The organism is Niabella aquatica (genome assembly GCF_054779315.1).
Genome location: NZ_BAAGYM010000020.1, coordinates 189,732 through 238,050, shown reverse-complemented (window position 1 = coordinate 238,050; position 48,319 = coordinate 189,732). Strand labels below are relative to the sequence as shown.

The following is a 48,319-nucleotide window of genomic DNA, read 5'->3' as shown; positions in this document are numbered from 1 at the left end:
TAAAAATACTCACCCAACAAACAAATGATGAATTTGACACCCTCTCTTAATGTACGAAAATAATCGTACAATGACTATCTTTTAATTTTCGGGAACACCCTATGAGCTCCGAACTAATGTTTATGTGATAAGCCTATCCATTTGTTTATACCCAGGCCGAACATCCAGGTATCATACGATTTATGTTTAGCATCGTACATGGCAGAAAGCGCCAGTTCCCAATGACTAGGCAACTCAAAGCCATACTCTGCGCCACCGCGGTACAGTGTAAGGTTTTTCCCCCTGCTGAATTCCCTGCCCACTCCTCCAACAAGAGTAATATGATTCAAGGGACTGAACATGATTACAGGTACTACGGCGACCGGATATTCGCGTTCAATAAAATCAGCTTCTTCTCCTCCTTTTTTCTCCTCTACCAGGAAACTCTCAAAAACCAGGTCAGAATGCAGGCCCGCAGCGAACTTTTTCAAAAACCAGTAGTCTACATCTAAAGCCAGCGCGGCTGCCGAAATGGTTGCTGTTTCTAGATCCTTATGCAGGGCTTTTTTAATAAAAGCATGCCCCATTGCTGTACCAATGCGGAGGTTTCCCTGAGCTGAATGTTCATTTTTATATGTTCCGGTATGTTGTGCATTCGTTTTTAGCGTTATGCATAACAGCACGTATAAAATCCATTTTTTATATAATTTCATATATGGTAGATTTATGAGTTAGGATCGGGATGAATAAAAGGTGCTGCTAAATTAGCGTTGTTGTTTGCCAACAAAATATGATTTATATCATGCCTGAGTTTGTTGTTTGACAGGTAAAAAAAACATTTGTTGTTTATGCCTGTTGCCTATTCAGGAACAGAGCTGAAAAAACAATTACATTTGCCACCATCATGTATAAACTACGGGCTACTATAAAGAAAGACTGGCGTATCCTGGTTCGCGATAAAGTGGGGCTTACACTGATGTTTGTTATGCCCATTATTTTAGCCATAGTTATTACCACTGTTCAGAACAGCACTTTTGAATTGGTGAACGACAAAAAAGTGCCTTTGCTGTTTTTAAATAATGACACAGGTGCCGCCGGGAAGGAGCTGGAAGCTGCCTTGCAGAATGGAAGTATGTTTACTTTAAAAAAAGTACTGCCGGAGCAGGGGGAAGAGATGCTGAAACAGCGGCTGCAGGATAAAGAGGCCTTGCTGGCACTGGTAATACCGGAGCAATATACAGCCGATGTGCTGGCAAAATCTGAAAACGTGGCAGGGCAGGCATTACAAAGGATTTCGGTTGTTACCGATAGTATCGCCGGGCCGCAAAAAAAGCATGTCGCACCGGTAACATTATTGTATCACCCGGTATTGCAAGCCTCTTTCAGGCAGGGAATAGATGGGGCGCTTAACAGTGTATTGCAGATCGTGCAAAGCAAATATATTGTACGGCAATTGTACAGCGCTATCAACGATTCAGCGGAATTGCCGGCTGACCTGGAGCAGCAGATACTTTCTAATCAAACGCCTGTACAACAATTTCCGGCTTCTAAAGACGGCGCCCATGTTATAGTGAACGCCACGCAGCATAATATACCGGCATGGACGGTTTTTGCCATGTTTTTTATAGTGATATCGCTTGGATCAAGCATCGTAAGAGAAAAGAACAGCGGCAGCTTTATGCGCCTGAAAACCATGCCTACTTCCCTTACCGTGGCTATGATATCTAAACAGATAGCCTATATAACCATAACGGTAATACAGGCACTGGTTATCTTTTCTATTGGTAAATGGGTGTTCCCGCATATTGGTTTGCCGGGTCTTGATTTTCCTAAAGATATGGGTAGCCTGATGCTGGTGATCATTTTATGCGGGTGGTGCGCTGCGAGTTTTGCTATTATGATCGGGGTATTTGCCAAAACCCAGGAGCAGAGCAATGGTATAGGCGCTGTTGCCATCGTGCTGTTTGCGGCTATAGGCGGCCTGCTGGTTCCAGCTTTTGCCATGCCTCAATCCATGCAGGGTATTATGCGCATATCGCCCCTGCACTGGTGCCTGGAAGCGTTTTATGGACTGTTCCTTGAAGGAGGAAAGCTCAAAGATATTTTTATCTTACTTGTTCCTACTATTGTAATGATCGTGGTTTTTCAGATAACGGCATATGCTGGTATGAAAAAGCAGGGGCTGGTGTAAGTAAGCGTGCATACCATACGCAATGGTATTGTACCGGTGAACCTAACAGGTATGATCAGCCCGTTACCGGCTGTTTTAAAACCGGCATCTTAACAACTATAAGAAAAATGCTTGAACAGTTCAGAAATAAATTTCAGCTTGATGACGACAAATGGAATGACTATGCAGGTTGTTTTAAACGCATGGAAGTTCCTGCCAGAACCACGCTACTGAACGAAGGTGAAGTTTCAAAAAAGATGTTCCTGATTGAAAAAGGCTGTATCCGTGTGTGGTTGAACAACAATGGAAAAGATATTACTTCCCAGTTTTTCTTCGAAAATGAAACAGTAGGTTCTATTGAAAGTTTCAGGAAAAATATTCCAAGCCTTGCTGCCATAGAAACTATTGAGTCCAGTGTTTTATGGTGGATACATAAAAATGACTTAAACAGGATACTTGAAGAAATCAAAGAAATCCCCCACCTGAGAGATATGCTTATCAATAAAATCTTTGATCGGACATTTGACTATATGAAATATTTCTTTTCAATGATTAAAGACACACCGCAAGAACGCTATTTGAACTTGCTGAAAGAAAGACCCGAAATTGTAAAACGTGTTCCACAGCATTATATCGCTTCTTACCTTGGAATTTCTACCGTCCATCTTAGCCGCATAAAAAGTAAATACTCCAAAGGGAAATAATCTGCCTTATTTAATAACATATGTTATTGCCTGCGAAACTACTACATGTTAATTTTGCCGTATAAAGATAAACAGGTGAAAGCAGCAGTAGTATTTCAAAAAGGCGAAATGCCAAAATATGTAGAAGATTTTGCAGAACCGAAAGGGCAAAGCGAAAACGAGTTATTGATTTCTGTAAAAGCGTCGGCCGTGAAAAACCTCGATAAAATGCGGGCAAGCGGAAAACATTATTCTACACAAAACGAAGCTTTTGCAGCAAAAGTTGTAGGCGGGGATGGCGTTGGTTTGCTTGCAGACGGAACACGGGTTTACGGCATTGGCGTAAGTGGTATGATTGCTGAAAAAGCCCTTGTAGACAAGAACGGAATAGTAAAAATACCTGAAAATATTGATGATGCAACCGCGGCTGCCCTTCCTAATGCCGTGATGGGATCCGCTTTGGCATTGTGTTTCAGAGCAGGTTTGCAAAAAGGAGAAACAGTTCTGATTAACGGTGCAACAGGCGTTACCGGAAAAATTTCGGTGCAGATTGCCAAATATTACGGTGCAAAAAAAGTGATTGCAACAGGCAGGAACGAGCAATCTTTGAAAGAATTATTATCATTAGGTGCAGATGAAATTATTTCGCTTAAACAAGATGATGAAACTTTCATTGCGCAAATAAAAAATGCACACCAACAAGAACCGGTTAATGTGGTGATTGACTATTTGTGGGGGCATAGCGCAGAGCTGATTTTTTCTGCATTAAAAGGCAATGGCAGTTTTTCGCATCGTACACGTTTTGTTACCGTTGGCGGAATGATGGGCGATACCATTACTTTATCTTCTTCCATTTTACGCAGCACAGACATCCAGATTTCGGGTTCGGGCCTGGGAACCTGGACACGCGAAGAAGTAAAATTGCTGATCACCGAAATCCTTCCCGAAATGTTTCAGCTCGCGGCAACCGGTAAGCTGAAAATCGAAACCATCAACATTCCGCTCAAAGACATTGAAGGGGCCTGGGATATGAATATTGACGGGGGAAAACGTTTGGTGGTTTTAATCTGAAAAAGCAACAGCGAATAGCTTGTATTGCCAATAGACGGATAAAGAAAAACGATGTACGAACGCTCGTACATCGTGTCTGTCAACTATTATACAAAAAGCCGTCAGCTTATTATATCGTCCACTGGTCGTGCACCACACCTACCAGGTAATATTTTCCATCTATTTGCTTAAATACCAATCTTACCGATTTCCAGTCCATTTCACCATATTTTTTTGTACCGGAAAAGTGGCTTTCAGTAAAGTCACTACCTTCATACCTGGACTTAAGATTATTGACAGAATTTCCTGTTTGAATAAAATTATTAATCTCAAATTTCTGGGGATTAACAAAATTGGCATCATAAACAAACTTGCTGAAATACTCGGCAGGGGTTAGGAGGATCGGATCGCCACTGCCATCATAATTGCCCCAATTCAGCTTTTTATTTTTATTTAGGGTAACCATTTTTTGAAATGCTTCGCGCGAAAACCGGTTATCTTCAGGGGATACGGTTGCGTAGGGAGAAAAACGAACCCCTTCTTCAGGGTGTATCAGCGAATCAAGTTTGGCGTATTGCCTGTTCTTAAATATGGTCAGCACTTCTTTTGTAAGACCCGTCAGTATAGAGTCTTTACTGGCCTTTAACTGCACTGAATCAATCTGGATGGATGGATTGTTTTGCAAAGAATCGGCCCTTTCGCCCAGGTTGACATTCAGCGAATCTTCGTTGGATGAAGGAGTATCTCCTTTTTTGTTACACCCGTTTTTACAACCAACAACCAGCATACTACCTAATACCAGGAGCGCAAAAATTTTTTTCATTACAATAAGGTTTTCTGTAGATAAAGTTAAAGCACAAGGACTTTACTATTCATAACAAAGGCTTAAAACTAGAACGGAAGATCGTCTTCAGCATCATTGTATGGAACATCCGGAGGCATTTCGTCAACATAGCTGTCTCTGCTGCCTGCATTACCTGCAGCTTCTACCTTCCATGCTTTTACATCGGTATACCACCGTCCGTTAAATTCACGGCTTTCCACATCGAAAGATATATTAAGCATGTTGCCTAACTGTAATACCTTCTCGTTTATTTTGTCGCCCCAGATAGATATACATACTTTTTTAGGGTATTGTCCGCTGGTTTCTACAATAATGTCTTGTTTGCGCCACTCATTACCTGTTTTCCCGGTACCTTTTTGCAGGGGAAGCACCTGCACTAATTTTGCTGTTAATTCCATAAACTGTTTTATTGTCAGCAAAGATAAAGGCTGAATCGATAAGCTTTATTGAATATCTGTTTTCATCACGCGTATTATTATTTTCTCCTGTTCAGAGAACCCTTTTGGAAAAAAATTTCATGTAGGTTTGTAAAAAAAAGTATGATGCGTCTTCACCGTTTTACAATTTTACTCTGCCTGCTTTCTTTTCATACTTTAATAGCACAGGAAGACCTTACTTATCAAAAACCATCGGAGCCGATATTATCTCTTGCCAATTACGAGCCGGCTCCTTCCGTATCAATGGATACGAGGAAAAACTATATGCTGCTCTCTTACAGGAATGCATATAAAACATTGGACGATCTGAACCAGGACGAAATGAGGCTGGGCGGATTACGTATTAATCCTGTTACGAATATCTCATCCACTGTAAGTTATATTAACAACCTGAAGATCAGGAAAATAAAAGAAGTAAAAGCTGAGCCGGTACAGGTTACAGGCCTGCCGGAGAACCCCAGGATCGCGTATATAGCCTGGAGCCCCGATGATTCCAGGATCGCCTTTACCAACACTGCTGCTACCGGCGTGGAATTATGGGTGATAGATGTTGCTACAGCAAAAGCCACCCGGCTTACGGAAGCCCGTCTCAATGCCAATATGGGATCGCCTTACAGCTGGCATAAGGACAATAAAACCTTGCTCGCACGTATCATACCTGCTACCCGGGCTGCGCTTATAGACTCTAAAAAAGATTTGCCAAAGGGTCCGACCATATCCACGGCAGATGGCAAGGTTTCACAGAACAGGACTTACCAGGACCTGCTGAAAAGTAAAACGGACGAACAGAATTTTGAAAACCTTATCACGTCTGAACTATATAATATAAGTATTGATGGTGCCAGGGAACTGTTTAAAGAGAGCGGTATGTACTCAGGGCAGTCCATCTCTCCCGATGGCGGTTATATTATGCTGACTGCCATCAAAAAACCGTTCTCTTATATTGTTCCGCTGAGCCGCTTTCCCCAGGTTACAAAAGTATATGACCGTCAGGGCAATGAAATAAAAACAGTGAATGAAACGCCTTTGGCAGAAATCATACCGAAAGGTTTTGGAGCAGTACCAACCGGTAAAAGATATATGGGCTGGAGAAATGACAAGCCGGCCACTTTGTATTATGTGGAAGCGCTGGATGAAGGCGACCCGGCTAATAAAGCAGATTACCGCGATGAGGTTTTTGTATGGGATGCGCCTTTTGCTGCAAAGCCGGTATCCCTGGCTAAAACCAAACAACGTTTCGGAGGCATTGTATGGGGCAATGCGAATACCGCGATAATGTATGATAACTGGTACGATACCCGTAACCTGAAAACCTATCTTTTAAACCCTTCCCGGCCCGATCAGCAGCCGAAAATAATTTCTGACAGGAATTACCAGGATATTTACAGCGATCCCGGCAATTTTGAAACCAAAAAGAACGAATACAGCCGGCAGGTGCTGGCAATAGAAAACGGCAATATGTTTTTAATTGGTAAAGGGTTTACAAAAGAAGGTCAGTTCCCATTTATTGACGAGGTCAACCTGAAAACTTTAAAAACCAAAAGACTTTATCAAAGCAATTTAAAAACCAAAAAAGAAGAGATTTATTCCATTGAAGATTTTAAGAACGGCATAGCGCTGGTACAGATACAATCAAAAAACGAATACCCGAATTATTATTTCAGGAACTATAAAAAGAAGACAGCTGCCGTACAGATCACTTTTAATACAAATCCTTTCGAGGCCATCGCCAATGTTCACAAGGAAGTTATTCATTATAAGCGTGCAGATGGTGTAGACCTGTCCGGCACCTTGTATTTGCCGCTGGGATATGATATGAATAAAAAGGAGAAGCTACCCTTATTGATATGGGCTTACCCCGAAGAGTTTAAAGATAAAAAAAGCGCGGGGCAGAACAGCAAGAACCCGAATGAATTTACCTTCCCTTATTATGGTTCGTTTGTTTATTGGGTTACCAAAGGGTACGTGGTGCTGGACGACGCTTCTTTTCCCATTATTGGCGAAGGTGTCCAGGAGCCTAATGATAACTTTATTGAGCAATTAGCAGCCAATGGCCGAGCTGCTATTGATGCAGTTGATCGGCTGGGGTATATTGACCGTACCAAAGTAGCCGTAGGCGGACATTCTTACGGGGCGTTTATGACGGCTAACCTGCTTACCCATTCTAACGATTTTGCCTGTGGTATTGCCCGCAGCGGTGCGTATAACCGTACCCTCACTCCGTTTGGCTTTCAGACCGAGCAGCGGAATTACTGGGATGTACCGGAGGTATATAATACTATGTCGCCTTTTATGAACGCCCAAAAAATGAAGAAACCCATTTTATTGATCCACGGGGAAGCTGATAACAATCCTGGCACTTTTACTTTGCAAACGGAAAGATATTTTCAGGCCATCAAAGGGCTGGGTGGAAATGCCCGGATGGTATTGTTACCTAAAGAAAGTCATGGTTATGCAGCGAAAGAAAATATTCTTCATGTACTTTGGGAACAGGAGCAGTTTTTGGATAAATACCTGAAAGAGTAATAATTATCCGTTTAAAATAATTTTCAGTATGCCTTAAGCTGTTTCTGCCATTAAGGCTGCGGCATCAGGCCCGGTGCTGTTGTGTACAATAGGCGTAACAACGGCTTGTCATACTGGCTGCGTTGGCATACGGAATCATGTTTTTTCATATACATTTTGCCCACGCCTGTTTCAGCAGCTTATAATACGGTTTAAGATTTCCTTACCACTTGCTTTTCCGCTAGCGCTTTTGATGCTGGTCTATCATTTGTACTTCCAGCTACCTGATGAGTAATAGGAAAACTTTGAGGTAAGTGTAATGGAGAAACTTATACTGGCGCATCCGGCGTATAAGTAATGATGGCAGGGCAGTGATTTTCTCTGGCCTTAGGATCCGTTTCTATATGCTTTTGCTAATGTGATCGTACCTGCCTGATCAATATTTATAATTCTGATCTGCCCGTCTTTTTTTAAAACGACTGAATAGCAGAGGTTATATTTAGACGATAACTCTGTAATGCCGAATATTTCCCACAACCTATATTTTTGGCTGATACAAAGCTTAATGAACGGAGCCAGGGTTTCTTCTTTATAATAACGTATGGTTCGGGTAAGCTTCCCATCTTTATCAAACCATGCTTTTATGTGTACCTGGTCAACAGAGAAAGAGGCAAAAGAATATTGACTATGAAAAAACCAGGATACGTGACTGGCATTCTTGAAGATTGTATTGAAAGTACCTATAGCGGGATTATTGGTATCGTTATAGTCCGGACAGGCCCGGGTAAAAAACAGCGACGCTGATAATACAATAGAGAGGATTAGCTTTTTCATTTTTATCTGATTCTGTTATTATAAAGGTAGCAGTGTAATTAAGCAAAACTATCCCCCTTAAGGCGTGAATTATTTTTTAAAGCGCCCGCATCGGGCGCTTTAAAACTATTACTCATTTATGGCACTGTTATAATCAAATTCTTTATTTGGAATAAGCCATGTCCATTTATTCCTGTCTTCTGGTTTTATGGTTACGGCTAAGGCGGCAGGGAAGCTGCCTCCCTGGTCTGTAGCGGTCCTTTGTAAAGTAACGCCCCAGCGTTTCAGGTCAAACCAGTCGAAGCCCTCACCCCAAAGCTCAATGCTCCTGTACAGCTTAATCTCGTTCCAGAGGTCTTCACCGGTTTTAATAACGGTATAGCCCGGATCCCTGCCCGATGTTCTGTTCAGCTGCGTTAATAATGCCTGTATTTCCGAAGCAGGTTTGTTTTGAAAATATTTGGCTTCTGCTTCTATCAGTATCATTTCCGATGAGCGGAAATGCGGTATGTTACCCACACCGGGTAAGTCATTCGCTTTGAACTTGAATTGCATATAAGCATACAGGGTGGCATTGGATTGGATGTCGGGGTATAAAGATCTGCCATAAGCAGCCAGCGCTGCAGATGCCTGCCCGGTACCGGTATTATAAGTGTAGCCTGTTGGATCTAAAAAGAGCGATCGGCGAATATCCGAAGCAGGAATTTTATTGAACAGTAGCTTATTGATGCACTTGGGTGTTCCCGTAACAGCGCCGGCGTTGGAATTGTAGGCTATATAAGAAAGGAAAGCATAGTAATAGAGCGTTTCATCAGAAGCGCCGTAGCTGCTCCAGATCCATTCGGATGTGGGGTTGGCAAATCCGTCTTTATAATCGGCATTGCTCATTAAAGGATATCCTGTTCGTGCCAGCCTTGCATATTGTTCAGCTTTTGCATAATCCTGCCGGTTTAGCGCAGCGCGTGCATATATTGCATAAGCTACATGCTGATCTGCCTCAAAGTAATCGCTGCGTTCACCACCTGAACTTTCATACATGCTGATAGCATCATCCAGGTCTTTATAGATCTGGTCATAACACTCCTTCAGTGTAGAGCGGGGTACGGCGCCTGAACTTTCATCCAGCCTTAGCACAACAGCTTTAGCAGTCCCATTTTGCGAGTCAGACCAGCGGTTGCCGTAAAACTGCACCAGCATCATGTAACAGTAAGCCCTGAACGTTAAAGCCTGCGCTTTTATAAATTCTTTTTCCGATTCCAGCCCTTCTGCAGCATCTATCCTTGCCAATATGGTATTAGCGTTTCCTATTATTTTATAATAGTAATACCATACGTAGTAGTTATAAATGGTGATTGTATTCTCGTAAAGCGTAGCATTGATAAGGGGTGCCCAACCCGGCAGGTTTACATAAAAATCGGCGCCGGCATAGTTGCCATACCACATTTTTATAGTGCCTTCTCCGTTAAAGCCCTGGCTTTCGAGGTATTGGTTGGTCATCATTTTAGCCAGCCCGTTTACGGCCAGCGCGGCATTGGCAGTGGTTTCAAACACCGATTCCAGGCCAACCGCATCAGTAGGCTTTGTATCTAAATAGGTTTTGCTGCAGGCAGTAAAAACTGTCAGGGCAATCATGAGGCCAGATATATATTTGTTCATATTTTAAATATTTTATAATCCTAAATTAATTCCAAGTGAGAACACCCGCGGTGTCATAAAATAACTGTAATGCAGACCGTTGAAGGATTGCTGCGGATCCATACCCCGGAGCCTGGTAAAGGTTGCCAGGTTTTCGGCCGTAAAGCTAATGGCTAAAGACCTCAGCGACACACGCTCCAGAAGAGCAGCCGGCAGCCTGTATCCCAATGATATATTTTTTATTACACCATAACTGGCATCCTGTAAAAATCTTGACGAAACTGCGTTCGACTGGTCGCTTTTGGAATAATCAACGACCGGGATTCCTGTGGGGTTTATCCGGTTAGCCGAAGTTTCCGTCATGCCTTCGGGTATGCCGTTCCAGGCGTTTAGCAGGTCTGCATGCAGGTTGTGGGCCGGGCCCGACATAGCCATCAAGTCCTGGTAAGTATAGTCCAGCATTTTACCTCCCAGGCTGTATGTGAATAAAGCAGAAAAAGATATATTCTTCCAATCGGCTTTCAAGGAAACACCTCCAAATACTTTAGGGATAGAAGTGCCGCTCCAGTCTCTTTTGGCATAAGTAGTATTGGTTACGTATTTTTTACCATTGATAGTTACCAGGCTGGAAGCCGGTATAGCTGTACCTGGTTTTTCAGGATCGCCGCCATTGTACACTACATCATCAGCAATATATAAGGAAACACCGGTCATCTGGTCTACACCTGCAAACTGGTACAACCAGAAATCGTAAATGCTGCGGCCCTCAAACAGTTTTTTGGTACCGCTGATGATGCCGTCTTTCCTGTTTTCTTCCGGCAGGCGGATGATCTTGTTTTTCAGGAAAGTGGCATTGGCGCCAAAGTTCAGTCTTAAATCGCTGTTGCTGATGATATCGTAATCTGCAGCCAGCTCCCAGCCTTTATTGGATAATGTGCCAAGGTTCTTTAATATGGTAGCTTCTGCAACCAGTGAAGAGGTAGCCCCTGCCGAAAGCGGCAGGTTGAAAGGGAATATAAGATCAATAGAACGTTTATCAAAATACTCTGCTGTAAAGTTCAGCCTGTCGAACAACCGGCCTTCTACAGCAGCGCCCCAGGTGCCTACTTTTTCCCACACCAGGTTGGTCGCACCTATCTGGCTAAGATACAGCGCACCTAAGTTGGCATTCTGGTTAAGGGCGTATAGGGTTTGCCAGGCATAATAGGCGGCGCTTCCATCGTTGCCTACCGAACCATAGCCGGCTCTTAATTTCAGGTCTGTAATAATCTTGTTGTCTGCCAGGAAGTTTTCCTTTGAAACCGACCAGACCGCCGAAATTCCGCCAAAGTTACCCCAGCGGAGATCAGGGTTAAAGCGCGATGAACCATCTCTGCGCAGTGAGCCTTCAATAAAATATTTCTGGTCAAAATTATATCGTACCCTTCCCAGGTAGCTTTCGGTCCTTACCACGCTTTCATATTCGCCCAGGTCGATCGTGCTGGTAAAATTATCAAGGTTTTCCAGGCTGGGGAAGGTTTGAATGCCTTTGTTGCCATACAGATTGCTGTAGAAAAAATTATAGTTTTCATGACCCGCCAGCACATCGAAGCTGTGTTTCCCAAAATACCGGCTCCAGTTCAGTTGCTGCTGGAATGTATAAGTTTTGTACCTGTACATATCTCTGCCCGCTCTGCCCAGATTACCTGAGCCATCGCCTATTACAGGATTTTCATACCGCCTGAGCTCTGTATTTTTTGAAGTGAGATCGCCCGTAATGGTAAAAGAAAAATCCTGCAGGAATTTAATATTGGCAAAAGCCTGGCCCTGCATGGTGCTGATATGGGTTTTCCTGCTATTCAGCTCATTTTCCCAAATGGCATGACGGGCAGGGTATTGCCCCCGGTTATACAATGAGCCGTCGTCGTATTGTTTTTTACCGTTGACATCCAGCATATAGTTGCCGGTAGCGGTGTCGTGCAGGTGCACAGGGAACACCGGTGCTATCGTTCTGGCGTTCTCGATGGGATTGTTAAAGGCTCCGTCGTCATCCGTGTAATTATTATTGATCTGGCTGGTACCGTTCAGCATTACGCCGGTCTTGAACCATTTAACAGGTGTGATATCTGCATTCAATCTGCCCGTAAATCTTTGAAAGCGGGAACGTTTAAAAAATCCTTTTTCATCCAGGTAACCGGTTGAAAAATATACGCTGCTTTTTTCATTGCGGGCGCCCCCGTTTACATTATAATCCTGCCGGTGACCCTTTTGAAGAATGGGCGAATACCAATCCAGGTCGTCCAGGTATCCGGGAAGTATAGAAGCACCGCTTACTAATTTGCCATTATTATCAAAAAGCTGGTTGCTGGGTTTGTTATAAATATTGTAACGGATATTATCGGTAATAACCGACTGTGTAGCTTTTGCACTGGACTTTTCAACCGTATTATAAACATTGCTGGTAGACAGCAGGTTGTTCCTGTAGCCCAGCCACATGGTTTCCATATATTGATCCGGTGTCATGGTTTTATAGTCTTTTAAACCACGGGTATACATGCCCTGGTTCACGAGGGCATTAAAAACAGGCTTGCCGGAGCTGGCTCTTTTAGTAGTGATCAGCACTACGCCATTAGAGGCTTTATTGCCGAACAGTGCTGCTGCCGCGGCATCTTTTAATACCGATACGTTCTCAATGTCATTAGGATTCAGGTCGGCAATGCTGCTTCCTATTTCTTCTGTGCCTACCACATCGGTAGCCATTATCACTCCATCCACTACATACAATGGCCTGTTGTTACCGTTTACAGAAGAAAAACCCCTGATGCGGATAGCAGGCATGCTGCCGGGCTGACCGTAAGAATTATTTACCATAACCCCGGTAGCTGCACCTTCCAACGCCCCTGTAACACTTGTTAATGCGCGTTTCTCAATATCCTGGGCATTGATGGAAGAAACAGCCCCGGTTACAGATCTGCGGGTTTGCTTGCCATACGCCGTTACAACAATGGTCTCCATTGATTCCTGCTCCTGCGGGAGCACAATATCCAGGTGTAATTCGCTGCCAATGGTTATTTGCCTGGTAACTCTTCCAACGGCAGAGATCTCCAGCTTCTTTTTACCTTCGGGGATGATGATAGAGAACCGGCCCTTTTCATCTGAAAATACACCTGTATTCGTACCGGTAACAAGTATGGTTGCTGAAGGAACAGGAGCTTCCTTTTCATCTGTAACCACTCCGGTAATAGTACGGCTTTGCGCCTTTGTATCAAGGCATGTGAACAGCAATAGTGAAAGAAATAGCAAAGTCTTTCTCATGAACTTATTTTTTGGTTAAACATTGATTTTTTTGAACACTTACGGGAAACCAGCAGAAATGATCATCTAACCGTTTTCTCGTTCGGTTAAATAATTTTCTTTACAAGGATTTTATTTTTTCAGGATCAATTTTTTGCCTTTATGAAAAGCCTGTTTGCTGTAATTATTTATATATTCCATTGGGCTGTTTTACAAATGCAATAAGACAAAGGAAATAATTTGTTAAATTTTTAATATCCCCCCAAAGGGGTGATTTGCAGTAAGGCACAGTGTTATTAAGGGTTTCATCTGGGTAGCCTATTAAAAATCCCCCTTTTAGGGGGAGGTGAAACGTCTGCAAAACAAGTGTGTTATTTTAGCTGTTATCGCTAAAAGTGATAGAATAGAACTTCGTGAACTGCAGGTCCAGAAGAACTGGGCTCTGCGAAACTTAAAGTTTCGCAGTATTAATTTATTTGATCTTATTGTCTTTTGGCAATAATTGCAGTATAATTATAAAAGTCATCCTATGATAGGAATGGATCGGGGAATATAAAATGCGAGGCTAGCTTGCTACTCTCTTCCTGACATTTACCGTAATGGGTTTCGCAAGCTCAGGAGCTGATATATGGAACGGGAAATATAACGGCTCTGAATCTGTATGTAAAAAATGCTCATATAGCAATGAGATATTTTTCTTATAAAATTTTTATCCTGGGTAAAAATGGAAAGACCATTGTTTGATTTATTTTAACCTGAATGCTATTACGCTATAGTTATTAAAAGTAGGCACATAAAGTGTTTGAGTTGCTGCATCGTAGGCAAGGTCTGCAGTGTTCATTTTTCCCTGCACATCCAGCATTTTTTCAAACTGCCCGTTTGCCTTTACATAGTAAATGATCCCTGCCCAGCAGGTAACTATAAAATCGCCATTGCCCACGGGTTCAATACCATCTCCACCCTGTTCGAAGCCAGCGGCAATAATTGTTTTATTTTTATGCTTGTCCAGCTTCCATAGCTCTTTTCCGGCAAGCACATATAAATCGCTCCCAATAGCTTTCAGTCCGTTCGCACTGGTGACGTCATCCATGTATAGTTCAGGAACATCGTTAACAAGCCGGTGCACTTTTTTTTCCCGGGTATCTGAAATGTAAACAATGCCTTTGTCATCAACTGTAATATCATTAAGAAAAACAGACCCTGGCACGGGAATGGTTTTAAGTATCTTTCCGGTTTTTGTATCAATTACCACTACATCGGTAATATCTGCCACGTATAATTTGTTCTTATAAATACCTAATCCCTTGGGAGCATTCAGTCCGCTTACCCAGCTTAGGTTTTTAATGCGTCCGTTTTTATTGAGGATGGCAATCCCGCCTTTGCCGTCTTTTTCATTTCCATTACCATCAATCAGCGAAACATATAGCTCGTCTCTGCCCGGCACAGGAAGCACAGATTCGGGAACAGGGATAGAATCGGTTGTTTCCCATAGTTTAATAAGTGTGGGCTGTGCAATGCTTTTCCCCGACACAAGCATCCATATAACAAAAAGGAAAGTGATGGGAAATAGGCTCATGACAGTGGCTGTTTTCATTAAAATAAAGTTTTTATAAAAGACAAAAGTTATGAAAAGTTCCTGTAGTTTTTGTTTTTATGACAGCTAAATTAACATTACTTTTATAGTAAAGACCTGTCTGATCAGCTAATCTCAGATATACTTTCCTTCTCTCGCTGCTTTAATGGCCTCATCGCGTGAGTTTACATCCAGCTTGTGATAAATATTTTTGATATGAGACTTCACCGTTTCTTTATCTATAAATAATGCTGCAGCAATTTTGGTGCGGCTTTTACCGGCAGCAATGCATTCTAAAATTTCAGTTTCCCGCCGGGTTAGCGGAGAGTTAATATTTTTTTGAAAATGCTTCATTACCTGCAACGCAATACCAGCGCTCATGGCGCCCCCACCCGCTGCCACTTCTTTTATATGCTCTTTTATTTTACTAAACGATGTGTTTTTGGTCAAATACCCTGCTGCCCCGTTTTTTAAAGCAGTAAATACCAGGTCATTGCTTTCATGTACGGTGAGCATAATGATGCGGGTTTCGGGCAATATCTTTTTTATAGCAGGGATAGCGTCCACACCCTTTATACCCGGAAGTTGTATATCCAGTAAAATAACATCCGGCTGATTTTCATTAAGAAGCTTCAGCGCTGCTTCTACAGATGCATACGCACCCGATACAAAAAAGGTTTCGTCTTCCTGCAACAGGCTGACATAGCTTTTCCTGATTACTTCATCATCTTCTATAACGCAAATATTATAAGGTTGGCCAGTTCCGATACGATCATATGGATTACCTGTTGTCATAAAAAATATTTATACTTTTTGCATTTGCTTTATATACTGAAGATTAAACTGCAGGTAATGCCGGGCCCTTCATTAGCGCTTATTGTAAAGCTACCCCCTATTCTTTCAGCCCTGCGTTTAATATTTTTCAGCCCGTTTCCCTTTTCCACTATATTTTCATCGAAACCGATGCCATTGTCTGTGAAATGAATCCCTACCATATCCCTGTCTTCTTTTCTATATTCTATTGTAACCTGAGTAGCATTGGAATGCCGCATACTGTTATTCATCAGCTCTTTGAAGATCATGATAATATCCCGGTTGTAACCTGCTGGTATTTTTATACCGGGGTCAATGATGTTCAGCCCGCTTACCTCGAACTGTATATTTATATTACTGAACAATTCCACGCCTGTTTGTTGTATAATAGATAAAACATCTTTAAGAGTATCGCTTTCTTTTGACAGCGACCAGATAATTTCTTTAGTGCCTGTGTAAAGCCCGCGGGCATTAGATTGTATCTGGTCAATGATCTGCCTTTTTTCTTCATCGCCAGGATCTGTTTTCTGTTGCAGCACTTCTGCAAGCAGAGAGATTCTTGTCAGTTTATTACCCAGCTCATCATGAAAATCTGCTGCGGTTTGCTCTCTTACTTTTTGCTGTTCCTGTTCTTTTATTTCTCTGATCTGTCTGATCCTTCTGCGCTTTGCCTTGGCAAACGAATATTGTATCAGGCTGCCTGTAAGCAACAACGCTACTACCAGTAACACGATAAACCCGGTTGTTTTATGAAACGGTGTCTGTATGGTAAAACTATATTCGGCTGTATTGGATGAAAATTGCATTCCTGCAATGGCGCGAACCCTGAATGTATATTTCCCCGGCTCCAGGTTATGGTAACTCAGCTGTGTTTCTTTTGTTGGCTTGGAGAATGCTGTATCGTACCCCTCCAGCATATAGGAGTATTTTACCGCTGATGGATTTTTAAGATACACCCCTTTAAAATTGAAGCTGATATGATTACCCCTATATTTTATTGCGGGGTAAGCCGGTAAGTGGGTTCCGGGCAAAAAATGATTGGATTCATTTCCGGGAAATACTACTCCTTCGATAAGTGTGAAGGGTGCCAGTGGTTCCTTTTCTTCAACCGGAGGCTGGTAAATAAAAGCCCCTTTTGTATTCCCGATCCATACGCGGCCTTGTTTGTCTTCGGTTATTGCGTTTAAATTAGATTCAAAACTGCCATAACCATCAGCAGCAGAGAACCTTCTTACCGCAAAGGATTTCTGGGCTTCATTAAACACTACCTGTTGTAAGCCTGTGCCGGTTCCTGCCCAAACATTTTTTTTCGAGTCGGTGAAAAGACTAAAAACCTGGTTACCTGCCAGGCCTTTCTCTGTATCACAATGTTCAATAGTGTTTTTGCTTCTGTTCCAGAAAAATATACCATTATTTGAAGTGCCAATAACCGTATATTGCCTGTATAGGGCGAAGCATGTTATTTCATTATCTTTTAGCTGTGGTATATCTATTTTTCGTGCAGTCTTATTGCCTGTATATTCATATATACCTTCTATCGTGCCTATAAGGATAGAACGTTCTCCGGTTGGTAAAACAGAAAAAACCAGCTGATCCACTCCCGGTATTTTTTTGATCTTATTATCATGTATCACAAAACATCCGCTGAAAGTTGATATCCATATGTTATTATTTCCGGCAGTAATGGTTTGTACTGAATTTCTTCCTGCACCGAGATTGACTTCAGATACCATGCCTTTCCTGTACTTCAGCAGTTTGCCGTCCAGCGTGCCAATATAAACAGGGCCCGACGGTGCGCCACCAATACAGTTGATTCCAGATTTGCTTAAGCCGCTGTAAGGGATAGCCTTAAATGTTTTGGTGTTCTCATCATACAGCGTTAACCCGCCTTCACGTGTGGCAATAAACATGCGGTTATCTGTTGTTGTTAACAGCCCCATTACAATATTCCCCTGAAGCCCGTTAGACGCATCATATCGCCGAAAGGAGCTGCCGTTATATTTAAACAGTCCATCACCATCCGAACCTAACCAAACCGTGCCATCCGCATCTGTAAAAAGTGCGTGAACTAAATTGTCCGAAAACCCATTCGCTGTATTACAACGGGTCTCAGCCAGTAAGGTTTGGCTATTATATATGTACACGCCTTTATCAGATGCGATCCACAAACCACCTTGTTTTTCTATGGTTGCAGAAAGTACATGGTTGCCGGCAACGGCACCTTTTGCCCTAACCTTATTACCGGATAACCTGAAGATTTTCTTATACCTGGTAATGAGAAACTGATCGTTGTTATGGGTGATGCAAAACCTCACAAAGTCACCCCGGTCCAGTTCGGGCTGAAACGGGTCTTTTTCCCATTTTTTATTGCGGAACGTATAAAAACCGTAATTGTAACAGTAAACAGATAGTAATCCAGAAGAAGTAAGTCCCATCCAGGTGATACGATAATCATCAACAGGAAAAGGCATTGTTTGTAACCGTCCGTTTTCTAAAAACACTAATTGCATGCGGTTGGTAACCACACAGATCCTGCCTTCGCTGGTTTCTGCAATGGCATAGATACCTTTTACAGAATCATTTTTTGCGGGGTAGTGGATAAATGTATTACCATCGTAGTTATACAGACCTTTATTTGTTCCCAACCATAGCATTTTTCTTTTAGAGGCGTATAAACTGTAAATAATGGAGGCGTTCAGACCATCTTTTCTCGAAAATTTATCAAACCGGAGACCATCAAATCTGTTCACCCCTCCTTGCGTACCAATCCATATATGCCGTTGAGCATCCTGTGCTATACATAACACCTGCGATTGGCTCAGGCCGTCTTCAACCCCAAACTGTTCAAAAGATAATTTCTGGCTGGCAACCGGCAATGAGGCTGAAAAGAAAAGGATGAAAAATATAGTTGAATGGCGGTACATGGCGTTAAAGCGTTTTTATAGCTAAAAAATTACCGGATACACTAATATAGTGGCCTATATACGCAAATAGAAATGAAAATGGACAGGCGGTAGAAACCGCCTGCTTTGCAATTATTTTTAACAAACAATTACATGAGAAAAAAAGATGATACCTGTTTATGGTAGTAGTTATTAAAGTATGATTTTCCTATTTTGAAGCAAATCTAACAGGAAGTTTTATAGCTATTCTACCCCAAAGAGGGGGATTTTTAAAAAACAGGAATTCAGCTGATAAAAAATAAATTAGTTACTTTGCCCCTTCATTGTATGGAAACAGCAAAATATGTAGTTACCCCGGGCGGACTGAGAGAAACAGGCGAACTGCCGCGACCTAATTTGTTCTTACGACTGGCCGCCGGATTCTTGTCGTATGCTTTTCATCCCATATTTGTACCACTATATTTAATAGCATTTCTGCTGTTTGCAGAGCCTTTTTTATTTATAGGGGCCTCTCCACAGGAAAAAGTCCTGACCTTAGGACAGGCAATAATCAATTATACCTTTTTCCCGTTGGTAAGCGTATTGCTTCTAAAAGGCCTAAACCTCATCAGCTCCATCAGACTGAAAGATCGTAAAGATCGTATCATTCCTTTTATTGTTTGTAATATCTGGTATTTCTGGATGTGGTATGTGTGGCGTGGCTTACCTGACGCTCCCCGTTATTTAATAGTATTTGCCCTGGGTGTTTTTCTGGCCTCTTCCATCGGGCTTTTGACAAATATTTATGTGAAGATAAGTATGCACGCCATTGCAATGGGTACTGCCACTGCGTTTTTATGTCTTCTTACCTTTGATCCATCCGCTCCAAACCTGACTCTGTATCTGGCATTGGCCATACTATTGACCGGCATAGTGGGCACTTCCCGCTTACTTCTTTTAGAGCATACACCGGGGGAATATTACCTGGGGCTGACAGCAGGAATAGTTGCCGTTATACTGGCGAACCTGGTAGCATAAACCCCTTTTAGCCGTGGTTTTAAAAAGGACCCCTCTGTAAAATATTATATGAGTGGTAATAACAGGTGTTTTCTTTTTTATTAGTTTCGTATGTAATTCGTATGTAATAAGTAACCTGTTTCTTTTTAATTATCATTAAAATCTATTAATACAATCAAATGAAAAAAATCAACATTGGCTTTTTGTTGCTGATGGGTGCTTTACCCGTTATGGCTCAAAAAGTAAAGTTTACAGAGTTCGATTTAAGCAACGGGATGCGGGTAGTGCTGCATGAAGATCATACGGCACCTATAGTGGTTACGTCAGTAATGTATCATGTAGGAAGTAAGGATGAGGTTGCCGGGCATACCGGTATGGCACATTTTTTTGAACATTTATTATTTGAAGGTTCAAAAAATATTAAGAAGGGCGAGTTTATGAAGATTGTTTCTCAAAACGGTGGACAGAACAACGCCAACACTACTCAGGACCGTACTTATTATTATGAAGTATTTCCCAGCAACCAGCTGGAAACCGGCCTTTGGCTTGAAAGTGAAAGGCTGATGCACCCGGTAATTAACGAAGACGGTGTAAGCACTCAAAACGAAGTGGTAAAAGAAGAAAAAAGGCTCCGCATCGACAACCGGCCTTACGGGAACCTGATCTCTTCGGTATTTGAAAAATTGTTTATAAGGCACCCTTACCGGTGGTCGGTTATTGGCAGTATGGAAGACCTGGATAACACGAAGCTGCCCGATTTTTTAGCCTTCAACAAAAAATATTATGCGCCCAATAATGCGGTTTTGGTAATTGCCGGCGATATCGATCCTGTAAAGACCAAAAAGCTGGTAGAAGCCTATTTTGGTCCCATACCCAAAGGGCCGGCTATAGAACGGGTCAATATTACCGAAGATCCTGTCACAAAGGAGATTGTAGATACCGCTTACGATGCCAATATACAGATACCGGCTATTATAGCAGCTTATCGCACTCCCGGCATGAAAGCGCGTGACGCGGTAGCGCTGGATATGGCTTCGCAGATCTTAAGCGGTGGCGCCAGCAGCCGTATGTATAAAAAAATGGTAGACCGCAAAAAGAACGCTTTACAGGTAGCGGCCTTTAATTATACGCTGGAAGATTACGGCGCCTACCTCACATTTGCGCTGCCTAACGGCGATCAGAGTTTAGACAGTCTTTTGGCAGATATGGATGAAGAGGTAATAAAGCTGCAGGGCACACTTATTTCTGAAGCAGAGTTTACCAAGCTGCAAAATCAGGCGGAAAATGATTTTGTAAGCGGCAATAACACTATGATGGGCATTGCAGAAAGTCTTGCTAATGGCTATACATTTCATAGTAATACCAATTACTTAAATACAGAATTGGATTTGATCAAATCCATTACGAGGCAGGATATACAGGATGTTGCCAGGAAATACCTGAATAAAAACCAGCGCGTGGTTATTTATTATTTGCCGTCAAAAAATGAACCTGCAAAATAATTTATATGCCTGCAGGGAAAGATCTCTCTTTAAAAATAAATTGTGCGTAAAGCATCAAATAAAAAGATTATGAAGAAAATATTTATAGCATTCGCTATTCTTTTGCTATCAGTAGCGGTATTTGCGCAAACTATTGACAGAAGCAAAAAACCCAAGGCAGGTCCCGCGCCTGTTATTAAAATTGCTGATCCTGCAAAATTCGTTTTACCTAACGGCATGACGGTTCTGGTGGTAGAAAACCATAAGCTGCCTAAAGTATCTGCCAGCCTTAGCACCAATCGTGGTATCATCTTGGAAGGTGATAAAGCAGGTGTTATAAGCCTTATGGGCGGCATGCTGAACGAAGGCACCCAATCCCTTAACAAAGAACAATTTGATGAAAAAGTAGAAATGATGGGCGCCACGGTTTCTTTAAACTCCGGTGGTGGTTATGTGTCGGCACTGAACCGCTATTTCGAACCCAGCCTGATGTTGATGGCTGATGCTTTAAGAAACCCTGCATTTCAGCAGGAGCACTTCGATAAGCTGAAATCGCAGGAAATTACAGGGTTGAAAACCCAGGAGAGAAATGCAAAAGCTATCTCTTCGCGTATGGTAAGAGCGCTTTCTTATGGTAAAAACACAGCCAGCGGCGAGTTTCAAACCATCCAGACAACTGAAGCTATAACATTAAATGATGTAAAAAGTGCTTATCAAAAATACCTGAGTCCCGCCAGCAGCATCCTTACTTTTGTAGGCGATATTACCCCGGCCAGGGCTAAAGAACTCGCTACAAAAGCGTTCGGCACCTGGACGGGCAAGAAGCTGGCTATAGCCAAAGATGTACCAGTTGCCAATCCTGCAAAAACAGAAATAGACCTGATCGATGTTCCTTCAGCAGTGCAAAGCGAAATAACAGTCGGCAACCTGATCAGTAATCCCTACAGCAATCCCGACCATCATGCGCTGGTACTGGCCAACCATATATTGGGTGGCGGTGCTGAAAGCAAATTGTTCATGAACCTGCGCGAAAAACATGGCTTTACCTATGGCAGTTACAGCAATGTGGAGGCCGATCGCTACCAAAGCATGTTCGATGCTGGCGCTTCCGTTCGTAATGATAAAGTAGACAGCGCTGTCACACAGATCCTCCACGAAATAAACAATATGCGTGCCGGCAAAATCACTGCTGAAGAGCTGGCTACAGCTAAAGCGGTTTACAATGGAATATTTGCTTTGCGCATGGAAAACCCGCAGACCACTGCCAGTTATGCTACTACTATATTAATTCATAATCTGCCTAACGATTTTTATAGAACCTACCTGCAAAAAATAAATGCGGTAACAGTAGCTGACATCAAACGCGTAGCAGAAAAATATTTCAACAGTAAGGATACAAGGATCATTGTAGTGGGTAAAGCTGCGGCCGTAAAGCCCGGCCTGGAAAAACTGGGCTATCCGGTTCAACTATTTGATGCCTATGCCAACCCGGTAACTGAATCTGCTGCACCATCGGCTGCAGCGGACAAGAACATTACAGGACAGGGCGTAATTGATAAATACATTACCGCTATCGGTGGAAAAGAGGCCTTATCGAAAGTGAATACCTTAAGCTGCGATGTAAGTATGAGCGTGGGCGGACAGACATTGAACGGTTCCATGAAAAGCGCAGCACCTAATAAATCATTCATGGTGTTATCCATGGGAGGTATGACCGCTATGAAAAGGGTATTTAATGGCACAACCGGCTACAATGAGCAAATGGGGCAAAAGAAAGAAATGGGTGCAGATGAGATCGCAATGGCAGGCGATTCCAGGAGCATTTTTCCCCAGATGTACTACAATACCGACGGCTTTAAGCTGGCAGCACCGGTAATAGAGAAAGTGAACGGAGAAGAGGCCTATAAGATCGTGGTGACCAAGCCAAGCGGCAATACCAGTACAGAATACTATTCGGTAAGCACGGGGTTATTGTTAAAAGAAGACAGCAAAATAAAAGCTGCAGGACAGCAAATAGACCAATCTATGGATTACGGTAACTATACTACTGTTAACGGCATAAAACTGCCCGGAACAATGGCTCAGTCTGTAATGGGCCAGAGTTTTGAGCTGACCCTGAGCAATTATAAGATCAATGAAGGTGTTACGGATAAGGATTTTGAGTAAATGTGCTGAATATTTTTAAAAAGTGGCTGTCTCAAAAGGTGTGTCAGCCTGAGGCCCCAATAACCGCAGGTCAAGTTCTTTAAAATGACAAAGAAGAATGTCGTGCTAACAGCTTGTCGAAGCATGATTCGATTGAAGAATCACCCTTCGTCTTCCGATAGCTATCGGAACAGGGCGACATTGATTTTCATTTATTTAAACTACTTGCCATTAACAGCTTGTCGAAGGCTAATGATTTGGGTATCAATGTTTCGTCAAGCTCAATATGACAACCAAATTGACTTTTGAGACAGCCACTTTTTGATTCGGGATTATGTATGGTTACAGTGATGAGTTCAAACAGGCTTGTGCAAATAATGGATTGAATGAATGTAAAACCCAATGGCTGGCGCTTATCTCTCTTTTTTGTAGAAAAATAAAAGAATAAACGGCTTCATTCTAAAACAAACTTGTATGAAAGTTTTGCTGGCATGTTTATTATTGCCTTGCCTTGGTATAGCGCAAACAAATCGGCACTCTGTTAACGATACCATTCAAGAAGTGGAAAATCATCTAGCACCTGATATTGTTTACGGTGATGCTATTCCTGATCTGAACCTGGAACAACGTATGAAGCAAACCGGTGTCAAAGGTTTAAGTATCGCCGTCATCAAAGATTATAAAATTCATTGGGCTAAAGGATATGGATGGGCTGATGAAGCGTCCGCAATAAAAGTAAGTACAGACACAAGATTCCAGGCGGCCTCTATAAGCAAAAGTCTGAACAGTATGGGTCTGTTAAAACTCGTAGAAGAAAAAAAGATTGATCCACAGGCAGATATTAATACTTTGCTAAAAAGCTGGCAGTTCCCTTACGACTCCAATTCCGGAAAGACTAAGATCAATGTATATCATCTTTTAAGCCATACGGCCGGCCTTGGCGTCCATGGTTTCCCAGGTTATGAAAGAACGGCTGAGTTGCCTACCCTACAACAAATTTTAGATGGAAAGCCACCAGCAAATACTATGGCTGTCCGGTCGCAATTTGAAGCTGGCAGCAGGGAGCAGTACTCAGGAGGCGGTATTACTATTTCCCAGCTCATTATGGAAGATATTACAGGCAAATCTTACACTGAGTATATGCAAGAGGCCGTGTTGCAGCCATTAGGAATGACCAATAGTACTTTTGCACAACTACCTGCTGACACAATAAGCCTTGCGACGGGGTATTATTCAAATGGTCAACCTGTTAACGGAAGATATCATCTTTACCCCGAACAGGCTGCCGCCGGGTTGTGGACCACCCCGACAGATCTGGCAAAATATATTATTGAATGCCAGTTAGCATTAAAAGGGCAATCCCATAAAGTGCTGTCACAGTCTATGATGCAAACCAGAATGGCCCCTTACTTAAGTAAAGAATCCGCTTTGGGAGTAGCTATTATAAACAGGGGAGCGCAGCAATTTTTTATACACAATGGCGGAAATGAAGCGTTCCTGAGTACTGCTTATGGAACAATGGAGGGCGGGGATGGCATAGTAGTTATGATCAATGGAGAAAACTTTTCGGTAATCAGCGAATTGTTAAACAGTGTTGCCCGGGTATATAATTGGAAAGGATTTTATACGCCATCTATTAGGAAGGTAATAGCAGTTACTAAAGATCAGATGAGGTATTTTACAGGAAATTATCATTTGAAAAAGAAGGATACGCTAAAAGTTTATCTTCATGGTGAGGATCTTTACATACAACAAAGCCGGTTTCCCGGAAATCATTATAAGGTGCTGTTTATGACACCAGATGAATTTGAACTCATTGAATTGCCGAACATTCGGTTCAGGTTTTTTGCAGGTCCTGGTAAAAAGCCATCAAAAATCACCTTTATGCAAGGCGGTAAAGCCTTCGAGGCCATCCGGATTGAAAATGTGGATTAAAGAAAGAATCTCTTAAAGGCATTTACACATGTGGAAGCAGTAGCCTGAATATGTATTCTGGCTGCAAACCAATAAAGACGCAGGTTTAAAAAATATTATCATAATGAATTCATTATGATAATATTAAATAAAAAATTTTATGTGCACGGATTGATATAAAGCATCTACGGCGAAAGCTCATTAGATGCTCCATAGTTTTCGTCTATTTTGTTCATTATGATTGGGCGGTTATTACTGTAGCAAAAAAATAAATATCCAAAAAAGTTAGTTTTATTGCTAAATATATTAGCTTTGCTGTTGATAATTATTTTAGAAAGGAAATAGCGATATCGTATTTTTGATTTATGGCAAAGACAGAAAAATTACCTGAAGCAGATGTAAACAGTGAAAAGTTCAGAGCGCTTAAGCTTACCATGGAAAAAATTGACAAGGACTATGGTAAAGGCAGCGTTATGATGATGAACGAGAAAGCCGTAGAGTCCCATTCAGTGATCTCTACAGGATCCATCGGTTTGGATACAGCCTTAGGCATTGGAGGCCTGCCGCGCGGCAGGGTTATTGAAATATATGGACCGGAGTCTTCCGGTAAGACAACAGTTGCAACCCATGTAATAGCGCAGGCGCAGAAAAAAGGGGGTATGTGTGCTATTATTGACGCTGAGCATGCTTTCGACAGTGTTTATGCAAGAAAATTAGGCGTAAATGTGGATAACCTTTTAATAAGCCAGCCCGATTATGGAGAGCAGGCTTTGGAAATTGCCGACAGGCTGATACTTTCGGGCGCTTTGGATGTGGTCGTGATCGATTCTGTAGCGGCGCTGGTTCCCAAAAGTGAGCTGGAAGGCGAAATGGGCGACAGTAAAATGGGATTACATGCCCGGCTGATGAGTCAGGCGCTGCGAAAGCTTACCGCTACCATTTCTAAAACCAACACGATATGTATCTTCATCAACCAGCTTCGTGAAAAGATCGGGGTAATGTTTGGAAACCCCGAAACTACCACAGGTGGAAATGCCTTGAAGTTTTATGCTTCTGTAAGGCTGGATATCCGCCGCCAGACCCAGATAAAAGATGGAGATGAAGCAATTGGTAACCGTGTAAAAGTGAAAGTGGTAAAAAATAAAGTAGCCCCTCCGTTCCGTTCTGCTGAATTTGATATCATTTTTGGCGAAGGCATTTCCAAGACAGGGGAAATTATTGATATGGGTGTAGACCTGGCCATTATTCAAAAAAGCGGTTCCTGGTATAGCTATAATAGTGATAAACTGGGGCAGGGCCGTGATGCGGTAAAAAACCTGTTGCTGGATAACCCCGAACTGGCTACTGAAATTGAGACAAAGATCAGGGAAAAGATCGAAGAGCTGAAAAGCGCTTAATTTATTTTCTTAGATGGGTTAGTAGAGGCCGCTTCATTTTAGAAGCGGCTATTTTATTGATTAGAAGCAAGATGCTCAATCCCGGCTTGAAAATTGCAATGCTCTTTACCATGAAGATAACAAAGCCTGTTGATGAACTTATGACAAAAATGAGGGAGTATTTTACTTCCGAATCTAACTATCCTTTTAAAAATGAAGACCCGTTCCGGCTCGACTTGCTGAGCAACGCTCAAATGGAATCGCACGGCCTTCGCGTAGCTTCGCAGCACGAGGTTTTAAAAGCGAAGCAACCGGATAGATTATTAAAACGTTTGAACGATAATGAAGAGGTAATAGAAAGAGTACAGGAAATGCTTGCAGAAAGCATTAAGGAAAAACAGGCGATTGCCCCGGCGAGTGAATGGTTTTTAGATAATTTTTACCTGATAAAGGAGCAGATCAACATAGCCCGTAAACACCTCCCTAAAAAGTACAGCCAAACGTTACCTATATTGGCAAAAGGCAAATCTGCCGGCATGCCGCGGGTATATGATATTGCGCTGGAAATAATTTCGCACAGCGACGGAAGAATAGATGTGGCCAACCTTACTTCTTTTATAGGAGGCTACCAGTCAAAAAATGTGCTTACCCTCGGGGAGTTATGGGCTATACCCATTATGCTTCGTTTTGCCATTATTGAAAATATAAGGCGCATTGCCTCCCGCATTGCCATCGACCGCCTGGACAAAAATGAGGCTGTTTTCTGGGCCGAAGAGTTTATAAAAATTGCCCAGAAAGAGCCCCGGAATATTATTATCACCACCGCCGAAATGGCTAAAAGCAATATACACCTTAACAGCGCTTTTGTTGCTGAATTTACAAGGCGTATGCAGGGAAAAGGGCAGGGGCTTGCAATACCATTGTCATGGATAGAGCAGCAGCTTTCCGATACGGGTCATTCGGTTGCTGAGCTGGTAAGTATTCATAATCAGAGCCAGGCCGCCGACCAGGTTTCGATGCGTAACAGTATTGAAAGCATTCGCCTGTTAAAAACCACGGAGTGGAAAGATTTTGTGGAGAATGTCAGTGTAGTGGAAAAGATCCTGTACCAGGATATAACCGGTACTTATCCTTTGATGGATTTTGTTACCCGCGACTGCTACCGGCATGTAGTAGAATGGATAGGAAAGAAATCAAAACGGCCTGAGCATGAAATTGCTGCTTTGGCTATTGATCTTTCTCGAAATGCAAAGGCCGCAGGGCGTCCCGAATGTCAGCATCATGTAGGTTATTTCCTGGTTAATAAAGGAAAGGACGATCTGGTCAAAGCAGCCTTTGCCGAGCTGACTTTTGCCGACCATCTTAAAGTATTCTTCAGAAAAAACAGGTTGCCGCTATATGCCGGCTCAACTTTTTTATTTGCCTTCACCTTAGGTATCTTGTTAAGCTTTACTGTTTATGCGCAAAGCCACGAACTATGGATGGCTATTATTACAGGTATTTTATGCTTTATTATTTTAGGTCAGTTCGCAACCGTACTTATTAACTGGCTTTCCACTCTTTTAGTAAAGCCAAAATTTTTGCCCAAACTTGATTTTTCGGATCATATACCTGCGGCGTATAGTACCGTGGTTGCGGTTCCCTGCCTTATCACCAGTAAAGCAGGAATTGAGGAACTCGTCAGCGATCTGGAAGTACGTTATCTTTCTAACCCGCAAGAGAATCTTTTCTACTGCTTGCTTATCGATTTTGCCGATGCTCCGCAGGAGCACATGCCGGAGGATGAAGCCCTGCTTTCTTTTGTAAAAGAAGAAATAGAGTTGCTGAATCTGAAGTATAAAAAACACAGGGATGGAGATAAATTCTTTTTGATGCATCGCCCGCGCAAATGGAACAGGTATGAGAAGGTATGGATGAGTTATGAACGGAAAAGAGGTAAACTGGGAGAATTAAACAGCTTGCTAAAGAATACAGGGCATCACGATTTTTCACTGGTAGTAGGTAACATTGCAGTGCTGGCTGATGTAAAATATGTTATTACTTTAGATGCAGACACTTTATTGCCACGCGAATCCGCATGGAAAATGATTGCTACCATGGCACACCCGTTAAATCAGCCGGTGATCGATCATAAAAAGAACCGGGTGGTAGCTGGCTATGGTATTTTACAACCCCGTACTGCCATTAATCTTCCCGGTAAAAACAGCTCTGTATACGCCCGGATGCATAGCAACGATTCGGGGCTGGATCCTTATACGCAGCTGGTTTCCGATGTGTACCAGGATCTGTTTGAAGAAGGATCTTTTATTGGTAAGGGCATTTATGATATTGAGGTTTTTGAAAAAGTGCTGGGTAAAGCATTTCCAGAAAACCGCATTTTAAGTCATGATTTGCTGGAAGGTTCTTATGTGCGTTCAGGATTACTGACCGATGTGCAATTGTTTGAAGATTATCCCGAAACTTATTGGGCAGATGTTAGCCGTCGCCATCGCTGGATACGGGGCGATTGGCAAATTGCTACATGGGGCCTGCCATTTGCTCCCGATGCGAAAAACCGGCTGAGAAGAAATTATATTTCCTCGCTATCTAAATGGAAGATATGGGATAATATTAAGCGAAGCCTGGTAATGCCTGCTATGTTGCTTTTACTGGCGCTTGTGTGGCTGGTGCTTCCTGCTCCTGTTTTGTGGATCACAGGTTTTGTGGTGTTCTGGTTCCTGATGCCGCTGGTAAGCGGTCTGCTGCAACTAAGCAGCAACTCCGGAGATTTAGACAGAAGATCTCATATAGCAGAAGTATGGGATTCTTTTAAAAAAAATGTAGTACAGGTATTGTATAACATTACAGTACTCCCTTTTGAAGCCCTTAAAAATGCAGACGCCATATTTTTAGCTAACTGGAGGATGCTTTTTTCAAAAAGAAATTTGTTGCAATGGACACCCTATGCAGCACAAAGATCACGGGGTAAAAAAACGGTGGCAGACGCGTATAGGTATATGTGGCAGGCCGTTGTTGTAGTGCTGATATTGGCTGCGCTGATCATTATTTTTAAACCCTCCTCTCTTTTTATCGCTGCCCCGTTTTTGATAGTATGGCTGTTATCGCCGGTTGTTGCATGGTCAGTAAGTAAGCAGCGTACTAAAAAGGACTTCAGCATTTCGGGCGCTGAAGCGGAGTTCCTGCAGGTGATCAGCCGTAAAACATGGGCCTTTTTCGAGGATTTTGTAGTAGCCGAAGATCACTTCCTGCCGCCCGATAATTTCCAGGAAAAACCTGTTGCTGCTGTTGCGCACCGCACCTCGCCCACCAATATAGGCCTTTCATGCCTGGTGAACTTATCCGCTTATGATTTTGGCTATATCACACTTTGTGAGCTGGTTGATCGTACCCAGAAAACCTTCAATTCATTAAATGATATGGAACGTTATAAAGGGCATTTTTATAATTGGTACGACACCACGCACCTGCAACCTTTATATCCAAAATATATATCAGCTGTTGATAGTGGAAATTTTGTAGGCAATATGATTGTACTAAGGCAGGGATTGCTTGAACTGCCCTATAGTAAAATTTTCTCTAACCGGTTGTATGAAGGGCTGAAACATACATGGCAGACGGCAAAGAGCTATAATGTTCAAAACAGCAGTTTGTTTGCAGAGGTAGAAAAATACCTGGGTCAGCTATCCACAGGCCCTGAAGCATCGCTTCACGGGCATAAAATGCATATGGAGCAGTTGCTCCGCTACATGCCGGAATTAAAAGCAGACAAAGTAATTGCAGCAAATGAAACCACTCTGTTTTGGTTAGCTAAATTTGAGGCCCAGGTGAAAGATGCTTTAAATTCATTTGCTATTTTAACGCCCTGGGTCGATCTGCTGCCGGTTATGCAGGGTTTTGATGCATTACAGCCCCTCGAATCCGTTCCTGTGCTTAACGAGATCAGTGATTTAGCAGCATCTTTATTGCCCATAACCCAAAACTTAATGCTGGAGACTGACGATGATGAAAAAAGATCATGGCTGGAAAAAGTATATAAAGCGCTCAAAACCGCTGCCAGTCATGCTTTAGAGAAGCTTAGCAAGATTGAAAAGCTTTCCAATGAGTGTAGCGGATTTGCTGATGTTGAATATGATTTCCTGTATGATGCATCCAAGCATCTTTTTCATATAGGTTATAATGTAAGTGAAGATGTTAAAGATAAAAGCTATTACGATATACTGGCATCTGAGGCGAGACTGGGAATTTATACAGCCATAGCGCAGGGAAAGATATCTCAGGACAGCTGGTTCGCTTTGGGAAGGCTCATAACCAATGAAGGCACTGCCCCGGTATTGCTTTCCTGGAGCGGCTCTATGTTTGAATACCTCATGCCCGATCTGGTAATGCCTTCGTACGAAAATACTTTACTCGAAAAAACGGCAAGAGGCGTTATTCTGAACCAGATAGATTATGGCAGGCGCAAAGAAATACCCTGGGGCATTTCAGAATCGGGCTATAACCTTGTAGATGCCCATCTGAATTATCAGTACCAGGCATTTGGTGTGCCGGGGCTGGGCTTAAAACGCGGGCTGGGGCAGGATTTGGTAATAGCGCCTTATGCTACCCTGTTATCTTTGATGTTTGATACCGGTGCCGCGCTGAAGAACCTGCTGGTGCTATCCAAAGATGGCTTTGAAGGTAAATACGGCTTTTATGAAGCGGTTGATTATACCCCTTCAAGAATGCCGAGAGGGGAATCCCATGTTATTATCCGCTCATTTATGGCACACCACCAGGGTATGAGCTTTTTATCGCTGGCGCGCGTGTTGCTGGGTGAAAAGATGCAGCAAAGATTTGAGCGCGATCCGCAACTGCAGTCGGCGCTTCTTTTGTTAAAAGAAAAAGCACCGAAAGCTACCAACTATTATACACAGGATGATAGTGCAACCGGAAAGGTGATATCCAGCCATGAATCCCACATCAGGGTTATCAATACACCCCGTACATCTATACCCGAAGTTCAGCTGCTTTCCAACGGCAGGTACCATGTAGCCATTACCAATGCAGGGGGTAGTTACGGCCGGTGGAAAAATATAGCTGTAACCCGCTGGCGCGAAGATGTAACCAAAGATAACTGGGGTACATTTTGCTATATAAAAGATCTCACCACTGACGAGTTATGGTCGAACACATACCAGCCTACAAAAAAAAGATTAAATATAGATGAAACTATTTTTTCACAGGGTCATGTAGAGTTCAGACGGGTAAGCAATGATTTTGAAACAAAGACGGATATAGTAGTTTCTCCGGAGGATGATGTTTCAATAAGAAGAATAAAGATTACCAATAAAAGCAATGCGGTCAAAACCCTGGAAGTTACAGGTTATACAGAAGTAGTGATTGCTCCGCAGGCAGCAGATGAAGCACACCCTGCATTTAGTAACCTGTTCGTTCAAACAAAGATCAGTGAAGAGGCCAATGCCATTGTATGTACCCGCAGGGCACGGTCTAAAGATGAGCAGCCCCCTTGGATGTTCTTCATGATGTCGCTGACCGGTTCAGCCCAGGAAGAAGTGTCTTTTGAAAGCGACCGGATGCGTTTTATTGGAAGGACAAAAACCCTGGCGGCACCCCTGGCTGTAAAGCAAAGCGGGGTATTATCCGGTACAGAAGGGTCTGTTTTAGATCCGGTTGCTGCCATAAAATATAAAACCACTTTAAAGCCGCGCCAGACCGCCATCTTTGAGATTATTATCGGTATTACAGAAACACAGGAAAAAAGCCAGCAGCTGATCGGTAAGTACCGGGATACACATCTTAAGAACCGCGCTTTTGAATTATCGTGGACGCATAGCCAGGTTTTACTAAGGCAGATCAATGCAAGTGAATCAGAGGCCCAGTTATTTAACTCAATGGCAGGCCATATATTATACGCTAATGCCACACACAGGGCTGAAGCGAATATTATTGCCAGCAACCGGAAAGGCCAGGCTGGCTTATGGGGATATTCCATATCAGGTGATCTGCCTGTTGTACTGGTGAGGGTTCAGGATAGTGAAAATACTGCTTTGGTAAGGCAGTTGATAAAAGCCCACACCTATTGGCGTATGAAAGGGCTTGCAGTCGATCTTGTGATCTGGAACGATGATTTTGGAACTTACCGGCAATTGCTGCACGACCAGATCATGGGCTTTGTAACTGCTATAAGCGGCTCTGTGGTAGATCAGCCGGGCGGTATATATATCCGCCAGGGCGACCAGCTGACAACCGAAGACCGGGTACTGTTTCAAACAGTGGCCAGGCTGATCTTTACAGATAAGGGCGGTTCCCTGCAGGAACAAATGGCCCGGCAAAAACCTGCCAGGATTTTGCCGCCTGCGCTTAAGGTTACGACAGAAAATGTTACCGACGCTGATCTGAATGTTGAATTGCCTCCTGATCTTATTTTCAATAACGGAACCGGTGGTTTCACCCCTGATGGAAAAGAGTATTTTATCCTCACCACTCCCGAACAAACCTCACCGGCGCCCTGGGTAAATATTATGGCTAATGCAGAGTTTGGCACCATGATGTCGGAAAGCGGATCGGGATATAGCTGGGCCGAGAATGCCCATTCGTACAGGCTTTCTCCCTGGAAAAATGACCCTGTTTCGGATAAAACCGGCGAAGCTTTTTATATAAGGGACGAAATAAGCGGCAGGTACTGGTCGCCCTCTCCTTTGCCTTGTAGCAGCGGCAGGCCATATATTGCAAGAAATGGTTTTGGCTACACCGTGTACGAGCATATCGCCTTTGGTATTAAATCAGAGATGTGGGTGTTTGTTGATGCCTCCGATGCAATAAAGTTTAGCATCATACGGGTGAAGAATCTGTCGGCCAGGCAAAGAAAGCTTTCCGTTACAGGTTATATAGAATGGGTTTTGGGAGATGCTGCTACCAATACAAAGATGCATGTTGTAACAGAAAAAGACCTGGAAACCGGAGTAATATTTGCACGGAATCATTATAACAGCACTTTTGCGGAAAGAATATCTTTTTTTGATGCGGATGGAAATAGCAGGTCCTATACCTGCGACCGTACAGAATTTATTGGCAGGAACGGGTCGCTGGCAGCACCGGAAGCATTGATACGGGAAAAGCTGTCGAACAAATATGGTGCTGCGCTTGATCCCTGTACAGCAATACAGATCGGCGTAGAGCTGATGCCGGATGAGGAGCAGGAGGTAGTATTCCGCTTAGGCAGTGCCAGATCAGAACATGATACAAGGTTGCTGGCTTTAAAATATAAAAATGTCCAGTCTGTACAGGAAGCCCAATCGAAGGTGCACGATATGTGGAACCAGGTTTTGGGAAATGTATATATTAAGACTCCGGATGAGGCCTTTAATGTTTTAACCAATGGCTGGCTCGTGTACCAGACCCTGGCCTGCCGTGTTTGGGGCCGCAGTGGCTTTTACCAGTCGGGTGGGGCATTTGGTTTCAGGGATCAGTTGCAGGATGTGCTGGCATTGATGCATACCAGGCCCGATGTAACAAGGGCCCAGATTTTATTGGCAGCTTCACGTCAGTTTAAAGAGGGCGATGTACAGCATTGGTGGCATCCGCCTACAGGACGCGGAGTACGCACTACCTGCTCTGATGACTACCTGTGGCTGCCTTATGTTACAGCCCGTTATATTGAGGCTACAGCAGATAGTGCGGTTCTGGATGAATATGTTTCATACATAGAGGGAAGGCCACTGCGTCCTGATGAAGAAAGCTATTATGATCTGCCCGTATTTCTGAATGATTGGGAATCTATATATAACCACTGTAAACGCGCTATCAACTTCGGGTTAAAATTTGGGATACATGGATTGCCTTTAATAGGTTCAGGAGATTGGAATGATGGTATGGATAAAGTAGGCGCTCATGGTAAAGGGGAGAGCGTATGGCTGGGATTCTTCCTTTATGATGTACTGAAGAAATTTGCTGTGATTGCAGATGATTATGGTGATAAGGAGTTTCATATCAAATGCATCAGTGAAGCAGAAAAACTGAAAGAAAATATCAATCAGAATGCCTGGGATGGAGAATGGTATCGCCGTGCCTATTTTGATGACGGCACACCGCTGGGGTCTGCTGAAAATGAGGAATGCCGGATAGATTCTATTTCTCAGAGCTGGTCAGTTATTTCGGGTGCAGGAGAACCGGAGCATATAAAAAAGGCAATGGTATCCCTGAATGAGCATTTAATTGACAGGAAGCATGGTATTATAAAATTACTCACTCCTGCATTCGATAAGTCGGATCTTTATCCGGGCTATATCAAGGGTTATGTACCGGGCGTAAGAGAGAACGGCGGGCAATATACCCATGCCGCTATATGGACTATGATGGCTTTTGCTATGATAAAAGATAATGAACGGGTTTGGGAATTGTTTTCTATGGTAAACCCGGTGAACCATGCTGCAGGCCGCAGCGAAATGCAGCAGTATAAGGTAGAACCTTATGTAATGGCTGCTGATGTGTATGGTGTAGCACCGCACGAAGGCCGCGGGGGATGGACCTGGTATACAGGCTCTGCAGGCTGGACCTACCAGTTGGCATTAGAGCATATACTGGGCTTGCAGCGTAAAGGTAATGAGCTGCATATCAATCCCTGTATACCCGATAGCTGGCCAGGCTTTGAGCTGAATTACAGGTTTGGGAGCGCGATTTATCAGATCAAGATAATCAATCGCAAAAAAGACGAGAGGACGATTACATTAAATATTGATGGGGAATTGGTTATGGATCAATTTCTATTATTACAGGATGACGGGCAGGCGCACCACGTAACAGTAGAAATTTAGTGTTGGTGCTGTTTATTGATTGAGGCTGTCTCAGAAGTCCGAGACAGCCTCTTTTTATTCGGTAAGGTAATGGAGTGTGTTATCAAATACGCGATTCTCAGAGTCTTCAAAAACCTTTTGATACACGCTCGGAAGTAATTGTAAAGGCATTTTTTTGATGGGTCGTACGCGTCAGCCCTGTACTTTTCGAGGCGACTTCGTATCGTAAATAGTATTCTTGCAGGATAGTAACACTACTGCGGTAAGCTGTATTTTAAGGCGCAGGCTACAGATGCACTATCTTGCATCAATAGTAAAATGATTGCTTGTTGCAAATTTAGCCTGTGCCGACTGTAAATTATCCATAACCGCCTGCTGGCCATTAATGGTTTTAGTCATTTCTTCAGCCGCTTTCATTCGCTCCTCTTCCGTTTTTGCTTCCCCTATTTTCCTGTAAGCGGTATAAATGCTTTTGATATATTCAAAATACCTGGTGGCTACTATTTTAAAATCCTCAGCTCCATGGCCTACCGGCTCCATTTTTTGCAGCGCATTAATCCTTATATCAATAGTATCCTCCATGGCTTTAGCCGACCTGGCAATTCCTTCAAAATCCTGTTTATCTCCCCTTGCCTTAATGGTCGCTTCAGTGGTTAAAAGGGGTTCAGACATAGTTTCTTCCAGCGCTATAATCTTTTCATAATACTCGCTTGCTGTTTGAGGTGCATTGCCTGTATCAGCTGATTTCGTTTTGCATGCTGCAATAGTTATTGCGAAAAACAGAACACCTGCTACTATCTTTTTCATTGTATCTATTTTGTTGAACATATAAAAACTCAAATTGTATGCCTTAAAAGATAAAGATATTTTAAATCTGCTATATTGCTATCAATATATGCTTAGTGAATAACAGGCATTTTCTATTGCTATGGCAGTTAATAAAAATAGTTAAGGGTACACCCTGGTTTACAATGCGCCTTTTCGCAATCGTTTGCGTGGTTTATCGGCTGGTTAGGCTTTTATTCATTTATTTTTGAATGGTACGGTTGCAACGCTATTCTGCGACCTTATTCTTCAGCTTTTATAAAATTGAAATGATGATTAAAAAAACGCTTGCCACGCTACTGATCTTTTCCTGCTTCTTGGTAGCGGACGCCCAATACAGCTGGAATAGCCTGCCTGTTGTAAAGCAGACTTCTTTTAAAGCAGACAGTTTTAATATAGTAAAATACGGAGCAGTATCTGGGGGAACAGCGCTGAATACCGCCAGTATAGCCAAAGCCATAGATGCCTGTAACAGCAATGGGGGCGGAGTAGTAGTGATACCTTTCGGGATATGGTTAACCGGCCCGCTTCAGTTAAAGAGCAATGTTAACCTGTATGTGCAGAAAGGGGCGATGTTGCTGTTTACAACCGATAAAAGCCAGTACGAGATCGTAGCCGGCAGTTATGAGGGAAGAAGCTCCGCGCGTAATCAATCGCCGATATGGGCTAAGAACGCCGAAAATATTGCTGTTACCGGAGGTGGTGTGATTGATGGTAATGGTGATGTATGGCGTGGTTTGACAAAGTCTGCGGTTACCGAATCTTTCTGGAACAACAGGGTGAGGTCCGGCGGGGTACTAAGTACGGATGGCAAAAGATGGTACCCGTCAGAGCAGTTTAAACAAGCCAGCGAAGGAAAGCACAGCATGTTGCTGGAGCCGGGTAAAAAGCTGGAAGATTTTGCCGGTATGAAAGATTTTTTACGTCCCAACCTGCTGGTGCTCACTGCATGTAAACGCATTTTGCTGGAAGGGGTAACCTTCCAGAACTCGGGTGCCTGGAACTTGCATCCTTTAATGAGCGAAGATCTCATTATCCGGAACGTAACTATAAAAAACCCTGAGTATGCTCACAATGGCGATGGCTTAGATATTGAATCCTGTAAAAACTTTATTGTGGAAAATTGTGTATTTGATGTAGGAGATGATGCTATCTGTATTAAATCCGGCAAAGACGGGGAAGGACGCAGGCGGGCCATGCCCACTCAAAATGGAATTATAAGAAATAACCTGGTTTATAAAGGGCATGGGGGCGTTGTAGTGGGTAGTGAAATGAGTGGCGGCGCTAACAATATTTTTATCGAGAACTGCATTTTTGCAGGTACAGATAAAGGGTTGCGCTTTAAATCAACCCGCGGACGTGGCGGGCTGGTAGAGAAAATATATGCCCGTAATATACAGATGAGAGATATAGTGCAGGAAGCAATATTTTTTGATATGACCTATGCTGTAACTTTCGCTACTGATGGCGTAAGAAAGATTGATACTACGTTTGGCGAAACTACACCGGTGTTCCGCGATATGCAGTTTGAGAATATTATCTGCGAGGGTGCTAAAAAAGGTATTTTTATACGCGGTCTTCCGGAAGCACCTATACAAAACATACGTATTAAAAATACACAGCTTTTTACAGATATTGGAGCAGAGCTTATATTGAGTGATAATATACTTCTTGAAAATGTAAAGTTGGAAAGCAAAAAGAAAGACCCTGTTATTGCAATAGACAACAGCTCCCGAATCAAAATTACAGGCGTTGCTTATCCTGCCGATACCCGGGTATTGTTGAGCGCTTCGGGTAAAAACACCCGGAATGTTCTTATTGAGAAGATCGGGCTAAATGCAAATACCAAATTGATTCATGTTGCCGCAGAAGTAGGAAGGAAAGAAGTGACGTTAAGATAGCTGGAATAGCCGGTATGATCTGGCTATCCCAAGTCTACTTTAAAAGGAACTTTTTTAGGAGGAAGGCATTGCTTATCATCGCAGGTTTGATAAGTAACAGTACCGGAAATATTGGTTTTGGCTGCTGCCTTAAGCGTTACTTTTTGCACAAAAGTTACTGTTTTAGAATACTGGTTAGCGCTCGCACCGATAGTTGCATCGTGAAATTTTTGCATTTTACCAATTTCTGCAATTTTGCCGGTTAAGGTAACTAAAGGATTGGCGGTAAAAGCAATTTGAGTAGGTATACTAATGGCATCGGCGGGTTGTGTTTGCGAATATAAATGCCATCCGCTTTGCATAACTGCCGTCATGTGCACTTCGTAAATCTTGTCAGATATTTTCTTACTGGAGAATTTCCAGCTTACAGGATTTAGCTGCGCCTGCGCCAACGCTGCTGTTAATACAGCTGCCCATACAAATAACAATTTTTTCATCTTTCGTTTTTTACTGAATTAGATTTAAACTGATGATGGAATACTTTATACAGATGCTTTTCTCAGTCCGAAGGTTGTGTCACCAACGCATCTGTCTCATAATAAAATAAGCCTTGCAAAGGTAATATTTTTTGTATACGGATGATTAATACCACATATTACTGTACAACTGGCAGGATATAATAAAAATAACGGTTAGCCAGAAAGATATTTTTGGGTAGAGCTTCAGCTCTGCGTTCAGGTAGCCGTAGCCATGAAAAGCAGCTGCGGGCACTAATGTCAGTATCATATTTTCCGAGGTTTTCTCAATATCAAACAAGGCTGTTGCTATACTGATAACCAGGTACCAGATAACCAGATACCATCCTTTTCTTATATGAAAAAGCATTTTAGCCGAATTGGCCTGCATATAGTAAATTCCTGCCAGCAATGGTGCCAGCAGGAAGAACAGCGCCCCGGCATGCCAGAGGGAATATTTGATCTGCGAGCCGAGAAAGGAAAGATGATAAAAATAGGACGGTACACTGGCCTGATCAGATAAAAACAGGTGTGCCGCATAAAAATAATAGGGAGCAGTGAGCCCTAACAACAATACCATCCATTCAGAAAACCTGAAAGGCCTTAAAATGGCTAATGCTAAAAATGCCCATACTGTAAAAAATAAGGCAGGTAAAAAGAACAGGGAGGCCAGCCCTATCAGCAAAGCGCCATTAAAAATATTATTTTTATTATTATAGGATTTGTAGAACAATGTAAACGCAGTTAATAGCAACAAAGAAGCTACCAGGTTAGCAGAAAGTAAATTAAAAGAGGGTAAAAAGGAAGTGATGAGCATATAAGCCATTGCAGTCAGGTAATTAGACCTGTTCATCAGCCTTTCTGTATTAATAAAATTGTTTAAAATAAAGGCAATAAGCAGGTTAAGCGCAAAAGCTATAGCGGCAAAGCAAAACGGGCTGCCATGAGAGATATTTTTAAGAAAAGTGATCATACCCGTATAAAAAGCTCCGTCACTATCTTTTATAATGAAGCCTTTATCATGAAAGAAGGCAGGCAGCTTTATAAATATGCCCAGCATAAAAAGCAATACGATATTGCCCGGGTTTTTTTGACTGAACACGCCTGTCATGAGCAGTGGTAATTTTGGCAAAAGTAAACGGAATGCAGCATTTATAAAAGTAAAGGTTTGTGTGAAGGGATATGGTGGTTTTCCCTGTCTTTATTGCCGCACACCTAGCTACCTGCTAAGAAAAATCTTGGACATAATAGTGAACGGTGGGTAAAACGGTATTCACTCACCAATGATAATTCTCCTGAAATACAGAAACTTGTAATTACTTTTAATTCTTATAAAAGTGTAAAACGGGGTCTTATAACTCTACCCTGGCAAAGGAGATGTTTCTTTTATAAGAGTAGGGAATGATGATTTCTTTGGCCCCGGTTCGTTTGCCGTATTTAGGCATAAAGTCAATTCTTTTATCCTTGGCTTTTATAGGCTGTCCTTCTGTAACCGTTCCATCGTTGTTAATAATAATATTTTCGAGATCGGATACTTTACCCGAATTATTCATCAGAAAATACATGCTGCTGCTGTATGGCAATACCTGGTAAGAAATGCTTCCATCGGTATTATTTTCGCGTTGTGATTTTACAATCACATTGTCCCATGTTTTATTCCCTTCCTTGTCAAAAGAAATAATGGCCATATTACCTGCATTGAATTGCTGGGAGCCGCCGCCCCAGCCTGGGCCGCCCCATCCGGGTCCCCACCAATAGCTACGGTAAAAGAAGGGTGAATAATAAGAATAAGGCCACCAGCCGCCCCAACGACCCCAGCCCCAGCTCCATCCGGGTCCCCAGCCACCCCACATTCCGCCCCATCCGCCGCTCCAGTAAGGGCCACCCCAAAATCCCCAGCGATCCCAGTTGTTTGTATTATATAAAGCTTCGGACGCTACCGTAAAGCTGCCATCGCCATGTACAATAATATTATTGATAAAAAAGTGGTTAAAAGCATTTTTCCCCGACCGTCCTGTGGCCTTTTTCTTCAGCTCATCGTTAAATAAAGCCGTTTTTTCAAAAATTATATTGCCGGAATTTTTTTGAATGCCGCATACATACAGCCCATCAATATCCCCGCGTTTCCGGGTGCTATAAAATGATGAAAGTAAATAACGCCCATTCATATCATCTGTCATCAGCTTTATATCGTCCAGGAAAAGATCATTGATATTCAACCTGTGCTCCCGGTACTCATCACTGTCGGCCGGTTTCTCAATTAAGGAGGCGTCTACAATATTGCCATTGGCCTGGCGGTGATATTTTATAAAAGCATAGCTTCCGTCGTTGGCAACACTATGTCCTGTTAAATAGTCACCTTTGTATTCCATGGGCACCGAGAAACGGCTTTCAGCAATGGTCTGCAGGCTTCCATCAAACAGCAGGGTGGTAAAACGGAACAGACTTCTGTCCTTCTTATTAATTTTGAAAACTATAAGCTTACTCCTGTCGTTGCTGCTGGCAATACTGTAAATTTTATTTTCTGCTTTATAGGCGATCATTGTAGTATCTAATAAAACCGGTTCGTTCAAAATGCGGCCGTTGGCCTCAATCTGCAATGCCTTTAAATATACTACATCATCCTCCTGGTACTGATATAAAAGATAGTAATTACGTTCACTGCTGTAAAAACTGATATCCAGCAACATATTCTGTTTAGGTAAAACAGTAATGGGAATGTCCTCGCGCAGGCTCATATTATAATCATAAACCGAAATACGGTGGATTCCTTTAACTTCTTTGTACACCAGATAATTGTCGGCGGCCTTTCCTAATATTTCAAAATTCATACGCGCTACATCCCCTTTACTCATATCGGCATAGGTAATAGTTTGGGCATAAAGAGCGGCACACAAAAGGGTAAAGGCAAATACGGATAAAAATTTAAGTTTCATCAGTTTATTTTTTATACCCGGCGGATAATACCGGTCGGGCGGGTTTTTAATGGCCGGATGCCCGCCTGACCGTACGTTCGCCTGTTCCGGTACGTACAAGGTCAGGGAGCGACCTGTAATCACTATTTTCCTTCTCCGAAAGCTCTCTGAAAGAGAGCCTCAAGTATTTGAAGGATGTCAAAGTTTTTACAGGTACGTTTCATCAATCCACCAATTTCTGGTATAAAGTTACATATACCGTGATTATCAATAAAGAACCATAGGGTTATCTGCAAATTATAACTTTTCCTTTCAAAATATAAGGGTTTAATATGAAAATAAAGTTTTTTTTCATTTAATAGGATTTGTATAACCTTTGTACTTTATTTAAACTTTAACCTGTCTTAGTTGGTGAAATCTCATACTAATAAGGCAACTGCAGCAGGGCTGCTCGTTGCTTTAGGTATTATTTTCGGCGATATTGGAACATCACCCCTGTATGTGTTTAATGCTATTATCGGCAACCGGCAAATAACCGAACAGCTTATTGTTGGTACGTTGTCCTGCATTATCTGGACGCTTACATTGCAGACCACCATTAAGTATGTGGTCTTGATATTGCGCGCAGATAATAGAGGAGAGGGGGGGACTTTTGCTTTGTATGCCCTGGTACGACGGCGCCGGAAATGGCTGGTATTACCGGCAATGATTGGGGGAGCTGCGCTGATAGCCGATGGCATTATAACCCCGCCTATGACCATCACCTCTGCTATTGAGGGGCTGAAAATACTGCCGGAGCTTAAAGAAATGCCTACGAAAACGATTGTATGGATCGTACTGGGTATTTTATCTGCCTTCTTCTTTCTGCAACAGTTTGGCACCGCGTCTATTGGAAGGGTATTCGGCCCTATTATGTTTATATGGTTCACCATGCTGGCTGTATTTGGAGCGTTACATATTACTGATGATATTACTATATTCAGGGCATTAAGCCCGTATTACGCGATTGATTTTTTAATTAATTATCCCCATGGTTTCTGGCTGCTGGGTGCCGTTTTTCTTTGTACAACAGGCGCCGAAGCTTTATATAGCGACCTGGGACATTGCGGGCGTGAGAACATCCGTTACTCCTGGATGTATGTAAAGCTGTGTTTATTGCTTAATTATTTTGGTCAGGGCGGATATCTGCTTTCACATCATACCGGGAAAATAATTACAGAAACCGTAAGAAATAACCAGGGAATTAACGCCTTTTTCAACCTCATGCCCGAATGGTTTATTGTGCCGGGCGTATTGATTGCCACAACAGCAGCCATTATAGCCAGCCAGGCCATGCTTTCGGGGGCCTATACTTTGATCAGCGAGGCGATCCGCTTAAACCTCTGGCCTAAACTTCGGATACGTTATCCATCAGAGGCCAAAGGGCAGCTATTTATACCAGCTGTAAATACTATTTTATTTACAGGCTGCGTATTTGTGGTACTGTATTTTCAAAAATCTTCAAGAATGGAGGCGGCTTACGGGCTGGCTATTATTGTAACAATGATAACCACTACCATTCTGTTCGCCAATTACCTGGTATTAAAAAGAGTAGATAAAAGGCTGGTATATGTTTTTCTCATCAGCTTTTTTATTGTAGAAACCGCATACCTGGTAGCTTTAATGGAAAAATTTCCGCACGGAGGTTATATTACTTTAATGATAGGGGGGCTTATGTTCCTGGTAATGTATGTCTGGTTCCGGGCAAGAAAGATCAAGAACCGTTATGTGGAGTTCGTACGTATGGAGCATTATATTTCCAAGATCCAGGAGCTGAGCAACGACAAAAGTGTGGCCAAGTATGCCACGCATCTGATTTACCTCACCAGTGCCGACAATCCTAAAGAAATAGAGCATAAGATCATTTATTCCATTTTGAACAGGAAGCCTAAACGGGCCGATATTTACTGGTTTGTACATGTAGATACGGTTGATGATCCTTATACATCAGAGTATAAGGTAGAACATATTATTCCTAACGATATCATTCGTATAGACTTTAAGTTGGGATTCAGGGTGCAGCCACGCATCAACCTGTTGTTTAAAAAAGTGGTGGAAGACCTGGTTCAGAATAAGGAAGTGAATATTATGAGCCGTTACGAAAGCTTGGCCAGCAGCAATACCGTTGGTGATTTTCAGTTCATGGTAATGGAAAAATACCTGAGCCTGGAGAATGAGCTGCCTTTTATTGAAAAGATGATCATGAAGCTGCATTTCTGGATAAAGAATATCAGCCTGTCTGAAGAAAAGAATTTTGGTCTTGATCTGTCGAATGTTACGGTAGAAAAGTTCCCGCTGATTGTAGCGCCGGTTACCAATATAAAGCTTACCCGGGTGGAGTAGGAAACAGATCATAGATCACAGATGACATTTGATACGATAACAAGGTATGTTCATGGTCTTTGCCTTCATCTGTCCGCTTCATTCGCCGCCCTGATATCTTCTATCCGCATCTGCAGAGATTTTTTCCCGTTCCATTCATTTTCAACTATTTTGAAAGCTATATCAAATGGCTGGCGGGAGGCTACGGTATTAAATTTGTCGGCCATATTAAAGCCAATACCGGTCAGTGTTATATCATTTTGCTTCACTACTACACGCAGGTGGTTTTCTTTTACAATTTTGCTGAAACCTGTGTCAACAACATTGCGTGCAATAAATACAGGCGTCATATTTTCCGGACCAAAAGGTTCCATCTGGCAAAGGATATGATAGAAGGCCGGGGTTATATCTTTAAAAGAAATTTCGGTATTAATAATAATTTTAGGAACTAATGACTCTTCTTTTATTGTGGCCGATACTACTTCTTCAAATTTGTTTCTGAAAGCATCTATATTTTGTTTTTCGAGGGTAAGTCCTGCGGCAGCAAAATGCCCTCCATAAGCAAGCAAATATTCCCGGCAGGCATGTATGGCCTCGTATAAATTAAAACCCGGAACACTCCTGGCGCTTCCTGATGCATAATCACCGCTTTCTGTTAAAACAACCGTTGGTTTATAATGCCGTTCAATGAGCCTGGAAGCTACAATCCCCACCACTCCCTTGTGCCAGTGGCTTTGATAAACCACGGTGGATCTTTGTTCTACCCATTGCTGGTTTTGGGATATCAGTTCCAATGCTTCGGCTGTAATGCCCGAGTCAGCTTCTTTCCTGTTGCTGTTATCACTGTGTAATAAAATGGCATAATACTGGGCTTCTTCATTGCCGGAAGCAATAAAGAGTTGCACGGCCTTAATAGCATCGTCCATGCGGCCGGCAGCATTTACCCGGGGCGCTATCATAAATACCAGGTCGTCTATATGCAGCGGTCGTTTAGCTCCACTAAGAATGGCCAGCGCTTCAATGCCCAGGTTGGGATTTTCGTTAGCCTTTTTTAATCCGTAAAATGCAAGCACCCTGTTTTCCCCGGTTATAGGCACAATATCTGCAGCAATGGCTGTGGCTACCAGGTCAAGGTATGCAAAGGCGTTGTCAACGGGAATATTTAAACGCTCACATAAAGCGCACATCAACTTAAATCCGATACCGCAACCGCATAGCTCTTTATATGGGTATGTGCAGTCTTTTTGTTTGGCATTGAGAACAGCAACGGCCTGCGGGATCTTCTCATCGGGCAGGTGGTGATCACAAATAATGAAATCGATACCAGCTGTGTTTGCATAATCGATCAGCTCAACGGATTTAATACCACAATCGAGTGCTATTACTAACGAAAAATTATTTTCTTTAGCAAAATCAATACCTGCTTTGCTAATCCCATATCCTTCTTTATACCGGTGAGGCACATAAAAAGCTACATCCGGGTGCAGTTTTTTCAAAAAACTATACATGCTGGCTACAGCTGTGGTACCATCTACGTCATAATCGCCAAAGACCAGTATTTTTTCTTTAAACTTAAAAGCGGCTAAAATTCTGTCTGCCGCTTTATGCATATCCTTCATCAGCCATGGGCTATGCAAATGAGCCAGTTGTGGACGGAAATATTTTTTCGCTTCGTCAAATGTATATATACCGCGCTGTACTAATATTTTGCAAAGAGCAGGATTGATTTTAAGCTCTTTTTGTAGGGCTGCCACCTTATTACTATCGGTTTTTATGATATTCCAGCGTTTCTCCAAGGTATATAGAATTAAGTAGTTTTGTTATTCAATTGCTGCAAGGCAGGTAACCCTGAGTGATATGCTATTCTACTCTATATTGGCATAGCCTGGCATTACTGCCTGATCTGTTATCGCTTTATTTTTAAGTAAAACAACAGAAGGCCGGTTAGCGGTATTAGTATTTACGTTCTGTAACGTAGTCTACCAGGTCTTTCAGCCCCTGACGGTACTCATTATCAGGGCATTGCATCAATACATCCAGGGCCTCTTTTTTATAGGCATACATTTTTTCAGTAGCATAGGCAATGCCTCCGCTAGTTTTTACCATGTCCAGCACCCAGGCCACTTTTTTCTTGTCATTATTATTATTTTTCACAATATTAATAATTTTTTGACGGGTAGACTTATCGGTATTATTCAGTGTATAAATTAAGGGTAACGTCATTTTCTTTTCTTTAATGTCATTACCTGTAGGCTTACCCACATCTTCGCTGGCATAATCGAACAGGTCGTCTTTAATTTGAAAGGCAATCCCTGTTTTTTCACCGAAAGCCCGCATTTTTTCTGCATGCGCTTCATTTTCTGTGGCAGACCAGGCACCGGCACTGCAGGCTGATGCCAATAAGGAAGCGGTTTTATTGCGAATGATCTCGTAATAAATATCTTCTTTCAGATTTAAATTCCTGGCTTTCTCCAGCTGTAAAAGTTCTCCCTCACTCATTTTTTTCACAGCGTCGGTTAAAATATGCAAGATGCGATAATCCTGGTTTTCAAGCGAAAGGATAAGCCCTTTCGCTAAAAGGTAATCACCTACGAGAACAGATGCTTTATTTTTCCAAAGCGCATATACTGAAAAAAAACCCCTTCTTTCCAGCGAATCGTCTACCACATCATCGTGTACAAGAGTGGCGGTGTGAAGAATCTCTACAAGCGAAGCAGCACGATAAGTAGCTTCTGTAGGAACACCAAAAAGCTTTGCGGAAAGAAAAACAAACATCGGCCGCATTTGTTTCCCCTTTCTTTTAACAATATACCTCAGAATGCTGTTTAATAGAGGCGTTTGGCTTTTAACGGCTGTCTTAAATCTTTCCTCGAAACTTTCCAATTCATTTTTTATAAGAAATACAGGTAAATTCATAACATTAATAGGGCAAATTAAGGAATTTATGGGTGTATTATTGGTTTTTTTGCATAGTATTTGCTGAATATTTGTATAGTATATTTAATTATTTTTTAGGTTAAAATTTGTTTATTTAACAAATGGCTCTAAATTTGCTGAACTTATTAAGAAAATCATTTTAAATCTTAATCCTTAGTTATGACAAGCAAAAAGTACAAATTACTTGCAGGCCTTAGTTGCCTGGTTGCGTCCACAGGGTTTGCACAGGTTAGCCCTTCGCACCCTTATACGGCACCCCATCCGGTATATGGCACATTCTCTGTTACAGACGAAAGTTATTACAATAGTAAACAATTAGCTCAGAATAAAGAGTTTGTTGTTGGAAACTATGACTATCCTGGTAAGCCAAAGGATATGTGGGAGTTAGGTATCAAAGGTGGTTCCTTCTCTATACCGGTTGCAGATGTTGATGCAAGATATTTAAACTCATTTGGTTTCGGTGCGCATATCCGCAAATCTTTGGGTCATGTGATGTCTTTAAGACTGGAATATGTATATGGTGTTGCTCAGGGATTAAACTGGAGGCCTTCTACAAGCTATACAGCTGCTGGTGCTAATACTCCATGGGCTGCTTACGGCGGTCGCCAGGTTTATTACAATTATAAAACAAAATCCCAGGACCTTTCTTTACAGACTCTGTTCAATGTAGGTAATATCCGGTTCTACAAAGGCCAGACTGGTGCAACTGTTTATGCGTTAGCTGGGGTTGGTGTTAATACTTTTAAAACTAGCGTTAATGCTTTAAATGGCAGCAGTCCTTATAACTTCCCTACACAAGGGGCAGACTATGATAACAGGAAAGATCAGATAAAAGCGATCAAAGATCTTTTGGATGATTCTTATGAAAGCGCTGCAGAAAGAGATCCGTCTAAAAAATGGACCAAAACTTTTGCCGGCTACCTGGCGCCTTCTGCTACAGTAGGTGCTGGTATCGCTTTCCGTCTTTCTTCTCGTGTGAACCTGGCTATTGAAGATCGTTTGATCTTTAACGGTTCTGATATGTTAGATGGTGTACGTTGGGATGAAAGCAAAACATTAAGTCCTGATAAAGACTGGTTTAACTATTTTACAGTAGGTTTGAACTTTAACCTAGGTAATAAATCTAAAAGAGTGGAACCTCTTTACTGGCTGAACCCACTTAACTATGCTTACGGTGAACTTCGCAGGGTTCCTGAGATCGTTCTTCCGGATGCGGATGGTGATGGTGTAACTGACCAGTTCGACCAGGAGCAAACTCCTGCAGGCTGCCCTGTGGATACACATGGTGTAAGCCGCGATACAGATGGTGACGGTGTACCTGATTGTAAGGATAAAGAGCTGATTACACCAACCTATTGCCAGCCGGTAGATGCGGATGGTGTGGGTAAATGTCCTTGTCCTGAAGGTTGTGCTCCTGCTCCTAGCGATTGTGCAGCTTCTTTAGGTGCATTGCCAAGCATTCATTTTGCGCCTAATTCTAACAAGCTTTCTCCAGATGCGGCTT

The 48,319-nt window shown here is 42.4% G+C and carries 28 protein-coding genes; 13 read left to right on the top strand and 15 right to left on the bottom strand.

Going from position 1 to position 48,319, the window contains the following annotated elements; translation table 11 throughout:
- Positions 1 to 113 precede the first annotated feature (113 nt).
- Positions 114 to 692, bottom strand: coding sequence for a hypothetical protein (locus tag ACYVBM_RS16360; protein WP_460686762.1), 579 nt, complete (start codon positions 690 to 692; stop codon positions 114 to 116).
- A 191-nt stretch (positions 693 to 883) separates the two neighbouring features.
- Here ACYVBM_RS16360 and ACYVBM_RS16355 point away from each other — a divergent pair, with 191 nt between their 5' ends.
- The 3 genes from ACYVBM_RS16355 to ACYVBM_RS16345 all read left to right on the top strand — a co-directional run bounded on the left by ACYVBM_RS16355 (position 884) and on the right by ACYVBM_RS16345 (position 3,903).
- Entirely contained in the window at positions 884 to 2,170 is a 1,287-nt protein-coding gene (locus ACYVBM_RS16355; protein ID WP_460686761.1) for an ABC transporter permease, read from the top strand.
- 107 nt (positions 2,171 to 2,277) lie between these two features.
- Complete coding sequence (locus tag ACYVBM_RS16350) at positions 2,278 to 2,853, top strand: Crp/Fnr family transcriptional regulator (RefSeq protein WP_460686760.1); 576 nt, start codon at positions 2,278 to 2,280, stop codon at positions 2,851 to 2,853.
- A gap of 75 nt (positions 2,854 to 2,928) precedes the next feature.
- Entirely contained in the window at positions 2,929 to 3,903 is a 975-nt protein-coding gene (locus tag ACYVBM_RS16345; protein ID WP_460686759.1) for a quinone oxidoreductase family protein, read from the top strand.
- 109 nt (positions 3,904 to 4,012) lie between these two features.
- Here the strand turns inward: ACYVBM_RS16345 and ACYVBM_RS16340 are convergent, their stop codons facing one another.
- Both ACYVBM_RS16340 and ACYVBM_RS16335 read right to left on the bottom strand, forming a co-directional pair.
- A complete protein-coding gene (locus tag ACYVBM_RS16340; protein ID WP_460686758.1) occupies positions 4,013 to 4,705 on the bottom strand; it encodes a hypothetical protein in 693 nt (230 codons plus the stop codon).
- Positions 4,706 to 4,773: 68 nt separating this feature from the next.
- Entirely contained in the window at positions 4,774 to 5,124 is a 351-nt protein-coding gene (locus ACYVBM_RS16335) for a DUF3127 domain-containing protein (protein WP_460686757.1), read from the bottom strand.
- A gap of 141 nt (positions 5,125 to 5,265) precedes the next feature.
- Between ACYVBM_RS16335 and ACYVBM_RS16330 the strand changes: the two genes are divergently transcribed.
- Entirely contained in the window at positions 5,266 to 7,689 is a 2,424-nt protein-coding gene (locus tag ACYVBM_RS16330) for a S9 family peptidase (RefSeq protein ID WP_460686756.1), read from the top strand.
- A 366-nt stretch (positions 7,690 to 8,055) separates the two neighbouring features.
- On the opposite strand, the gene ACYVBM_RS16325 is transcribed toward ACYVBM_RS16330, so the two are convergent.
- From ACYVBM_RS16325 to ACYVBM_RS16300, 6 genes are all read right to left on the bottom strand, one after another.
- Positions 8,056 to 8,502 (bottom strand): hypothetical protein, encoded by a 447-nt coding sequence (locus tag ACYVBM_RS16325; protein ID WP_460686755.1) that lies wholly within the window; start codon positions 8,500 to 8,502, stop codon positions 8,056 to 8,058.
- Positions 8,503 to 8,610: 108 nt separating this feature from the next.
- Positions 8,611 to 10,137 carry a RagB/SusD family nutrient uptake outer membrane protein gene (locus tag ACYVBM_RS16320; RefSeq protein ID WP_460686754.1) on the bottom strand — a complete coding sequence of 509 codons (1,527 nt, stop codon included), beginning with the start codon at positions 10,135 to 10,137 and terminating at the stop codon, positions 8,611 to 8,613.
- 12 nt (positions 10,138 to 10,149) lie between these two features.
- On the bottom strand, positions 10,150 to 13,410 hold the full coding sequence (locus ACYVBM_RS16315; protein ID WP_460686753.1) for a SusC/RagA family TonB-linked outer membrane protein: 3,261 nt from the start codon (positions 13,408 to 13,410) through the stop codon (positions 10,150 to 10,152).
- A 724-nt stretch (positions 13,411 to 14,134) separates the two neighbouring features.
- Entirely contained in the window at positions 14,135 to 14,983 is an 849-nt protein-coding gene (locus ACYVBM_RS16310) for an SMP-30/gluconolactonase/LRE family protein (protein WP_460686752.1), read from the bottom strand.
- 114 nt (positions 14,984 to 15,097) lie between these two features.
- Complete coding sequence (locus ACYVBM_RS16305; RefSeq protein ID WP_460686751.1) at positions 15,098 to 15,757, bottom strand: response regulator; 660 nt, start codon at positions 15,755 to 15,757, stop codon at positions 15,098 to 15,100.
- A 29-nt stretch (positions 15,758 to 15,786) separates the two neighbouring features.
- Positions 15,787 to 18,699, bottom strand: a complete 2,913-nt coding sequence (locus ACYVBM_RS16300) for a ligand-binding sensor domain-containing protein (RefSeq protein ID WP_460686750.1) — start codon at positions 18,697 to 18,699, stop codon at positions 15,787 to 15,789.
- A gap of 306 nt (positions 18,700 to 19,005) precedes the next feature.
- Here ACYVBM_RS16300 and ACYVBM_RS16295 point away from each other — a divergent pair, with 306 nt between their 5' ends.
- The 6 genes from ACYVBM_RS16295 (at position 19,006) to ACYVBM_RS16270 (ending at position 35,403) form a co-directional block, all read left to right on the top strand.
- Positions 19,006 to 19,695, top strand: coding sequence for a hypothetical protein (locus ACYVBM_RS16295; RefSeq protein ID WP_460686749.1), 690 nt, complete (start codon positions 19,006 to 19,008; stop codon positions 19,693 to 19,695).
- A 158-nt stretch (positions 19,696 to 19,853) separates the two neighbouring features.
- The gene (locus tag ACYVBM_RS16290) at positions 19,854 to 21,176 is read left to right on the top strand and encodes a M16 family metallopeptidase (protein ID WP_460686748.1); all 1,323 of its coding nucleotides are present in this window, start codon (positions 19,854 to 19,856) and stop codon (positions 21,174 to 21,176) included.
- A 69-nt stretch (positions 21,177 to 21,245) separates the two neighbouring features.
- Complete coding sequence (locus tag ACYVBM_RS16285) at positions 21,246 to 23,321, top strand: M16 family metallopeptidase (protein WP_460686747.1); 2,076 nt, start codon at positions 21,246 to 21,248, stop codon at positions 23,319 to 23,321.
- Between the two features lie 540 nt (positions 23,322 to 23,861).
- The gene (locus ACYVBM_RS16280; RefSeq protein WP_460686746.1) at positions 23,862 to 25,235 is read left to right on the top strand and encodes a serine hydrolase domain-containing protein; all 1,374 of its coding nucleotides are present in this window, start codon (positions 23,862 to 23,864) and stop codon (positions 25,233 to 25,235) included.
- Positions 25,236 to 25,579: 344 nt separating this feature from the next.
- On the top strand, positions 25,580 to 26,611 hold the full coding sequence (recA, locus tag ACYVBM_RS16275; RefSeq protein ID WP_460686745.1) for a recombinase RecA: 1,032 nt from the start codon (positions 25,580 to 25,582) through the stop codon (positions 26,609 to 26,611).
- Between the two features lie 110 nt (positions 26,612 to 26,721).
- Entirely contained in the window at positions 26,722 to 35,403 is an 8,682-nt protein-coding gene (locus ACYVBM_RS16270; protein WP_460686744.1) for a GH36-type glycosyl hydrolase domain-containing protein, read from the top strand.
- A gap of 276 nt (positions 35,404 to 35,679) precedes the next feature.
- On the opposite strand, the gene ACYVBM_RS16265 is transcribed toward ACYVBM_RS16270, so the two are convergent.
- The gene (locus tag ACYVBM_RS16265) at positions 35,680 to 36,189 is read right to left on the bottom strand and encodes a hypothetical protein (RefSeq protein ID WP_460686743.1); all 510 of its coding nucleotides are present in this window, start codon (positions 36,187 to 36,189) and stop codon (positions 35,680 to 35,682) included.
- Positions 36,190 to 36,476: 287 nt separating this feature from the next.
- On the opposite strand from ACYVBM_RS16265, the gene ACYVBM_RS16260 reads away from it, so the two are divergent.
- Positions 36,477 to 38,108: a glycoside hydrolase family 28 protein gene (locus tag ACYVBM_RS16260; RefSeq protein WP_460686742.1), complete on the top strand. Its 1,632-nt coding sequence runs from the start codon at positions 36,477 to 36,479 to the stop codon at positions 38,106 to 38,108.
- 23 nt (positions 38,109 to 38,131) lie between these two features.
- On the opposite strand, the gene ACYVBM_RS16255 is transcribed toward ACYVBM_RS16260, so the two are convergent.
- The 3 genes from ACYVBM_RS16255 to ACYVBM_RS16245 all read right to left on the bottom strand — a co-directional run bounded on the left by ACYVBM_RS16255 (position 38,132) and on the right by ACYVBM_RS16245 (position 41,538).
- Positions 38,132 to 38,584, bottom strand: coding sequence for a protein-disulfide reductase DsbD domain-containing protein (locus ACYVBM_RS16255; protein WP_460686741.1), 453 nt, complete (start codon positions 38,582 to 38,584; stop codon positions 38,132 to 38,134).
- Between the two features lie 145 nt (positions 38,585 to 38,729).
- Positions 38,730 to 39,713, bottom strand: coding sequence for a hypothetical protein (locus tag ACYVBM_RS16250; protein WP_460686740.1), 984 nt, complete (start codon positions 39,711 to 39,713; stop codon positions 38,730 to 38,732).
- A 241-nt stretch (positions 39,714 to 39,954) separates the two neighbouring features.
- Positions 39,955 to 41,538 carry a hypothetical protein gene (locus ACYVBM_RS16245; protein ID WP_460686739.1) on the bottom strand — a complete coding sequence of 528 codons (1,584 nt, stop codon included), beginning with the start codon at positions 41,536 to 41,538 and terminating at the stop codon, positions 39,955 to 39,957.
- Positions 41,539 to 41,928: 390 nt separating this feature from the next.
- Between ACYVBM_RS16245 and ACYVBM_RS16240 the strand changes: the two genes are divergently transcribed.
- Positions 41,929 to 43,899: a KUP/HAK/KT family potassium transporter gene (locus ACYVBM_RS16240; RefSeq protein ID WP_460686765.1), complete on the top strand. Its 1,971-nt coding sequence runs from the start codon at positions 41,929 to 41,931 to the stop codon at positions 43,897 to 43,899.
- Positions 43,900 to 43,964: 65 nt separating this feature from the next.
- Here ACYVBM_RS16240 and recJ read toward each other — a convergent pair whose 3' ends face one another.
- Positions 43,965 to 45,674, bottom strand: coding sequence for a single-stranded-DNA-specific exonuclease RecJ (recJ, locus tag ACYVBM_RS16235; RefSeq protein WP_460686738.1), 1,710 nt, complete (start codon positions 45,672 to 45,674; stop codon positions 43,965 to 43,967).
- A 157-nt stretch (positions 45,675 to 45,831) separates the two neighbouring features.
- A complete protein-coding gene (locus ACYVBM_RS16230) occupies positions 45,832 to 46,794 on the bottom strand; it encodes a polyprenyl synthetase family protein (protein ID WP_460686737.1) in 963 nt (320 codons plus the stop codon).
- A 180-nt stretch (positions 46,795 to 46,974) separates the two neighbouring features.
- Between ACYVBM_RS16230 and ACYVBM_RS16225 the strand changes: the two genes are divergently transcribed.
- Positions 46,975 to 48,319, top strand: a 1,345-nt coding sequence (locus tag ACYVBM_RS16225; RefSeq protein WP_460686736.1) for an OmpA family protein, incomplete at its 3' end; no start/stop codon positions are given.

Coding starts and splice junctions, on each gene's coding strand:
- ACYVBM_RS16360 (WP_460686762.1), bottom strand. CDS start 692: ATGAAATTATATAAAAAATGGATTTTATACGTGCTGTTATGCATAACG.
- ACYVBM_RS16355 (WP_460686761.1), top strand. CDS start 884: ATGTATAAACTACGGGCTACTATAAAGAAAGACTGGCGTATCCTGGTT.
- ACYVBM_RS16350 (WP_460686760.1), top strand. CDS start 2,278: ATGCTTGAACAGTTCAGAAATAAATTTCAGCTTGATGACGACAAATGG.
- ACYVBM_RS16340 (WP_460686758.1), bottom strand. CDS start 4,705: ATGAAAAAAATTTTTGCGCTCCTGGTATTAGGTAGTATGCTGGTTGTT.
- ACYVBM_RS16335 (WP_460686757.1), bottom strand. CDS start 5,124: ATGGAATTAACAGCAAAATTAGTGCAGGTGCTTCCCCTGCAAAAAGGT.
- ACYVBM_RS16330 (WP_460686756.1), top strand. CDS start 5,266: ATGATGCGTCTTCACCGTTTTACAATTTTACTCTGCCTGCTTTCTTTT.
- ACYVBM_RS16325 (WP_460686755.1), bottom strand. CDS start 8,502: ATGAAAAAGCTAATCCTCTCTATTGTATTATCAGCGTCGCTGTTTTTT.
- ACYVBM_RS16320 (WP_460686754.1), bottom strand. CDS start 10,137: ATGAACAAATATATATCTGGCCTCATGATTGCCCTGACAGTTTTTACT.
- ACYVBM_RS16315 (WP_460686753.1), bottom strand. CDS start 13,410: ATGAGAAAGACTTTGCTATTTCTTTCACTATTGCTGTTCACATGCCTT.
- ACYVBM_RS16310 (WP_460686752.1), bottom strand. CDS start 14,983: ATGAAAACAGCCACTGTCATGAGCCTATTTCCCATCACTTTCCTTTTT.
- ACYVBM_RS16305 (WP_460686751.1), bottom strand. CDS start 15,757: ATGACAACAGGTAATCCATATGATCGTATCGGAACTGGCCAACCTTAT.
- ACYVBM_RS16300 (WP_460686750.1), bottom strand. CDS start 18,699: ATGTACCGCCATTCAACTATATTTTTCATCCTTTTCTTTTCAGCCTCA.
- ACYVBM_RS16295 (WP_460686749.1), top strand. CDS start 19,006: ATGGAAACAGCAAAATATGTAGTTACCCCGGGCGGACTGAGAGAAACA.
- ACYVBM_RS16290 (WP_460686748.1), top strand. CDS start 19,854: ATGAAAAAAATCAACATTGGCTTTTTGTTGCTGATGGGTGCTTTACCC.
- ACYVBM_RS16285 (WP_460686747.1), top strand. CDS start 21,246: ATGAAGAAAATATTTATAGCATTCGCTATTCTTTTGCTATCAGTAGCG.
- recA (WP_460686745.1), top strand. CDS start 25,580: ATGGCAAAGACAGAAAAATTACCTGAAGCAGATGTAAACAGTGAAAAG.
- ACYVBM_RS16270 (WP_460686744.1), top strand. CDS start 26,722: ATGAAGATAACAAAGCCTGTTGATGAACTTATGACAAAAATGAGGGAG.
- ACYVBM_RS16265 (WP_460686743.1), bottom strand. CDS start 36,189: ATGAAAAAGATAGTAGCAGGTGTTCTGTTTTTCGCAATAACTATTGCA.
- ACYVBM_RS16260 (WP_460686742.1), top strand. CDS start 36,477: ATGATGATTAAAAAAACGCTTGCCACGCTACTGATCTTTTCCTGCTTC.
- ACYVBM_RS16255 (WP_460686741.1), bottom strand. CDS start 38,584: ATGAAAAAATTGTTATTTGTATGGGCAGCTGTATTAACAGCAGCGTTG.
- ACYVBM_RS16250 (WP_460686740.1), bottom strand. CDS start 39,713: ATGACAGGCGTGTTCAGTCAAAAAAACCCGGGCAATATCGTATTGCTT.
- ACYVBM_RS16245 (WP_460686739.1), bottom strand. CDS start 41,538: ATGAAACTTAAATTTTTATCCGTATTTGCCTTTACCCTTTTGTGTGCC.
- ACYVBM_RS16230 (WP_460686737.1), bottom strand. CDS start 46,794: ATGAATTTACCTGTATTTCTTATAAAAAATGAATTGGAAAGTTTCGAG.